The organism is uncultured Roseibium sp. (genome assembly GCF_947499295.1).
Taxonomy (GTDB): domain Bacteria; phylum Pseudomonadota; class Alphaproteobacteria; order Rhizobiales; family Stappiaceae; genus Roseibium.
Map to the genome: position 1 here is coordinate 1 of NZ_CANMNP010000016.1, position 55,763 is coordinate 55,763.

Genomic DNA, 55,763 nt, shown 5'->3' on the forward strand with positions numbered 1-55,763 from the left:
GGTCATTCTTATTCACTTCACGCTAAAGCGGGCTCGTCTGAAGACGAGGGGTTTCCTCCAAGGCGTGGATACTAAATTATCTGCAAAGAAAAACCGTGCACGACACCTCATCCGACCCTTTTTGAAGGAACACACCAATGGCATTCGACATGATTAGCGGTTTTGTTCGCGATGTTCGCGCCGCACACCGCACGGCAAACGAAATTGAACGTTTGAACCGCATGAATACGGCTCAGCTCGCCGACCTCGGACTTGAGCGCAGCGATATCGCGAGTCACGCATTCGGTAAGTATTTCAACAAGCGATAACAATCTTTGGCGGACGGAGCCGCTAAACGGTTTGGTTGCCGAAATCTAAAATTGAAAAAGCCGTGCGCCTGTTCATCAGCGCACGGCTTTTCATTTGATGGATTTGCTCGCAAAAGCAGCCTGAAGAAACTGCTGCCTCCCACGAGCGTCCAGCGAATTGACCTGTGCGGTCAATTCTAGCGCTGTTTGTGGCGTCGTATCAGTTTGCTGCGACCCGTTGAGGTTGAGTTCTATGACGCGTCTCCAGAACCGCTCAGCCAGTGGTTTCGGTGCTGGTTCAAATAGGGAATGGGCCATTTTCAGCTCCTTATTTTTCTTCGATGGCTTTCTATTTCCTATAAAATAGACGCACGGAGTGCATATTTCCAGAGGCAATTGATGCGTGCCTGACAATCCAGCCATGCGTTTTTAGCAAGTCTGACCTGCAGCCAGCGCTATTGCTGCAGTGCAAAAAACTCATAAGTATTTCGTTGCGATTGGTTTTTAAATTTGGTTCCTCCGGTGTGAGATGAGTGTTTTGCAAGCTATCCTTTTGAGTGCACCTTCAGCTGCGCCGCTTTCGACGGTTTTTCGCGGCACGGGTGGACCGTGCCAGCGTGCCGCAAGAGCAAGGGGCATACGCAGTGAGCACGTCTATCGTGCTGATAGCGAGTTTCGCGCCATTGGTTTGATTGATTACCCAAGCAAGTAGAGAATACGGCCTACCAGCGCCGAAGGTTTCAAAACCAATCCGAATTCCTGCACAATAGATTGACATACCGTACGCTGCGCCCGTACATCGCTCAGATGACAAGGCCTGTGCGATATGGTCTGGCGAAAAAAGGGTAGCAGTGAATGACGGAAACGCGCATCGATCGCCGTTTTAAAGCTTGTACAGAGGCCGGAAGACCGGCACTCGTCACCTTTATTACTGCTGGAGATCCGGATCTTGAAACGTCGCAAGCCGTTCTCAACGCACTCCCTGCCGCCGGTGCCGATGTGATCGAGTTGGGCATGCCCTTCTCCGACCCGATGGCAGAGGGAATTCCAATCCAGCTGGGCAATCAGCGCGCACTTGCTGCCGGACATACCATGGACAAGACACTGGACATGGTGCGGACTTTCCGAAAGCAGGATCAGGATACGCCGATCATTCTGATGGGGTACTTCAACCCCATCTATGTGCGTGACCCCAAAAAATTCGTGCACGTTGCCAAGGAAGCCGGCGTAGACGGCTTCATCATTGTCGACATACCTGCAGAAGCGGACGATGAATTTTGCATCCCGGCCCTCGAAGCCGGTCTCAACTTCATTCGCCTTGCCACGCCAACAACAGATGACAAGCGCCTTCCGGCTGTTCTGGCCAATACCTCCGGTTTCGTCTATTACGTCTCGGTGACTGGGATTACCGGTGCCAACATTGCAGATACCGGCCGGGTGACCACGGCAGTCAACCGCATCAAAGGTCATACGGAGTTGCCGGTTGCCGTTGGTTTTGGCGTCAAGACAGCCGATCAGGCCGCCGTCATCGGCAAGGACGCAGACGGTGTCGTCGTCGGCTCGGTTCTGGTCAATGCCATTCGCGACAGCCTGGATGAAGCCGGTAAAGCCACTGACAAAACCGTTCAGGCGGTATCGGACGTGGTCAGCGATCTGGCCGCCGGTTGCGCCAGAGCCCGTCAGGCCTGACGGCCGACGTGAATTGAAGGAATTGCGGCGGACCCCATATCTCCGCCATGGGTAACTCGAGTATTGGGACGCGCCTGACGTGAACTGGATCAATTCTATTGTACGCCCCAAGATCCGGGATCTTTGGAAAAAACGTGAAGTTCCGGAGAACCTTTGGATCAAATGTCCGGAAACCGGGGAGATGGTCTTTCACCGGGATTTGGAAGCCAATCTGTGGGTGATTCCGAATTCCGGTCATCACATGCGCATGCCTGCGCGCAAACGGCTTGATTCGTTTTTCGACGGCGGAAACCATACGCCCGTCGAGTCGCCGGAGGTTCAGGCGGACCCTTTGAAATTCCGTGACAGCAAACGCTATACGGATCGCATGAAGGACGCCCGCTCCAAGACGGGCGAGAACGAGGCGGTGCATGTAGCGCAGGGCAATGTCAACGGCATGGCCATGACAGCTGCCGTGCAGGACTTTACCTTTGTTGGCGGATCGCTCGGCATGGCTGTCGGTGAGGCCATCCTTGCAGGCATGATGAAAGCCGTTGAGGACAAGACACCGTTTGTGATGTTTGTCGCTTCCGGTGGGGCGCGGATGCAGGAAGGCATTCTGTCACTGATGCAGATGCCGCGCACGACAGTCGGCGTGCAGATGCTGCGTGAAGCGGGCTTGCCTTACATCGTCGTACTGACAAACCCGACAACGGGTGGTGTTTCAGCATCTTACGCAATGCTTGGCGATATTCATATCGCAGAGCCGGGTGCCCAGATCGGCTTTGCCGGCCGTCGCGTGATCGAGCAGACAGTGCGCGAAAAGCTTCCGGAAGATTTTCAAACCGCCGAATATCTCCTTGATCATGGCATGATCGATATGGTCGTGCCGAGACAGGAGATGAAAGACACCATTGCTCGTGTCTGCGGCATCCTCATGAAACGCGAAGTTGAGCTGCCCCGCCTGGAAGCACCCAAAGAGCCCATGCAGGAAACCGAAGACAAAGCTGAAAAGACAGCTGAAGACCCTGCCAAGGAAGCCGAAGCGTCCACATAGGCGCGTATTTTTTCCGTAAAATGTCGCGAATGCGGCAATTCACGACATTTCCGGGCTGTTCGCTTGTCTCGCGGGCAGCCATATCCTAAAGGCGTAACAGACGCTGTAACGGATGACAGGACCCTGCGGAGGGCGCCTTGGATCAAATCACAAAAATTCTGGACCGCCTTCTGGCGCTGCACCCCAAAGAAATCGATCTTTCGCTTGGGCGGATGCACAGGCTGCTGGCAGCCCTCGATCACCCGGAGCATCGCTTGCCTCCGGCAATTCATATTGCCGGTACCAACGGCAAAGGATCCGTGACGGCGACGATGCGGGCTATCCTGGAAGCTTCCGGGAAACGGTGCCACGTCTACACTTCACCGCATCTGGTCTCGTTCAATGAGCGCATCCGACTGGGACGCGATGGAGAGTTCGTCTCAGACCCATTGCTTTTCGACGCGCTTCACCGCTGCGAAGAAGCCAATGCAGGCGCTGAAATTACCTTTTTCGAAATCACCACCGCAGCAGCGCTGCTGCTGTTTGCTGAACAACCGGCAGACATTTTATTGCTGGAAGTCGGGCTGGGCGGTCGTCTCGACGCAACCAATGTGATTGACGAGCCCCTGGTCTCGATCATCACGCCAGTTTCCATGGACCATGAGAAATTCCTTGGCAACGATCTGGCGGTCATCGCCCGGGAGAAGGCCGGCATCATCAAGCACGGCGTGCCTGTCATCTGCGCAGCGCAAGAAAACACAGCCCTGCCTGAAATTACACGACAAGCCGCACGCAACCGCGCACCCATCCAGGTTTTTGGTCAGGACTTTGTCGCACAAGACGACCAGGGGCGCATGGCATTTCAGGATGAGGAAGGCTTGATCGACTTGCCGCTTCCCATGCTCAGTGGACGACACCAGTTTGAAAATGCGGCCCTTGCCATCGCGGCGCTGAAAGTGGCTCATCTTCTGCCTGAAGAAGCAACGGTTGCCGATGGGCTCAAAAGCGTGAACTGGCCCGGACGCCTACAACCGCTGACCCACGGCGCTTTACTCGAAATGTGCCCGGACGGCGCCGAAGTCTGGATCGACGGCGGTCACAATCCAGGTGCCGGTATCTCCGTCGCCCAATTCATGGGCGAGCAGGAAGAACGCTCTCCGCGCCCGCTCTATCTGATAGCCGGTATGCTGACGACCAAAGATCCGGTCGGGTACTTCAGGCCGTTTCACGGGCTGGTGCGTCACGTGGGCACTGTGCCGATTTCAACAACGTCGACCGGAAGAACTCCAGAGGATCTTGCAGACCTTGCCCGTTGCGCCGGACTTGAGGCGACACCGTTCCAATCGCTGGACGCGGCCCTTGCGGATGTGGCAGCTTGTGCACAACAGGATGGCGAAGCGCCCAGGATCTTGATTTGCGGTTCGCTTTATCTGGCCGGTGAAGCTCTGGCGCGCAACGGAATGGCGCCGGACTGAGAGCTTTTCGGCCAAGGCAATCAGGAGATCAGCCGGATGAAACGCCCGATCAGCATTCCCACCCGTTTTGCCGGTGTGTTGCTTGGAGCCGCACTGTTGGCGGGACCGGCCCTGTCATTGAGCGAGCAATATGAAACGCCACCAGAGCAGGACCCGGCCGTCGTTCTGGACGGCAAGCAACTTGGACCTGGCTATGCGGTTCTCGCGCCGGTACGAAGTGATGGCTTCCTGCGCATCTATCAGCTGCAGACAGACCTTGGTGTTGAACGGATTGAAGGCGACGGCCTTTTGAAACTTCGACTCTCCGAGCTCAAGGTTCTGGTCGCCCTGGAAGGTCTGAAAAATGATGCCAGCTTCGTCGGTGGATTGAAACAAGCCGCGATGAAGCCGGTTGAGTTCGTCGAAAACACGGTGACCGACCCGGTAGGGACCGCCAAAAACACAGTTTCCGGCGTGGGCCGGATGTTCGGCCGACTGACCAAAGGTGTGGAATCAGCCGTTACCGGCAAGGGCGGATCTCCCGCCGAATTGGCAAAAGCCATAACCGGGCAGGCACGCGAACGCCGCGAACTTGCTGTTGAGCTTGGCGTCGATCCCTATACTTTCTACCGGCCACTTTCTGAAAAGCTGGACGAGACCGCGAGCGTTACAACGGCGGGCAACTGGACAGTCAGTGCGATTACGGCATTGCTGCCGGGCGGTCTGGTCGTGTCGGCCGCACGCCAGGCCGACAATCTGCGCACGCTCATCATAGACAGCTCCCCTTCCGAACTGGAAGACCGGACCGCAGCAGCACTGCGCAATGCCGGTATCAGCGAACAGACGATTTCCAGAATTGCTGCCAACCCATTTTATACGATCTCCGAAAAGGCCGCGATTGCTTACCAGCTTCAGGCCATGCCGGGTGTTCAGGACCTGGATCTGGTCGCGGCGAAAGCTGCGGATGCCGAAAGCCGTGACATTGCCTATTTCCAGCTGCGCCGCATCGTCCTTTTGGAAACCTACAATCGTGAAATCTCAGGTCTGGGTCAGATCAGGGAAGTTTCAAACATCCCGGTTGCCATCCGCCGCGACGGCCTGGCAGCAGTCGTTCTGCCGCTCGACGAAGTCGCCTGGACGCAGACCGTGGCACAGACGTTTTCGACCATTCACACAGGGCTCGGCCAATTGCCTTTCCCTCCATCTGGCGTCGATTTCCTGATAACGGGTGAACTGACGCCAATGGCGGCTGAAAGGATCACTTCGTTCGGCTGGGCGATCACTGGTGACTATCCGATGCCGAAGGGGCCCGTGCACTAAACGAGGGAACATTGGCTCCTAGATCGAAGCCCTAACGTTGCTGATCGGGCAAACGTCCTTAAATACACTCCAGAACCGGTCCGGAGAGCCCACTTTCCCAACCCAGGATCGCCCGTTTACGGGTGAGGCCCCAGTGGTAGCCGCCCAGTTTGCCACCCTTGGCAAGCACCCGGTGACAGGGCACGACAAAGGAAACCGGATTGCGGCCAACCGCCGTGCCAACGGCCCGTGAGGCTTTCGGTTTGCCGATTGAAGCGGCAATATCGGAATAGGTCGTCGCCTGACCCATCGGAATTCTGAGCAATGTCTGCCAGACCCGAATTTCAAAATCGGTTCCGATCATGACGACGTTCAAGGGTTGGTCTTGTTGCCACTTGTCGGGGTCGAATACGCGATCCGCATACATTGCGGTCGCATTCTGATCTGCAACGAATTGCGCAGCGGGCCATCGATCACACATGTCCGCCAGGGCTTCTTCTTCACCGCCCGGATCTGCAAATCCAAGACCGGCAAGCCCCTTGTCCGTCGCCATGACGAGAACCTGCCCGAACGGCGAAGGATGAAACCCGTAGGCTATTTTCAGCCCTGAGCCCCTGTTGCGGTAATCACCGGGCGTCATTGCCTCATGCGTGACAAAGAGGTCGTGCAGCCGGGACGAGCCGGAGAGGCCAACTTCGTAGGACGTATCCAGGACGCTGGCGCTGTCGCGCAGGAGAGCTTTTGCGTGATCCAGGGTTATCGCCTGCAAGAACTGTTTTGGCGTCAATCCTGCCCATCTGGAAAACACTCTTTGCAACTGGATGGGTTGAAGCCCTGCCTCTCCTGCCAACTGCTCAAGTGTTGGCTGCTCACGCCAGTCTTCGGTAATACGCTTCAAGGTTTTGCGGACGATTTCATAATGTTCAGCGGCTTCCGCACCAACGCAGATAGGTGTCGGATCGGAAGTCAGGCTCGTAAGGTCGAGTGCTTTGGTCATGTCAGGTCCATCAGCTCTTTTCAGTCTGCATTGATCCTAACGAGCCCACGGGACCAACGCGACCCGATTTGCGATCCGGTTCAGGCGATGATTTGGATGGCAGCGACCATCACCCCAGAACGTCCCTGAATTCACTTGCAGATGCAGCCGGACCCTTTCTGGTCGATAGCAGTAGATTGGTTTCCGTGCCCGTGATGCCCTCGATCAGGCGAATGCGGTTCAATGCATCATCAAAAGCTGCCAGGTCCCGCGTCGCGATTTCCAGAACCAGATCCCACTTGCCGTTAGTGGAGTGAATAGCTCGAACTTCCGTCATGGCGCCCAGGGCTCTGGAAACCGGTTCGGTGTTGTGCCCGTCGACCACGACCAGGGTCAAAGCCCTGATCGGCAGATCTCGCCAGTCGTCGCGCAAAACCGCCGTGAAGCCGAGTATCTCGCCGGAGTCGATTAGTTTCTCCATGCGTGCACGCACGGTTGCCCGGGATACTTTCAAATCACTTGCCAAATCGGACACCGAACGGCGTCCATCATGCCGTAAATGCGAAACTAGGCGAAGATCAAGATCATCCATTGCATCATTTTGGTTAGTCATACTTATCATAATGATAATTCTTACCGCACATTTGATCAAGTTGCCGGATTTACTCCGCCGCGGCGTACGCGCACACTTTCAAGGCATTGCGGATTCAGGCGGAGAATGACGTGGACGTTGTCGGAAAACAGATTGCCCTTGTTGGCGCGCCGGTGGACGAGGGCGCCGGACAAAGAGGCTGTCTGATGGGACCGGACGCCTATCGGACTGCCGGACTGGCGGAAACACTGGAAGATCTCGGACACTCGGTCACCGATCACGGCAATCTGAAACCGGTCGACGTTGGCAATCTGGCACCGCCCAATCCCTTGCTGAAAAATTTCCCGGCCTATGCCGGCTGGACCCGCACGCTTCACCAAAAGGCCGCTCAGCTCGGAGAAGACCCCGTCGTGCCGGTTTATCTTGGCGGCGACCATGCCATGGCGGCGGGAACGGTTTCCGGACAGGCTCGAGCTGCAGAACGGCTCGGACGCCCGCTTTTCGTGCTCTGGCTCGACGCCCATTCTGATTTTCACACCTTTGAGACCACCGCCAGCGGCAATCTACACGGTACACCGCTTGCATTTGTCTGCGGATTGCCTGGATTTGATGCTCTTCTCGGCGACCCGTTGCAGCACCCGGTCGACCCGAAGAATGTTGAGATCCTGGGTGTCCGTTCCATCGATGACGCCGAGCGCAGGCAACTTCTTGATCATGGCGTTGGCGTTCGGGATATGCGCCAGATTGATGAGGACGGCATTGCCGGGCTGCTGAGACCCTTTTTGAACCGCGTCCGGGCGGCGAACGGATTGCTTCATGTCAGCCTTGACGTGGACTTCCTGGATCCGGATATCGCACCGGCGGTTGGAACCACCGTGCCTGGCGGCACCACGTTCCGCGAGGCGCATCTTGTCATGGAAATGCTTCATGACAGCGGACTTGTCAGCTCGCTCGACCTTGTCGAACTCAACCCATTTCTGGATGAACGCGGAAAAACCGCGCGTCTGATGGTCGAACTGACCGGCAGTCTTTTCGGACGCCGTGTCTTCGACCGTCCGACCAGAAGCTTCTAGAGGACACAATGACCAACAACACCAATAATCTGTCTCCGTCGGATCTCGCCTTTGTTCCGTTTGTCAGCGTCGACAACATGATGCGCAACGTGCGGTCCATTGGCGTCGAAACCTTCATGCGTGAGCTGGCTGAATACATCGAAGATGATTTCCTGCGCTGGGAAAGCTTCGACAAGAAGCCGCGCATTCCCGCGCACGCGCCTGAGGGTGTGGTTGAGTTGATGCCGACAAGCGACGGCAAGACCTTTGGCTTCAAATATGTCAACGGCCACCCCGGCAACATGCGTGAGGGACTGCAGACCGTGACCGGTTTCGGTGTGCTGTCCGATCTGGCAACGGGCTATCCCGTGCTCTTTACCGAAATGACCATTCTGACCGCACTGCGCACAGCTGCCAATTCGGCCTTGGCGGCCAAATATCTCGCGCCTGAAGGATCGACTACCATGGCCGTGATCGGAAATGGTGCACAGTCCGATTTTCAATGCCTTGCATTCAAGGAAATGCTCGGAATCACAGAGATCCGTGCTTATGACATTGACCATAGCGCCAGCATTCGGCTTGCGCGCAACCTCGCCAATTCCGGGCTCAACGTCACCATCTGCAAGACGCCCGAAGACGCAATCGAAGGTGCGGAAATCATTACAACGGTTACTGCCGACAAGCGCTATGCGACGATCCTGACGGACAACATGGTCGGCTCAGGCGTGCACATCAACGCGATCGGCGGCGATTGTCCGGGAAAAACCGAGCTCCACAAGGACATCCTGTTGCGCTCGGACATTTTCGTCGAGTTTCCTGAACAAACCCGGATTGAAGGCGAATTGCAGCAACTTGACGCCGATCATCCGGTGACCGAGCTCTGGCAGGTCTTTGCCGGCAAGGCGGAAGGTCGAACAGGCAAGGATCAGATCACTTTGTTCGACAGCGTCGGGTTTGCGATAGAGGACTTCGCAGCACTGCGCTATGTGCGCGACATGCTGCCTCAGACAGGCCATTTTGAAAAACTGGACCTGCTTGCAGATCCGGATGATCCGCGCGATCTCTATGGGATGGTGTTGCGCTCCAGCGCCAATGGCGACAATCAGGCCGCCTGAGCAGATCAGCCGAGCGCGCTTTCAATTTCCCGTACTACGGCGTCGGCGGCTGCGCCCGGGTTCTCGGCCTTGCTGATCGGACGGCCGACAACCAGGTAGTCGCTGCCCGCCTGAATGGCCTCTGCCGGGGTCATAACCCGGCGCTGATCCCCTGCCGCACTGCCGGCAGGCCGGATGCCGGGTGTGACAATGACAAGCTGGCCACCTAGGATCGTCCGCATCTTGTCCGCTTCAGTCGCGGCACAGACGATGCCTCCCATGCCTGCTGCGCGCGCATCGCGTGCCCGGGTCTCCACGACCTCGGCAAGCGGACCGCGATATCCCGCTGCAACGAGATCTTCTTCATCCATCGACGTCAGAACGGTGACCCCGAGAAGACAAAGATTGGGGTTACCTTCGGCCTGCAATCCCTTCACGGCCGCACGCATGGTCTTCGGATATCCATGCAACGTCATGAAGGTCACGCCCATCTTGGCAACGTTTCGGACAGCCTTTTCAATCGTGTTGTCGATGTCGTGCAGTTTGACGTCGAGGAAAATCTTTTTGCCGTCAGCGGCCAGATCGCGGGCAAACTCGAGGCCACCGGCGAACTGAAGCTCCATGCCGATCTTATAGACACCGACTTTGCCTTCCGTTTTCTTCACCAGCTCTTCAGCTTCACTGACGGTCGGAACATCAACCGGCAACATCAGACGATCGAGTGCGGAAGTCGGGGCAAAGGGGCTGGTTGGCATCGGCGGTATCCTCATCTGACTGGTGGGCATCTTGTGCTTAGCACCACCGGCTTTCTTGTGCCACCGTCAGTCCTTGCCGTCTTTCTCAAATTCGGAAAACGCCTGCTTGTAGTCCGCGTGCCAGCGGCTCAAGGGTGGCCGATTTTCAACGATATCGCCAATAGCCCACTGCGCACGCCGTCTGTCGCGAACACTGTCGACATCATTGTCAGGACAAAGGACATAGAAATCTCCTGCCGACATTCTCTCGATGAAATAGTCGACCGTTTGCTCGCTCGTCCAGGCCGCGTCTGGCTTTTGGGGAATGAAAGCGGCGATCATTCCGGTATAGGTGAAACCGGGAACGAACAAGTGCACGGAAATCGGCGCCCCCTTTTCACGCAGTTCATGCGCCAGCTGTTCGCTGAGCACCTTGACCGCTGCCTTGGTGACATTATAGCCCGGATTGCCAGGCGGCGTCGTGATGCCTTGCTTGGAACCTGTATTGATGATGACCGCAGGCCTTCCAGCGTCGATCATACGTTGTGTGAAGGCCTGAACACCGCGCAGAACACCAAAAAAATTGATATCCATCATCTGCGTCCAGTTTTCCATCCGGTCCCAAGCTCCGGTCGGGCGACCGATGCCGGCATTGTTCATGAGGACCGCTACCGAACCGAGCTCGAATGCCTTATCCGCAAGCGCTTCCACCTGTTTCGTGTCCGACACATCGGTTGCAACCGCTTCAACAATTGCGCCGGAGCCCGCCGCTTCGCGCACTTTTCCGGCCGCAGCGTCGAGTTTGTCGCCAGGTAAATCCGCCAAAACCACGCCAAGTCCGGCCTCGACAAAGCGGATCGCAGCAGCCAGACCGACCCCGCTTGCCGCACCGGTCACCGCGGCAAGACCACCTTCGGATATCGCTTCCTTGTACATGTCAAATTCCTTTGTGAGTGGCCAATTGCAAACGGCAATCCTGTGGCTGGTTGGTCTTCGCGTCCTTTATCTCAGCCCATGGGACGACGTCCGATGTCGACGTCGCTATTTCATTAGCCGCATCAGGCTGCTACAACACCGCCCGTTCCTCACCTTAGCAAGGACAGCAATCGATGCGTACAGCGAAAATATCGCGCGACACCAAAGAGACCCGCATCTCGGTCGAAATCAATCTGGACGGCACTGGCGCATACGACGTCAAGACGGGCGTCGGGTTCTTCGATCATATGCTGGAGCAGCTCTCGCGCCATTCGCTGATCGACATTCATGTCCGCGCAGAAGGCGACACCCACATCGATTTTCACCATACAGTGGAAGACACAGGCATTGCGCTTGGGCAGGCGATTTCATCTGCCCTTGGTGACATGGCCGGCATCACGCGCTATGCGGACACCCATCTGGCAATGGACGAGGCGCTCACCCGTTGTGCGCTCGATGTTTCCGGACGGCCCTTCCTGGTGTGGGATGTTGCCTTTGACCGGGACAAGGTCGGCGACTTCGATACAGAATTATTTGAAGAGTTTTTCCGCGCATTCACCATGAATGCGGGCATCACCCTTCATATCGCCAATCTTTATGGTTCCAATTGTCACCATATTGCCGAAACTTGCTTCAAAGCGGTTGCGCGAAGCTTGCGCAAGGCTATGGAAATCGACCCGCGACAGGCGGACAGGATACCGACAACCAAGGGCCAGCTTGGCGGCTAGGCAGGGACAAGCCCATGAGCACTTACGTTGTGATGGCGCCGCCGGAATTTGACAATCTGGCGGGTGACCCGCTCCAGAGCGACCGGCTTGCCTTCGTCCTGGACGGTTTTTCAGCGCTGGCTTTTCTGTTTTCGATCATCTGGATGTTGGTGCATCGCATGTGGCTGGTGCTGCTCGGCTATCTCGGGATTGCACTCGTGGTGGAACTTCTGGCGCTCGCCGTCAGTCCCGAAGCGACGGCCATCGCAGCCTTTGTTGTTTCGATTCTTTTCGGCTTCGAGGCGCAGGCACTCCGTCGTTGGTCGCTGGAACGCAAAGGCTGGCGTGTGGTCGGAATTGTCGACGGCGTCAATCGCGCAGAGGCCGAGTTGCGCTTCCTGCATAAGGCAGCAAATCAACTGGCCCCGGAAACAAAACAAAGAGACGCGCAGAGCACCTCGCCCACATCAGCCCCGATCGTCCCAAGGGTCGGCAGCGAACGTGTGGTCGGCCTAACGCTCGGTCCGGAGATCCGTCAATGACAATTGCAATTGTCGATTATGGCTCGGGCAATCTTCGCTCGGCCGAGAAGTCATTTGAGCGCGCGGCAAGATCACACGCTCACGTGCCTGATGTCTTTGTGACCTCAGATCCGGATCGCGTCCGAAAAGCCGACAGGATCGTGCTTCCGGGCGTCGGCGCCTTTGCGGACTGCAAGCGCGGCCTGTGGGCCGTCGACGGTATGCCTGAGGCGCTTGAAGAAGCGGTGCGTCAAAACGGAAAACCGTTTTTTGGCATTTGTGTCGGCATGCAGTTGATGGCTGCAAGAGGCCTCGAATTCGAAACCGTCAACGGCCTTGGCTGGGTCGAGGGAGACGTTTCAGCGATGGAACCTTCAGATCCGTCCCTCAAGATACCGCACATGGGATGGAACACCATCAATGTCGCTAACGGTGCGCACCCCGTCCTTGCCGGCATTGAGACGGGGCCGGACGGGCTGCATGCCTATTTCGTCCACTCTTACCACTTCGCCTGCACCCACAAGACCGATTGCCTGGCGAGCTTTGATTATGCCGGCAGCTTTACGGCAATGGTGGCGAAGGACAACATGATCGGCACCCAATTTCACCCGGAAAAAAGCCAGCGGCTGGGCCTCGCCCTAATCGCGAATTTTCTGGAATGGACACCATGACAACCGCTTGGAGGACCCCATGAGCAAGGGATACTGGATTGCCCGTGTCGATGTACACGACGCGCAGAACTATCCGAAGTATGTCGAAACGGCGAAGCCTGCGTTCGAGCGCTTTGGTGCGAACTTCCTTGCACGCGGTGGTACGACAAACGCGATCGAAGGTCCGGGCAGGGCGCGAAACGTCGTGATTGAGTTTCCGAGCTTTCAGCATGCGGTCGATTGCTACAACTCGCCCGAATATCAGGAAGCGGTGAAAATCCGTCAGCAATATGCCGATGGCGAAATCGTCATCGTGGAAGGAATTTAAGTAGCATGATCCTGTTTCCCGCCATCGACTTGAAAGATGGTCAATGTGTGCGATTGAAGCTTGGCGACATGGACCAGGCAACCGTTTTCAATGACAATCCGGGCGCCCAGGCGAAGTCATTTCAGGACCAGGGCTTTGAATGGCTGCATGTGGTCGATCTCAACGGTGCCTTTGCCGGTGAAAGTGTCAACGGAGCGGCGGTCGATGCCATCTTGTCGTCGACTTCAAATCCGGTGCAGCTTGGTGGCGGAATCAGGACGCTGGATCACATCGAATCCTGGCTCTCAAAGGGTATCACGCGGGTCATTTTGGGAACCGTTGCCGTGCGTGACCCAGATCTTGTCAAGGAAGCCTGCCGCAAGTTCCCGGGAAAGATTGCTGTCGGCATCGATGCCAAAGGCGGATATGTTGCCGTTGAAGGCTGGGCGGAAACGTCCGAGCTCACCGCTGTCGATCTTGCCAGACGGTTTGAAGACGCCGGTGTATCGGCGATCATCTATACGGATATCGATCGGGACGGGGTTCTGAAGGGCCTGAACATTCCATCCACTCTGGAATTGGCCCGGGCCGTTTCCATCCCCGTCATTGCCTCGGGAGGTCTTGCCTCCATTGATGACATTCATCGCCTGCTGAAACCTGATTGCGCCATCCTGGAAGGGGCAATTTCCGGCCGGGCGCTTTATGACGGCAGGCTTGATCCGGCGGAAACCATGTCGCTGATCCTTGCACAGCGGAGCAAAGCATCATGACCCTCAAAGCCCGCGTTATTCCGTGCCTCGACGTCAAGGACGGACGCGTCGTCAAAGGCGTCAATTTCGTCGACCTGATTGATGCCGGTGACCCGGTTGAGGCCGCCAAAGCCTATGATGCGGCAGGCGCCGACGAGCTCTGTTTCCTCGACATCACCGCGAGCCACGAGGGCCGCGACACGATTTTTGACGTTGTCCGTCGGACCGCAGAAGCCTGCTTCATGCCCGTGACCGTCGGCGGGGGCGTACGCACAGTGGAAGACATCCGCAAACTGCTTATTGCAGGCGCGGACAAAGTGTCGATCAACACCGCAGCAGTGAAGAACCCCGACTTCGTACGGGAGGCGGCCGAAAAATTCGGTGCGCAGTGCATCGTTGTGTCTATCGATGCCAAGCAGGTCAATGAACCGGGCGCTCCGGAAAAATTCGAGATCTTCACCCATGGAGGCCGCACGCCAACCGGGATCGATGCCGTCGAGTTCGCCAAGAAGGTGGTTGGACTGGGTGCGGGCGAACTGCTGGTCACGTCGATGGATCGCGATGGCACCAAGGCCGGTTACAATATTGCCCTGACCAGGGCGATTGCCGATGCAGTGCGCGTTCCCGTCATTGCATCGGGAGGTGTCGGAAATCTGGACCATATGGTCGAGGGCATACGGGACGGACACGCCACGGCCGTACTGGCAGCATCGATTTTCCATTTCGGCGAACACACCATTCACGACGCCAAGCAGCACATGAGCGATGCGGGCATCCCCATGCGCCTTGATGCCTGACCTCGCCTTTAGGACATAGCCCAATGACCGACTTCACTTTGGAAGATCTTGACGCCATTATCGCTAGCCGTGCCAAGAGCAGCGATGAAACGTCCTATACGCAGAAGCTGGTCAGAAAGGGTGTTGCCAAATGCGCCCAGAAACTGGGGGAAGAAGCGGTTGAGGCAGTCATTGCTGCCGTTAAGGAAGATCGGAAGGAATTGACGGCGGAAGCCGCCGATCTGCTTTATCATTTGTTGGTGGTTTTGAACGTATCTGAAGTTCCGCTGAAAGATGTCATGTCGGAACTTGCCGGCCGAACAGGCCAAACAGGACTTGAGGAGAAGGCATCGCGGCCTAGGGAATAGCCACCGGAGACGCCGGAAAGCCGCGCTGCAGGGACTGCGAAGACGATGGATCAGAAAGTCGCAACAGCCCTGGACATGGATTTGTCCCCTTACCGGGTGTTCACCGAGCACCAGTGGGCAAAGTTGCGCGCTGACACACCCATGACGCTTAGCGAACATGAGGTTGCTCAGCTGCAAGGCCTGAACGCGCCGGTGTCGATGGAGCAAGTGGAAACCATCTATCTGCCGCTTTCGCGGCTGCTTGCCTTTTATGCCGAGGCAACCGTCAGAATCCATCAGGCTACGCAGGAGTTTCTGGGTCACCGGGAGAACAAGACGCCATTTATCATCGGCGTGGCCGGATCGGTATCGGTTGGCAAATCCACAACCTCCCGCGTGCTTCGAGAGTTGCTTGCAAGATGGCCGGCAAGCCCCAAGGTGGACCTGATCACCACAGATGGCTTTCTGTTTCCAAATGCCATTTTGGAATCCGAAGGTCTGATGGGCAAAAAAGGCTTTCCTGAAAGCTTCGACCGGCCGCGGCTTTTGAAGTTCCTCTCAGACATCAAGGCCGCCAAGCGCAACGTCCGTGCACCGGTGTATTCTCACTTCTATTACGATGTCATGCCGGGTCACGCCGTCACGGTGGATCGTCCCGACATCTTGATTGTCGAGGGTCTGAACGTATTGCAGACACGCGAACTGCCTAAGGACGGCAGAGCTGTGCCGTTCGTGTCCGATTTCTTCGACTTTTCCGTTTATATCGACGCGGATGAGGATCTCTTGCGCAAATGGTATGTTGATCGTTTCATGCGGCTTCGGGAGACTGCATTCCGCGATCCAAGTTCCTATTTCCACAAGTACTCGCGCATAACAGACGAGGAAGCGCTGGCGACCGGTGACCGGATCTGGACCGAGATCAACTTGGTCAACTTGCGCGAAAACATTCTCCCAACACGTCCGAGGGCCGATCTGATTCTGAGCAAGAATGCCAGTCATCACATATCGAAAGTGGCCCTTCGCAAGGTCTAGGTTTTTCAGATTTCAAAAAAACACCCGCGACCGTTTCAGCCGCGGGTGTTTTTGTTTCAGCAAGACGCGTTTTGTCAGGCAGCTTCATTCCGCTGCGTGGTCAGCTCGCGCACAGTGTCGAGGAACGACGTCACCTTGGCGCGGAGATCGCTTGCATTGGTCTCAAGGTCACCAGCTGCAACGTCAACGGTCTGAGCGGCTTCTTTGGTGTTGCCGGCTGCATCGGAAACGCCCTGGATAGTGCTGCTGACCTCAACCGAGCTTTGGGAGGCCTGCTGCGCGTTTTCCGCGATTTCCTGTGTCGCCGCACCCTGCTCATCGACAGCTGCTGCGATGGACGATGCAATCTCGTTCATGTTGTTGATGATTTCAGTCACCGATCCGATCGCACCGGCAGCCTGTTCGGTTTCACCCTGGATCGCCGAGATCTGGCTGGAGATTTCTTCGGTTGCCTTGGACGTCTGTGTCGCCAGTTCTTTCACTTCCGCGGCAACAACCGCGAAGCCTTTGCCTGCCTCACCAGCGCGCGCAGCCTCAATCGTCGCATTCAGCGCCAGCAGGTTGGTCTGCTCTGCAATTGCCTGAATGAGGGTGACAACCTCGCCGATCCGGCCCGCAGCCTCTGAAAGACCATGCATGCGCTCGTTGGTCGCTTCAGCTTCCTCAGCCGCCTTGGCGGCAATTTCGCTTGAAGACTGGACCTGGCGGCGGATTTCGTTGACCGATGCTGACAGTTCTTCTGCGGCAGCCGCAACCGTTTCCACATTGCTGGAAGCCTGCGTGGAAGAGCTGGACACAACAGTCGATTTTTCTGTTGTCTGCTCGGCGCCAACCATCATGTCGGCAGAAGCCGATTTGAGGCGGTTCACGGAGGTTTCGATCGTCTGCATCAGACCGGTGATCTGATTGTCGAAATCCTGGCTGAGGTCGCGGACCTGTTCGCCGGTTCTTGCGGCGATCTCGCGAGCTTCATGCTGATGGATTTCAAGTTCTTTGCGCTCGGTCTCATTGGCAACAAAGACCTGCATGGCCGTTGCCATCTTGCCGATTTCGTCGCCGCGATCCGCGCCTTCGACAACAATGTTCGTATCGCCTTCTGCGAGGGTCCCCATGTTGGCCGTCAAGGCGCGCAACGGGCTGACGGTTTGACGAACGGCCACCATGGCGATTGCGATAGCGATTGCAGCACCGATCAATGCCAATGTGATGATTTTGGTTGCTGCGCTCCAATAAGCCGCATCCAGATCATCAATGTACACGCCCGTTCCAACCATCCAGTTCCAGGCGTTAAAACCTTCACCCCAGCCGTATTTTTCGATCGGGATTTCACTGTTCGCGCGCGGCCAATAGTAAAGCAGTGGAGCGCCACCAGCTTTGGCGTGGCCGATAAGTTCCTCAACAATCTTGACCCCGGTTTTGTCCTTGAAGTCAATCATATTGGTGCCATTCAACGACGTTTTCGGATGCACAAGGTTGGTGCCGTCATAATCGTAAACGTAAACGTAATTGTTGCCCTCAAAACGGATTGCTCCGATGGCAGCTTTCGCGGCGACCTGGGCTTCCTCGCGTGTCATGTCACCGGCTTTTTCGAGCTCATGAAAATGAGCTGCGATTGAGACGGCGCTGTCCGAAAGGTCTTCGATTTTCTTGAGACGTTCGGTGAACATCGCTGAATAGAGGCTATTCAGGCTAACTGCACAGATTGCGACTGTAAAAACGAGGATCGTCGCGATGGGGAGACTTATTTTCCAGGTGATGGGCCAGCGAGAGAAGGACATGATCAATTGATTCCTTTTGTAGGATTACAAACAGAATCAATTCAAAACTTGACCAATTGCTTAACTGCAGTGCAACAAAAGCATCAAAATTTGCTTTATCGACAATCGCTACGAAGTACTACTGAGATTTTCTTCTCGCATTAGTGGCTCTTGCCCTCGTTACACTTATAAGTATTTATCGCCTTGCGCAGAATACGTCCCTCAGTCCGGGTCTGGACCATGTCGCATTCTGAACCTGCCCCTTCAGGATATGCCCCTGCGATTCGAAATAGAACGTGTTCTGGCTGCCCTGTCGCTGCAACGTGACCGCTCCATAGCCCATCTCGGCAACCGTGGCGGACCGGCCATCGGGAGAGAACACAACGTTCAGGTCGATGCCGGCCGAGCACAGATAGTCGGCAACATTTGTGCGGGCCTGTTGCTGGAAGACGGGTTGATTGGCACCACCAACGTCTCCAGGAGGGACTGGTCCTGCAGGCTGGCCATTGTTGAACTGGTCGTTCTGCAGACCCCCAGGCTGGCCAAGGCCACCCGGTTGGCCGAAGCCGCCCTGATTGCCGAAGCCGCCAGGCGTTACCGTGCTCGGCGGACCTGACACAACAACTTCACGATAAGGCGTTCTGGAGACATAAATTCCGCGACATTCACCACTTGCGCCTCGCACTGTCCAGGCGTGCGAGACATAGGTTTGCTGTTCCAGGATTTGTCCGGGTTCGAGGCGGGCATAGGGACGCTCTCCACCGCGATAGTCGACCCAGTGCACCTCAATGGGCTGACGGCTGGCATTCCGGAAGACGATTTGACCCGGCCGGACAGCCTCAACCGAGCGCAATCTGCCGAGTTCGCTGCAGGAAAGGTCGGACCCGGGCTCTTCTCCGGAAGGGCCAAATCCTTCGTCCGAGACAATCTGCTGTGGCAGAGCACAGGTGGCTACGAAGAGCCGCACCGGATTGGCGCTGCCTTTCAGAGAAACCCCATGAGTGGGCAGGCCCTCGACCGCAATCGTCAATTCAGACTGCTTGATCATGGCTTCCCAAAGCGGATCGGTCATCTCGATATTGACTTCAGGAAGGGAGACACCGGCCTCATTTGCCGCAGACGAACCGAAAGCATTGTAGGTGCCCTGGAAGTCGCCGGCAGTAATTCGTACCGCTTGAGGCATGCCTTCGAGAAGACCTGCAGGAGCCTGCTGAAATGTGATCTTGGCAAATCCGGATTGAGAAGTGCAATCGGCTCTGAAATCCCTGTCATCGGTCTGCGGTATCGCATGCTGAAGGAAGGACGCCGATCCTGGCTGACTTCCAGGTTCGGCCAGCCATTGACGGTTTTCTGAAACAGTCACGAGAACGGGTTGCGAATTGCCGGACCCATCTGAAAGGCTGTCACGGACAATGGTTTCCAGATCGCCTGGAACGGACGCCGTTTCCGTCCCGGTCGGATCAGGTGTCGAAATCGGCGTATCCACCTGTTCCAGCGGCTGCAGACCTTCCTGGTTCTCGGGCGGATTGATCTCGGTGATCGAGGATGATGGCGTCTGGTTGTTGTCGGCTTGAGGAGCGACTGCCGTCGTCTGTGTCTGTGTTTGCGTCTGACCGCTGTCGGTTCCAGACGTGTTGCCGCCGACTGGACCTGCTGCTGTCCCGGCGTTGGTGCCGACGACCCGCGCTGCCGCTCCAGGCTTGCCGTCGCTGGTTACGTCAACCACCACAGTGTTGCCGCTACAGATATTGGCGTCGCGATGAAGAACACGGCTGTTTTCAAGCGTTACTTCAAGTTTGACATCGCAAGAGGGGCGGTTGGCATCGCCGCCTTGCGTATCGATGACAACACCTTGTTCGTCCCGGCTGATAATCGGCCGATACTTCTTGTTGACGGTGATAGAGCGAATGCCGGGTTCAGCCGGTTCCACATTGATGCGCAGAGTTTCGGGTACCGATTGCGCAAAAGCGCCGCCACCAGCGCCAAGGAACGCCAGACTGCAGGCCGCCAGCAGGCCGGATTTCAACACAGGGGAATAACGTACGTAAGCAGCTGCAAGCCGCATGAGCGATCTCCATTGGAGCGCAGGAATACCACCAAGTGGAGTTACTTAGGCAAAGTGGCAGCGAAAGGGCAACCCTGCAAACGGCGAAACTCCCGGTTTCTCACCGGGGAGCGCGCTTGGCGAGGATGCGTTGCAGCGTTCGACGATGCATGTTGAGCCGCCGCGCCGTCTCTGAAACATTCCGGTCGCACAGCTCATAGACACGCTGGATATGTTCCCAGCGAACCCGGTCTGCCGACATCGGATTTTCCGGCGGTTCGGCCTTCTCTTCCGGTTTGCGCGCGAGCGCTGCGACAATATCGTCCGGATCAGCCGGCTTTGCCAGGTAGTCGATCGCACCCAATTTGACCGCCGTAACAGCTGTCGCAATGTTGCCGTAGCCGGTCAGTACGATTGCCCGTGAATCGGGCCGTTTCTGGCGAATCTGCTGGATCACGTCGAGACCATTGCCATCTTCAAGGCGCATGTCGACGATGGCAAAGGCGGGTGCGTTGCGGGTGATCTTGGCCGCTGCATCCTGAACACTGTCTGCGGTTTCAGGAACAAAGCCCCGCTTTTCCATTGCGCGGGCAAGGCGTTGCTGGAAAGGCTTGTCGTCATCAACGATGAGGAGGGTCTTGTCCTCCGAGGTATTCATGGCAGTAATCGAGTCCGTCATTTCGCGTTACCGTTTTTATTCTTTATGACATGTTGCAGAGGTTGGATTTGGCAATATCGTCAACCGTCTGTTTCCGTCAGTTATTGTCGTTATGGGGTGAAAATGACGTTTCGTCCACTCTGTCTTCTGATTCAAAGACCACGCGCGGCCAACTGACACGTATGTGCGCGCCTCTCGCCGGTGGTGGCAAATTTTCCAGATGCAATTTTGCACCCGTGCGTTCCAGCAGTGTTTTGGCAATGAAAAAGCCAAGTCCGAGTCCACCACCAGTCCCTGCTTGATGGGCCTTGTTGCCTCTGACCGTAACATACGGATCACCGATCTTGCCCAGGATGTCCAACGAAAAGCCGGGGCCGTCGTCCTTGATGGAAATAAACAATGTGGTGTCGTCCCAGTTCGCTGAGACATCGACCCGGTCTTTGGCAAAATCAACCGCATTTTCCAGAAGGTTGCCAAGGCCGTACCGAATGGCGGCGTTGCGCGTTCCAATCGGTTCGCTGCCATCGCCCTGGTGAGTTGAATGGATGGCAACTCCCATCCCGCGGTGTGGATCGATAACGTCTTCCAGAAGCTGCGAGACCGGAATCCGCTGATAGGTCCTGTCTTCGTCGCTGGAAAGGCTTGTCAGCTGTTGAAGAATTCCGCGGCACCTTTCGGCTTGCGAGCGGATCAGCGCCACATCTTCGCCGCGGGTATCCCCACTTTCGAATTCGTCCGTCAGCTCCTTGGCCGCCAGATAGATGGTTGCTAGCGGTGTCCCGAGTTCATGAGCTGCCGCCGTTGCCAGACCATCAAGCGCATTCAGGTGCTGCTCGCGCGCAAGCACCAGTTCGGTTGCTGCAAGCGCGTCTGCCAATTGCCGGGCCTCCTCGGCCACCCGGAAGGCATAAATCGCCATGAAGCCAAGTGTTGAAACAAGCGCGATCCAGAGACCAATGGAATAGACAACCGGCAAGTCGAACTCAGCCCCGACCGGCCAGGGCAACGGCAGATGAAAGACCGCAAGTATCGTTGCGCTGGCAGTGGCCAGTATTCCGAGCAAAAACGTATAACGTGCGGACAGTCCCGTGGCCGACACCATCACCGGCGCCATCAGCAAAAACGCAAATGGATTGCCAAGGCCACCGGTCAAGAAAAGCAGCCCGCTCATTTGCAGTATGTCATAGGCGAGCTGCATCGTCGCCGCCCGTTCCGACAGACGTGTTACGGCAGGTGAGCGGATCCTCAAGAAAATGTTGAGCCAGGCAGATAGAGCCACCATGGCAAAAGCCGGTCCGATGGGAAGCGGATAGGCAAGACCCACATGCACCACCAGCAGCGCAGCTGTCTGGCCACCTACCGCCAGCCAGCGCAGACGTACCAGGGTATCAAGCTTCAATCGCCTGTGAGGCAGGGTAATATTTGAGGTCAGTGAGTCAGGCATGTCGGTTTCATTGGCGCAAAAGGTTCCTTCTTTTGAAGCGGTTTGACGCCTCTGGCAAGGCTGCGCCCTTGTGCCGAAGGGATCTAGATGGTAGCCCACCGCTAACAAGGTTGCCCGGGTCACGCGGACCGGCAGCCAGGCGGAGCGTTTTTGGGCTCTTCATTTCAGCACCGCGAGACGGAATTGACACGATGACCGATATCAATGAAGGCGGCGCGCAGCCGCAGGCGGAAGGCGCCGCAGCACCGGGCATGCACATCCTTGGCCAGTACATCAAGGACCTGTCTTTCGAAAATCCGAATGCTCCGCGCTCGCTGACGCAAGGCGATCAGCCGAAACTCGACATCAATGTCAACGTTGGTGCCCAGCAAATGGGTGATGACCAGTTCGAAGTGATCCTGACACTGACAGCGAAAGCCGAGCGTCCGGACATGGTCATGTTCAACGTGGAACTTGTCTATTCTGGCTTGTTCAAGGTTACCGGTGTCCCGCAGGAACACATGCATCCTTTCATCATGATCGAATGCCCGCGCATGATTTTCCCATTTGCGCGCAACATCCTCTCCGAAGCAACCCGCAACGGCGGCTTCCCTCCGCTTATGCTCGACCCGATCGACTTTGCACAGCTCTATCGTCAGAACATGGCGCAGCAGGCCACAGCAAAGCAGGGCGAAGGTGAAGGCGAGCAGAAGCCGAACTGACCGTCGACTTTTCACAAAGAGTCTGAAAACCCGCGCAGCTTGGCTGGCGCGGGTTTTTTGTTGCTGGTCGCCGGAGAAACCTAATTTCCAATACTCATCGGCGTTGAACACCTTTCTCGTCTCAATCAAAAAATCAGCCGCGATTTGGACTTGACGATTACGTAAACGGCATGTTTCAAGGAGCCATGCGGCGCAAGCCGAACGAACATGGGAGACAAAAATGTCCTTGGAGCAACTTACCGAAGGTGTCCGCGAAAAAGTATCCAGCGGCGGCATTGAAGAAAGCGTCAAGTTCGATCTGGGTGATACCGGTCAGATTTTTCTTCAAGGTTCCGGCGTTTCCAACGAAGACGCCGAGGCCGACTGCACCATCAAGATGACCGCTGAGGATCTTGCTGACCTGCTGAGCGGCGAGCTTGACCCGACGGCTGCATTCATGGGCGGAAAAATGCAGGTTGAAGGCGATATGAGTGTCGCCATGAAGCTTGGCAGTATCGTGTAAAGGCGCCTGCCTGATTGATACCCAGGTTCAATTGCCGGTCCAGGTGGACCGGCAAATCATCTGTGCCTACCAGAGCTCAAGCTCACCTTTTTCCTTCAGGGCCTCGAACCACTCATCAGGACGCATGGCGATTTTCGCATGCTTCACCATGGCCTCGTTCATATCCGCAAGTCCGGCTGTGTCGGGCCATTTGTCCGGTTGCCACAGACCGGAGCGGAAGACGCACTTCGGACAATGCATGAATGCGCTTTTGACGTGAACCAGCAAGGCGAGTGCCGGTCCGCGCCCATTGACCGCAAGTGTGTCCAGCAGATCAGCATCTTTGGTAATCTTGGCAATGCCCCGCACCCTGAGCGTTTCACCACGCCCGGGAACAAAGAACAATAGTCCAATCCGCGGGTCCTCTAACAGATTGTGAAACGAATCCATGCGCCGGTTTCCAGGACGGTCCGGAATGGCCAGCAAACTTTCATTGATCACTTTGACGAAACCGGCCGGGTCGCCTTTAGGCGACAGATCGAGATGACCGGAAGGACTGGCCGTTGCGAGAAAACAGAACGGCGACCGCGATATGAACTCCCTGCAGATACTGTCCAAAGCCGGAATTTCCTAGTCCACTGCCTGAGGCATGGCTGGCTCCGAAACAGCTTCCAACTCATCCTCACTGGTAATGAAATTTCCAAATCCGGAAAAAGGATCGTCGCGTCTGGTCATGGTTTCCTCCGCAAGCCTTCTAAAGACTATCGATCCACCCACTCTCATCGTCAACGTCGCGCAGTCCAAAAGCAAACGGCCGGAACGCGATTCCGGCCGCCTGCAATCATTTGCTTTCGTATCACCTATTGCGTGATGATTTCCGGCCCCATCAATGTATAGGGCAACCAAGTTGAAAGTGCCGGGACATAGGTCACCAGAACCAGGAACAGAAGCAGGACCAGCACAAAGGGTGCTGCAGCCTTGACGACTTGAACCAGGCTCATCCCGGTGATACCGGATGTCACAAAGAGATTCAGTCCAATCGGCGGCGTAATCATGCCGATCTCCATGTTGACCACCATCAGAATACCGAGGTGGATCGGATCCACACCCAGCTCCAGACCGATGGGAAACACGACTGGCGCCACGATCAGCAACAAACCGGATGGCTCCATGAACTGCCCGCCGATCAGCAGGAGGATGTTGACTGCAATCAGGAAAGTGAACCAGTTGAAGCCGGCTTCAACCATCCAATCCGTGATTACCTGCGGGATCTGCTCTGCCGTCAAAGTGTGCGCGAAAAGTAGCGCGTTGACGATGATGAACATCAGCATGATGGTCGTCTTGGCCGAGTCTGTCAGGACTTTCTTGGTGTCCTTGTGGACCATGGCCGGCAGGAATTTCCAGGTGATGATCCCCAGATTTCGGCCCCAGACACGGCCTCCGGCGCCATAGGCTGCAGGAAGCGCGGCAGGTGCGATACCACCTCGAAGGACCGGATAAGCGAGCAAAGCTATGATCAGCACGATGGCGCTGTCCAAACCGAAGAATGCTCTTTCCGAGACGAGGGCGGCAATGCCGGACCAGACGAACATGGCAACGACCGAATAGGTAATGGCCTTGAAACCGGTCAGAGCCAACGGCCCGTCATTGTCTTGAATCCAGCCGATACCCGACAACGGGCCCATGTCACGGTACACAAACAGTGCGATCAGGCCGGCATAGACAGCTGCGACAGCAGCGGCCTCCGTCGGCGTGAAGATGCCAAGATAAATTCCGCCGAGGATGATGACCATCAGGAACAGGCCTACGGCCGCCTCAGACAGCGCGCCCCAGATTTCCTTGAACCCAGGCCAGGGCTGCGCCGGCAGGTTCTTGATACGCGCCATGACGTAGATCGCGATCATCAGCATCAGACCGGCAATGATGCCAGGAATGACGCCGGCCAAGAACATGCGGCCAACGGATACGTTTGTGGCCGCGGCATAAACAACCATCACGATGGAAGGCGGTATCAGAATGCCAAGCGTACCTGCGTTGGCAATCACACCGGCGGCAAATTCCTTGGTGTAGCCGGCCTGACGCATGCCCGCGATGGCAATGGTGCCGATGGCGACAACCGTTGCCGGCGACGACCCGGACAGGGCTGCGAATAGCATACAGGCAAAGACACCGGCAATTGCGAGACCGCCCCGAATGGAGCCGACTGTCGCGATTGAAAAGCGGATGATTCTGCGGGCGACACCGCCAGTCGACATGAAGCTGGATGCCAGAATGAAGAACGGAATGGCCAGAAGTGTGAAGTTTTGCGAGGCGTTGAAGAGCTGTACCGCCACGGAGCTCATGGAATCATGGCTGAACAAGGCGATGTAAAGAACGGCGGACAGGCCGAGCGAAACGGCAATCGGCACACCCAGAAACAGGAAGCCGAAGACGAATATGAAGAGAAATGCAGTTTCCATCGGGCCTTAATCCTTCAAGACGTCTTTGTTTTCTGCCACCAGTTCTTCTGCTTCATGCGCAGCGATGATGGCGTCTTTTTTACCCATGAGAATGAGCACAAAGGCCTGCGCGGCACGGAAGGCCAGCAACAGGAGGCCAACAGGCAGAATGATGTACGGGATCCAGCGTGGAACGCGTTCCTTGACGTCGAACCACTCCTGGATGAAGACCGGCCATTTCAGGTCCTCCATACCGATTGGAAGCTTGTAGAACTTGGCAACGTACGCGTAGGCGCCACCTGAGGAACCCTTGTTTTCCAGGCCAAGTATTGCGCCGAACCAGGTCGCATCAAAGAGGAGTATCGCGTACAGAACGGTGAGGGCGGCACCAAGCAGGGCAGCCAGCCGGAACATGGGTTTCGGCAGAAGATTGATCACCGCGTCAACGCCCAGATGCGCACCGATCTTGATGCCATAGCTCATGCCGAACAGGATCAGCCAGGCAAAAAGGACACGGGTGAATTCCAGCGCACCGCCCCAGCCGGAGTTGAACCCGTAACGGGCCACCACCTGAGTGAAGGTTACAATGGTCATCAACGCCAATATCAAGGCGATGATGTTTTCCTCCAAGGAATCGACGAACCGTCCGACACGGGACATGAAAGCCTCCCCATTGCCGGCGCGCTTTCGCCCCGGCTTCGCACCTCATAGGGCGCAGCAAGATGAATTGAATGATTTTGTATTGGAGGATGGGTCCGCAGTGCGGACCCATCCATTCAGACCCGATGGTCTTAGCTTGCCTTGTTGGAAGACACGGCAGCGTCGATGACGTCCTGGCCGATGTCGTCGCGGAACTTGTCCCAGACAGGCTTCATGGTGTTGACCCATTCGTCGCGCTGCTCAGGTGTCAGCTGGCGAACAACACCACCGTTTTCGATGATCTTCTGCTTGTTTGCCTCGTTGATCTCTGCAGCACGTGCGTTGTACTCGTCGGAGACCTCGTTGAAGATTGTGAGGAACTGGTCACGTGTGTCTGCTTCCAGGCTGTCGAGCCACTCCTGAGACGTGACGGCCAGATAGGTCAGAAGCTGGTGGTTGGTTTCCGTGGTGCCGTCCTGAACTTCAAAGAACTTCTTGGTATAGATGTTGGACCAGGTGTTTTCCTGTCCATCCACAACGCCGGTCTGCAGGGCTCCATAAACTTCCTTGAAGGCGAGCTTCTGAGCGTTGGCACCCATGGCTTCGATCATGGCTACGGCCACGTCAGATGTCTGAACGCGGAACTTGAGACCTTTGGCGTCGCTCGGGACCAGCAGTGGCTTGTTTGCGGAAAACTGCTTCAGGCCGTTGAAGACATAACCGAGGCCTACAAATCCATAGTCGGACATTGCTCCGAGCAGTTCCTGACCCTTGTCGCCTTTGGTGAAGGAGGTGACGGCATCCATGTTGCTGAACAGGAACGGCAGATCGAACACGCGGTATTTCAGGGTGTAGGATTCAAACTTGGACAAAGACGGTGCCGCAAGCTGCACGTCACCCAGAAGCAAGGCATCCATCACCTTGTTGTCGTCAAACAGCTGAGAGGACGGAAATACCTGCATGCAGGCCTTGCCGTCCATTTCCGTGTTGATCCTGTCAGCGAGCGCAGTCGCCATCTCACCTTTCGGGTGACCCTGTGCAGAAACGACGTGGCTGAATTTGATGACAACTTCGCCGTCGCCGCACTCGTCGGCTGCGTGAGCCGCAGATGTCATGGCAAAAGAAGCTGCTGCAGCAGCGGCGATCACAAACTTTTTCATCTGATGTCCTCCCAGACATTTCAATATGGCAGCCGGTTGATCGGCCGGACAGCACCGGGGCTGGTCGCGAGTCTCATGGCAAAGCCCGTGCCAAATCGCATCAAAGGTCGAAAAAACACTGATTTCTGCAATTTCCAAATGCGTAAAGAACACCTGTCTTGGAGTAATACTCTCAAATGTGGGTCGGTTGCGACACAGACACTTTCGCGAATGTGTCGATTTCGACACATTTATCTCACCAAATCGCCTTATTGCCAAAGCCCGCCGCTGTTCGGATCGTGATGAAGAGGAGTTGCCAGGGCTTTCAGCTTCTCCGGATTGCGGATAACAAAGATGCCGTCGATCCGTCCATCCCCGTTGTAGCTTAGTGTCAGTGCAGTCACGACACGCATATTCTCCAGCACCACAATGCCGCTTAGTCCGTTGATGCTGCAAGGCAAAACAGGAGCGCCTCCCCACAAACGCCGAAGGATAAGCGCCACATATTTGGCCACGTCTCCGCGCCCCTCAAGGACACGGCCCAACGCGGTTGTCTTGCCGCCACCATCTGACTGAAACCGAACCGTTTCTGAAAGCAGGCCGCTGAGCTGTTCCGTTGACCCGCTTTCGAGCGCTTCCAGGAAAGCCGACAACATGCGTTTTTGATGGTCCGGGGGCGGAACAAAGCGCGAGGCCGGTTCTTTGATATGTTTGGCAGCGCGAGACACCAGTTGTCGGCAGGATGACACGCTGAGGTTCAATGTTTCGGCGACGTCCTCATAAGGGGCGCCAAAGACTTCCCGCAATAGATACGCAGCGCGCTCTTTCGGACTGAGCCGTTCCAAAAGCAACAGGAAGGCAGTCGTCAATGACTGCGCCCGGTTCAGATCTGCCTCCGGGTCGGTGTCTCCGGCAAGCTGGAGTGGCTCCGGTATCCACGGACCAACATAATCGAGCCGCTTCCGGTGGGCCGCCTTCAAACTGTCGAGACAGCGATTGGTGCAGATTGTCGTCAGGTAGGCATCCGCGTTGGCCACCGATGCCTTGTCCAATTGCTGCCAACTCAAGAACGTGTCCTGGACGGCGTCTTCGGCATCGGCCATGGAGCCGAGCATGCGATAAGCCAGCCCAAGCAGGCGCGGGCGGGCAGTTTCAAACACGTCCATGTCCGATGCCTGTCTCATGTCAGTGGTTTGAGACCTGAACACGGTTCCAGAGGTTTATCATGGCAATGGCCGCCGTGATTGCGCTGATCTGGGCATCTTCGAAGTGATTGCGCAAATCGGCGCGCAAGCGGCCATAGTCGGTGTCCGGGCTTAAATCGGTCAGGGCTTCCGTCCAGGCAAAGGCCGCTTTTTCAGCCGGCGTGAAGTCGTCGACGTGACGCCAGACAACAAGCCTTTGCAACCGCTCCTGGCTTTCTCCATCTGCCAATGCTTCTTCAGTATGCATCTTGACGCAGAATGCGCACTGATTCATCTGGGAGGCCCGCAAGTCAACCAGATGGCGCAGTTTGGGAGCCAAGTCGGCATTTCCGATTTCACCGCTGGCGGCTATGAAGCTCTTTGCGACTGCGGGGATGTTCTGGTGGTGATTGACGGGAGTAACGTTGGTCATAAGTGTCTTCCATGCAATTTTGTTGGGACTACACACTGATGACGATCAAGCGACTGCGTTTGTGACACCGCAAACGGAAATTTCTCAAAATGCTGCAGGTTCGTAAAATTCGGGAGCCTTGGAAGTTCCCTGATTGTTGAACTAGGCCGACAGCACTTCGTCTTTTCCTAGCTCGTATTTTCGCATCTTTTCATAGAGCGCCTTGCGGGACAGGCCCAGGTTTTCGTAGGTCGGCTTGATGGCCCCATCATTGCGTTTGAGCTCCGCAGCGATCAGGGTCCGCTCATAGCTGGCCACCTGTTCAAAAAGGGAAGCGCCACTTCCAGACTGCGGTTCAGGCATCTGCTCCAGCCCCAGAACGAACCTATCTGCAACATTGCGTAATTCACGCACATTTCCAGGCCAGTCCCGTGCCATCAGCCCTGCCAGATAATCATCGCCGATATCCGGAATTTCCCGTCGATACCTTGCTCTGGCTTCGACAGTCAGGTGACGAAAGAGCAGCGGAATATCTTCCGGCCGGTCGCGCAAGGGCGGGATCGCGACGTTGACGACATTCAACCGGTAAAATAGATCAAGACGGAAACGCCCTTCCTTGCCCGCCGCCTCCAGATCCTCTTTGGTTGCCGCGATGAAACGCACGTCGAGTTCAATCGGCTTGTTGGAGCCAAGCCGCTCGATCGTCCTGTTTTCGATGACACGCAAGAGTTTCACCTGAAGCTCCAGAGGCATCGATTCAATTTCATCCAGGAAAACCGTGCCGCCGTGGGCATGTTCCAGCTTTCCGATGCGTTGCCCGCTGGCGCCTGTGAAAGCGCCCTTTTCGTGACCGAAGAGCTCCGATTCTATGATTTCCGCGGGCAATGCGCCGCAATTGAGCGCGACAAACGGCTTGTCCTTGCGCGGCCCTTCATCATGCAGGGCTCTTGAAACAACTTCTTTTCCCGAACCTGTTTCACCAAGGATCAACACATCCGCATCCGTAGTCGCAAGCGCCGTAACGTTTCGGCGCAACAACTCCATAGCCGGTGTCCGGCCAACCAGACGGCTTTCCAGACCAGTCCGGTCTGCAAGCTCTTCTCTGAGTTTACGGTTTTCCAGAACCAGGCGACGCCTGTCGAGCGCGCGTTCGACGACCGAAGCCAGGTGAGAAACGGAAAAGGGCTTTTCCAGAAAGTCATAGGCTCCCGCCCGCATCGCCTCGACCGCAAGCGGAACATCGCCATGTCCCGTTATCAGCACGACAGGCAGCGCGGGATCAATTTCGAAGGCCTGTTTCATAACCTGGAAACCGTCCGTCCCAGGCATTCGAATATCCGTGATCAGCACACCGTAAAAATCCCGGCTGATCCGCTCAAGTGCGTCTTCCGCAACACCCGTCGCGAACACATCCTGACCGGACAGTTCCAAGCCCTGACCAAGAGATCTGCGCAGATCCTCTTCATCATCAACCAGCAAAACGGTGGCGTGATCCATAAGATGGCATCTTCCTATTCAGCCGCGAGGACAGTTTCGTCCGCCACCGGCAATCGCATTGTGAACACCGCGCCGCCATCGTCGAGATTTGACGCTTTCAGCGAGCCCGAGAAGTCATGAACGATCTTGTAGGCGATCGACAAGCCCAAACCGAGCCCGGCCCCGACTTCCTTCGTAGTGAAGAAAGGATCGAATATCTGCGGCAACACCTCGCCATCTATTCCCGGTCCATTGTCAGACACAGTCAACACAGCTTCAGTACCCTGACGGTGCAACGAGAGTTTTACGTTGGGTACCGGACTTGTTCCAACAGCGTCCACAGCATTGGAGAGCAGATTGATCACCACTTGTTCAAGCCGAATGCGCCCCCCCTTCACGATGATGTCCTGTTCGGGCAGGGCGAGATCAAGCCGTACTTCTTTCTGCTTGATCTGCGGTTGAAGAAGCAACGTGGCCTCATCGATCACCTGGCGCAACGAAACAGGCTTGATGTCTGTCCCCGATTTGCGGGTGAAGCCTTTCAGTGTTTTCGCAATTTCGGCCATCCGCGCCACCATGCCGCCAATCCTGGAAAGGTTGGTTTTGGCCTCATCAGCCCGGTTCCGATCAATCAGCATGCCGGCAATTTCGGCATCAGAACGAATGGCGGCGAGCGGTTGATTGTATTCGTGGCTCAAGGCCGCCGACATGCGTCCGAGCGTCGCCAGTTTGGCTGCCTGGACCAGTTCCGCCTGAGTCTGGCGCAGATTGGCTTCTGCCTGCTCACGTTCCCGAACTTCCTGTTCCAGCAGTACGTTCGTCTTGCGCAAATCGGCCGTACGGCTCTGGACCCGGCGTTCCAGACGAAGGGCCGAGGCCCTGTTCCTGCGCGTCTGACGCATGAAGGCTTCGCGTCTTGCGATCAATACCCAGATACCACCGGCCGCGATTACGCATACAAGCAGGGCGACCAGCATCGCCCAACCGGCTCTTTGCCTGGCATCCTTGATGTTTACCAGCGTTCTGACTTCCCAGCCCAGAACGGGCAGGTCTTCGGCAAGCTGCATGTGCAAACCCGCATTTCGAGCCGCCGGCAGAAGCAACTCGAGCCGTCCTGGCAATGTCAGGTCTGCAATGTCAGATCCAGGGTCGATATCGTCGAACTGTTTCCCTCGCCAAAAGGACACATTTGTAACAACGACTTTGCCTGAGCTGTTAATGGCGACAATCGGATCCTTGCTGAGGGCCCAGGCCTGTTCGACATCGTCCAGACTGACCCTGACCGCCAATACGCCAACCAGCACATTGTTCCTGCGCAATGGAGATGCGAAGACATAATTGGACGGTGATATGGGAGTTCCCGGGATCAATTGACGACCGAGTTGCCCCTGCCGCGCCTGTTCAAAAGCCATCTGAATGGTTTCGCTGCCACCGATAGCGCCAGCCGGAACACCGCTCCTGCTGGAAACGGATACCTTGCCTTGCGGATCCATGATCCACACTTCCTCGGCTCCCGACATGCCAGCGGCTATGGCGGCAATACCCGGATCTGCGTTGTCGTGCTTTTCCAGTAGCAACTGCGCGACATCTGGACCACGCGCAAGCAAGGGGGACAAGAGGCGGAACTTGTCGAGAAGCCGTTCCAGAACGGCGGACTGCACAGCCAGATTGGCTTCTGCTCGGGTTTCCTGTTCTGCAAGGGTGATACGCAGGCTCGCGAGCCCGGTTAACCAAATCAGGACAAGCGTGGCGACGACCATGATGGCCCCGATCGCAAATTTCAGCTTTTTTGAAGCCGGACGCTTGGTACTGCTTATCATTCGACCAGTATAGCCAAGGATCCCGAAGCCGAAAGTCTGCCAAAGGAAGCACTCGTCACGTTACATCGTCTAGAGCGTTAATTCGGCCTGGCTTACAAGAGCAGGCGCTCTTTGCCTCCGGTCGATGGCCACACTCTTGATGAGAACACTCACTCTTTTGCCTGCTGAAAGCCCGAGATCAGCAACTGATGCTCTGGTAATGCGCGCGCGCAAAGTTTGTCCGCTCACAGAACACAGAATTTCCGCATAGGGACCGGTTTCTTCCGAAATGCTGCTGATGGTCGCCTCGAAGCAATTGCGGATCGACAACCCTTTGGGTGGAGATAGCGCCAGTGCGACATCCCGGGCCCTTATGCGCAAGCGTACGGCATCGCCGATGTCACCGACCTTTCCGGGGATCTGAAGAACCGCGGATCCGATATCAACAAGGCAAAGGCCCCACTCGTGGTCAATGCCTGCGATTGTTCCTTCAATAAGCGCGCCGGCCTCGTGGCGACCGGTCGCCCGACCAAGGTCTGTTCGCGTCAGCATTTCGGCAACCGGTCCGTAGGCTGGCGTTTGTCCATCGGACAAGATCACCAGCGTGTTGGACAATCGCGCGACTTCCTCAATCGAGTGGCTGACATAAAGGATCGGCAATCCTGCTTCCACGCACAAGCGATCAAGATAAGGCAGAATATCGTTGCGCCGGGCCTGATCGAGATTGGCCAGAGGCTCGTCCATGATCAGCAGCCGTGGATCGGATAGAAGAGCACGCCCAATCGCCACCCTTTGTCTTTCGCCGCCGGACAACGTAGCCGGCTTGCGTTCAAGAAGGTTTTGAAGGCCCAGAAGTTCAACAACTTCGCCGAAATCCCTGCTGGGAACCCGTCTTCCAGCCCAACGCGCATAGGTGAGGTTCGACTTGACACTGAGATGCGGAAACAGGCGAGCATCCTGAAATACATGGCCGATCCGCCTCTTTTGAACCGGCAAATCGACACCGTTTGACGAATCGAAGACCACCGTGCCGTTGACGGAAATACGCCCTTTTTCCGGCTTGATGAGGCCTGCAATCATGTTGGTGAGTGTCGTCTTTCCCGCGCCCGACTGGCCGAACAACGACGTCACTCCGCCGACACTTTCAAAGCTGGCATTCAGGTCCATCTCACCGAGTTTGCCGGAGATATCGACGCTAAGCATCAGCACCCCCTATCCTGTTGCGCAAACGGCGCGCCAACAATTCGGAAGCAATCAGCGCAGCAAATGCCACAAAGGCAGCAATCAACGTCAGCCGGAAGGCGGCGATGTCGCCACTGGGTGTCTGTGTTGCCGTATAAAGCGCCAAGGCCAATGTTCGGGTTTCGCCAGGAATGTTGGAGACGAAAGTGATAGTGGCTCCAAATTCCCCCATCGCCTTGGCGAACCCCAAAATCGCACCTCCGAGAATTCCGGGCAGGGCAAGCGGTAGCGAAATGGTCAAGAAAGCAGTGAACCGGCGTGCTCCAAGAGATTTTGCCGCATCTTCCAGCTTTGGATCAACGGCCTCGAAGGAGAGGCGGATTGGGCGCACCATCAATGGAAACGCCATGACGCCTGCAGCAAGTGCCGCGCCGGTCCAGTTAAACGCAAAGCTGACGCCAAAAGTGTTGTCGAGAAATGACCCGATCGGTCCCTTTTTGCCGAATGCCAGAAGGAGCACATAACCCGTGACTACAGGTGGTAGAACAAGGGGCAGATGCACAAGAGCGTTGACGATACCGTGGCCGGGGAACCGAAAACGCGCCAGCAGATAGGCAACAAGAATGGCTATCGGAAGCGCAAATGCGAGGGCAACGCTTGCCACCTTGAGGGTCAGGATCAGAGCCTGCCATTCGGCCGGTTGAAGATCGAAAAAATCCACGTGCGCCCAGTCTGTTGGATCCCATGGCTGCGCCCGATCCGCAACCTAGCCTTCCTTATCGGTTAGAAACCCCGACGAGTGCAAGATCTCTTGAGCGACAGGCCCTTTAAGGAATTGAAGAAAACGGTCTGCGTCCACATGTGACCCATTTGCTGTTTGCGCAGCCAGATACCGGATCCTCGGATGACCGTCGTCAGGGAACTCGTAAACAACCAGCGCATCGGACGCGACTACTGCATCTGTCCGGTAAACAAGGCCAAAGGGAACGTCACCGCGCGCCACCGCGGCAAGCACGACACGCACATTATCCATTGGCGCCAGTTGTGATGAGACAGTATCCCAGAGCCCGAGCGCTTGAAGAGCTGCCTTTCCATATCGGCCTGCCGGGACAGTTTCCGGATCGGCAATTGCCAGACGCTCATCCTCCAGCCGCTCCGGCAGATCGGAAGCGCCAGGTTGCAATCGCGCGCTGCCCGCCGGTGCCAACAGCACAAGCCGATTGGATGCGATTTCACGGACGGAACCCGTCAGGACGGCCTGCCGTTCAAGGACGTAGTCCATCCATTCAGCATCTGCAGATACGAACACATCGGCAGGTGCTCCCGCTTCTATCTGGCGTGCAAGTGTTCCGGTTCCTGCAAAGGAGAAGAGAACATCCGTTCCGCTTTCTTCAGCGAAGGTGGTACCGATTTCTTCCATCGCTTCGCGCATGCTGGCTGCCGCAAAAACGGTGAGTGGCTGATCGGCCCGAGCAGGAACAACCAGCAAGATTGTCAGTACGAGTGCTTTTAGGATGTGCAGCAAGCAGTCACCACTTTTTCGATTTCACAATTCACCAGCATTTATGCACCATCCCAAAACGCATCAATAGGCTGGAGCGTTTCTAATTCAGGCGATGCGTGGTTGTTCACGCGATTGCTTTTGCTTGCTTCAGCCTGAAAAGATGAGAGCATCAACCAATACGCTCTCAACCGAGTGTGGTGAAAGAACAGGTCATTCGGTACCTTCTGCCGAATGCGAAGGGAATGACATATGACAATCGAACTGGTTTCGCAGGTTCCTGATGTCGATACTTATTTAGAGTTGCGCGCGAACGGCGGACTGAGCGGGTATGACCGGAAGGCCGCCGAAATCGGACTGAGGAACAGTCTTTTCTCCGTTCTATTGCTGGACGAGGGAACACCAATTGGCATGGGCCGCCTGATCGGCGACGGCGGCTGTTTCGTTCAAGTGACCGATATTGTCGTGCTGCCCGGGTACCAGGGCCGCGGGCTTGGAAAGCGTATCATGGCAGCCCTGACCGAATTCATTGAAAGCGAACTTCCGCCAACAACCTATGTCAGCCTGATCGCCGACGTACCTGCCAACAAGCTTTATCAGCAATTCGGCTTTCACGAGACCGCGCCAGCCTCAGTTGGCATGTCCAGACGGTCAAGCTGACCCTCGTTTACGCAATTCTTACGCCTCTGCCAATAAAATGAAGCTTCATCGGCTCCGGGGTTTTTGCAAGTGTCCAATCAGGTTCAACGCAATCTGGAAAACGCATTCTTATTCGTTTTCAGGACAATTTGCGCACTGTACCGTCCGCTCAAATCCTGGATTGGGGCCGGGTTGCTCGGTCTTTTCATCCTGATGACAGCCGCAGTGGTGCATGTCTTTCCTCTCTCCAACTGGGATATGTTCGCCTATACCGCGGTCGTTCTCGAACCCTCGGCGGAAGACAAAGACGACCTGCATAGGCAAACATACGGGTTCGTGAAGGATAACCTTGCGGAGGGTGAATACCTCACGCTGACACAGGACAGGCCTTATCGGATCCGTCAGGCTGAAGATCCGGACGCTTTCGGGACGATGCTCAGCTTCTATCGCCTGAAGATCCTTTATGTTGAAACGGCAAAATTGCTAAGCGGTTTCATGGATCCTGTGAAGGCGCTGCGCCTTGTTTCGCTCCTTTCTGCCGTTGCGGTTGGAGCTGTCCTGATGATTTGGCTCGCCCGGACCGGTACGCTGATGTATGGGCCGGTTGTTGTTGCCTTGTTGATTGTTTCCGATTTCGGCGGCGCGGCCCAGCTGATCTCGCCAGATCTCTATGCCACGGTCTTTTTGCTCGCCGCCGCGTTCCTCTATCTGGAACGGCTAGATATTGCCTCTGGCGCGTGCCTTGTCGCAGCCTTTTTGATCCGACCCGATCATCTGGCATTCATTGGCGTGTTTTTCGTCTTTGCAGCCATCTATGGTCATGGACGATGGACCATGACGAGCTGTTTCGTTGTCTGCTTCAGTATTTACTACTGGCTGACGCGGGCATCCGATCACCCTGGCTGGTGGGTCCATATGTGGTTCACCCACGTGGAATATGTTCCAACGCTTGAAGGGTTCGACCCACCATTTTCTCCCGTCACATATGTGCAGATGCTGGTGCGTTCGACAGTCAGGTCGTTGATGAGCCAAACTTGGCTTGCGCTGCTTTTTGCCGAGGTGCTGTTTTTCGCCAAGTGCATCACGCCGTCTGGACTTCGTGATCGGGAATGCGTTCTGCTTTATGCTGTATTTGCATCGATCTGCGCCAAGTACCTCGTGTTTCCACATTTTGAGACACGTTTTTTTCTGCCGTATCTCATGATCATCGGGATGGTTCTGTTGGTTGGCTGGCATCGCCAGAAAGAGGTGCACGCCAATGTCGGTCTCAGCATCTGACGGACTGCTCGCAAATCGGGTCGTTTCTGGAAAAGCCTGCTCCTAATGTTGTTTCAAACAACCGAGGAGCCCACCATGTTTCAGATACATCCGCTTCCAGCAAACGAGTTCTCACACCTTTTTGGCCTCTCAGATGCCCAATTGGCCGAAAAGAATGTCCAGGTGCTCATTTCCGATGGCGCCTTTCCATGCCGCGTATCGCTCACCGATGTTGCAGCAGGAGAACGGGTTTTCCTGCTCAATTTCGAACACCAGCCCGGCGATACTCCCTATAGGTCGCGTCACGCAATCTTCGTCAAAGAGGGTGCCCGTGAAGCCGAGCCGGAAACCGATGTCATTCCCCAATCCATCGTTTCCCGATTTCTGTCTGTTCGTGCCTTCAACAGGCAGCATGAGATAGTCGATGCAGACGTTGTGAAGGGAGCGGAAGTCGAAACCCTGATAGCTTCCTTTTTTGAAAACCCCGATGTCGACTATCTTCACCTGCACTATGCAGGACGCGGTTGCTTCGCAGCCAAAGTGACCCGCGCACAAGCGTAGGCACCAGCGATCGAGTTTCGAATTTCTATCGTCCTGACGAGCTCTTGGTGAGGTTTTTCAGGACGATTTTTTGTGTTTTTGTCCAGCGCACTGCTTGTGGAGATATTCGAAAACAGCCTCCAGGCAGCAGTAATCAAGGACCCTAGCAACGGTTTGGCACATTCAAATCCTTGGCCGACACTCCAATTGGCGCCCATTTTCAGGCTAAACTGGATCTTACACGGAGCGCGCCTCACCCGCATAAAGAAACAGAACGTCATTTGAAACCACAGGTTACTAGTGTAATCTGCTGCTATCATAGGGAGTATTGCGTCATGCCAACTGCAGCCAGCCGCCGCGCCGCCTTTAAGGCGCTGCATGAAAAAGGGCGAGCCTTCCTCATGCCAAACCCTTTTGATATCGGCTCTGCCCGGATCCTCGACGGCCTGCGTTTTGATGCGATGGCCACCTCGAGTGCCGGCTATGCCTGGACACAGGGTGTGCGCGATGCCGAAGGACTGATCAGCAGGGACGCTGCGCTGGCACATGCTGCGGACATAATCGGAGCCTGTGGTGTTCCGGTGAACGGCGATCTTGAAAACGGCTTCGGCGATGCCCCCGAAGCGGTCGTGGAGACTGTGAAAGGAGCCATGGAGGTCGGCCTCGCAGGCTGCTCGATAGAGGACTACACGACTGATCCACAAAACCCCTATTATTCTCTCGAACTCGCGGTGGAGCGCATCAAGGCGGCAGTTGATGCGAAAAATGCGATCGCTCCAGACTTTGTTCTGACCGCGCGCAGCGAAGGTCCGGTCAAGACGGACTACGAACTGGAAGAAACGATCAAGAGGTTAAACGCCTTCGTCGAAGCCGGGGCTGATTGTGTTTATGCACCCCAGCTGAAGGACAAGGACCAGATCGTGCATGTTCTGTCCAAGGTTGATGCGCCGCTCAACATTCTCGCCGGGCGGAAGAACTTTCATTTGACGCGCAAGGAACTTGGCGATCTCGGTGTTACCCGCGTTTCAATCGGCGCAGGTCTTGCACGCATTGCCTATGGTGCCTTCATCGCCGCCGCCGAAGACATGAAAGACGGAGGTTCATTCGGCAGTTTTGATCGCGCGGACGGCGTCGCCGACAGTACGGTTGACTTTGAATCCTTCATGAAAGCCCGTCCTTGACGGTATCTCTGAAACACTCGTCTGCAGGCGCACCAACGCGTGCGGCTTCAGGCGACGGCCCGGAGATCAGCAACTTGGCGCGTAAAGCGTTTGAGCACTATGTGCCCGTCATGAACGCCATTCCCGTGCCGATGTCTGCTGACTACAGTGCGATGATCCGGGAGCACGAGGTTTGGGTTCTCCGGGACGATGACGCCATTGTTGCGAGCCTGGTGCTTATCTGGCATCCCGACCATCTTCTGCTTGAAAGCGTGGCCGTTGATCCTGACTGCCAGGGCAGCGGCTACGGCAGAAAGATGCTGGACTGGGCGCTGAAACGTGCCAAGGAAGCCTCCGTGCCGGAAATCCGCCTCTATACGAATATCCTCATGGTGGAGAACAGGGATTGGTACCTGCGTGCCGGTTTCGTTGAAACACACGAGGAACAGCGCGGCGACAAGCACATCGTGCACATGATCTACCGGCTTTGATGCGGCCGTTCAGAGTTTTGTGCCGTAGGTGAGTACAAGCGGCAGGGTGACCAGCGTCAAGAGCGTGGAAACAAAAATGAAGCCGGCAACACCGGAAGCTTCCTCACTCTGATATTGTGAGACGGCCAGATAGGTTGCGACTGATGGCGGCATGAAACAAAGCAGGACAATGACATTCTCGACCTTGGAATCGAGCGTCAGTACACGCGTCAACACGAAGGCCGCGATAGCTGCTATTCCGACATGCAGTACCGACAAAAGAACCGCTCGGGACAAATTGCCCAACTTGAGTGTTGCCAGGCTGAAACCGAGCGTTAAGAGCATGATAGGGATGGCAAGTCCTGCCAGAATATCGAGGCTTTGATCCAGGGGCTGAGGAAACCTGGTCCCACTGGCCATCATCGCCAAAGCAATGATCACCGCATAGATGACCGGTTGACGCGCCAACGCCGCAAAGTTGGGCCGCCCCATGGGCAGTGCAACGCCAATCGTGAAAATTGCAGTCAAAACCACGACGATGAACCCGATTGCAACCGCGGCACCTTCCGCTCCAAATGCAAGTGTCGAGACCGGCAAACCAATATTGCCCACATTGGTGAGCATCATCGGCGCCAAATATGCCTTGATCGGGATTTTCAGGAGCTTCAAAAGCACAAACCCGGCGCAGCCAAATATCAGGATCATCCCGACAGCGGCGATCACAACCGTTAAAAAGGTTCCGACCTCCACGTGCTCCTTTGCAAGATGTGACAGGACAAGAGCGGGATAGCCGACATTTGACACCAAGCTGCCGAACAGCTTTGTGTCAAACGGTGCTTTGACGATGGCGAGTGTATAGCCAAGCAACACACACAGCATGACCGGAAGCATGATGTTGGTAATGTGGCTGAGGATTTCCGTCATGCCGCGCTCCCGGAATGGTTCGATTGTCTGAGAACCTATCTGAACTGCGCGATGACGCGAATACCAGCGCTTAAACCAATAAGACCCGGCGCTCTTGTGCGAAACCGCAAAGAGTGCCGGGCCTTAGTGGTTGCCGAGCAACAGCCGGTAGCTAGGTGTCGCCCCAGTTTCGAGTGCCCTTATCCTTCATGATCCGTCGAACCATTTTGCCGAATGTTTTGTCTTTCGATCTGCGCTCGGCCAGGCTGGACGAATTGAAGGCCTCTTCAGACTTTAGCTTCCGCCACCGTTGAAGCCTGGAAGCGTCGAGTTGTCCTTGCAAAATGGCCGTCTGGACAGCGCAACCGGGCTCCGTCTGATGAAGACAATCCCGAAAGCGGCAGGATGCAGCCAGTTCGTTCAGATCCGAGAAGAGTTCATCAATGCCGGCAGCAACATCTGCAAGCTGCAGCTCGCGCATGCCAGGCGTATCCAGAACAAGGCAACCGCCTGGAACCAGATGCAATTGCCGGCGGGTCGTCGTGTGGCGCCCCTTTGCATCATCTTCGCGGATGGCTCGTGTCTCGATCGCATCGGACCCGGACAAGGCGTTGGTCAACGTCGATTTGCCGACACCCGACGATCCCAGAAACGCGACCGTCCGGCCGGCCTTGCACCAGTCGGCCAGCTTTGCAATCGGCTCATCGCCGCGTGCATCCAGGGTCACGACAGGGACCAGAGCGGAGACGCGTTCGGCTTGCCGGACAAAGTCGGCAGGATCCGCAACAAGGTCGGATTTGGTCAATACAACGACGGGCTCAATTTCAGCTTCAAAGCAAAGTGCTATGTAGCGTTCGAGCCGCGCAATATTGAAGTCCTGATTGCAGGACGACACAATGAATGCCGTGTCGATGTTGGCGGCGATCAGCTGGATTTGGCGATCCGTTCCAGGCGCACGGCGCTTCAGCAGGCTCTTGCGCTCCAGAAGTCGACTTGAAGCCAAGTGAATATGATCAAGAAGCAGCCAGTCCCCAACTGTCACGTCAGGTCGCGGCGGGATCGTTTGATCCGTTCGGTCTCCGAGAACATGCAAACCGTTGCGGTGTACTTCGACGACCCGGACAGGTGGTGTCCTGGTCAGGTCATCAGCACTAAGTTGCTGAGCGAATTGAGATTGCCAGCCAAGTTTCTGAAGCGATGAAATGGGCTGATCGGACCCACCGGTTTTTGGGCCGGAGGGAAAGAAGTCCGAATAGTTTCGTGTCATTTGAGGTCTCGTGATTTAAACACACGTCATCGAGCGCCCAAAAGGGCACCGTTTCATGTATTTGAGGCTCTCTGAACTCCAGAGAGCCTGCTCACGCAAGCTCTGACATAAAGACTCCGTTGCACGCCGACGATGGCGCTCCCTGCAAGCTAAGGGCTGAGCCCTCGGGATTCAAGTCGGAAGCAGAAGTTACATTTCAGACACCGTTATTCAGGCCTCACACCGACATAAGCTGCCCGGGGACGGATTTGCTCATGGGACGCATATTGTTCCAGCGCGTGGGCAATCCAACCGGTAATGCGGGCGGCACAGAACATGATCTTGCCGGCTTCTCTCGGCAGGTCATAGGTCTTCTGGATTGCAGCGAGAGAGAAATCGACATTCGGCGCAAGGCCGTAAAGGTCCCGAGCCGACGCTATCAGGCCGGGCAAACGGTCCACAAACGGGTGTCCAGGTTCACTCTGACACAGCAAATCCAGCAGGCAGTCTGCACGCGGGTCCTTGTCGCCGTAGATGGAATGACCGAAACCGGGCAATTGCTCCCCACGGCTGAGCCGATCAGAGAGCGCGCTTTCAATATCGCTTTCCGGCCCTATCTCTGACAGCCATGCACTCGTGCGATCGGAGGCGGCGCCGTGACGAGGTCCCGTGAAAGCACCAAGACCCGATAGCAATGCCGCGTGCAGCGGTGCTCTCGTTGATGCTGCACACCGCGCGGCAAAAGCGCTTGTGTTCAATTCGTGATCAGCACTGAGCACCAATGCCGAGCGAATTGCGTTCTTTGCATTCGACGACGCTCCGAAACACTCGGCAATTTGCGTATGAATGGGTTGGGCACTTGGTTTGGTATCCAGCAATGCGGCAACACCGAAGCGAAGCAGGGCGGCACCCTTGATCTTCAGAAGCTTCGGAGCCTGGGTGAAGGCTGCCTTGTCCTGCAGGGGCCAGGAAGCCAGCGCCATCATCAATCGGTCCAAAGGTCCCAGTCCATCGGGAAGGTCCGGGAGGTCTGCCGGAGCCTCTTCCGCAAAAGGATCCTCTTCGGAGTTCCACAACAATGTGGCGACGGTCTCCAGTGTCGAGTTTCGTGCAAGATCACGCGCAAGATGCCCGCGATAGACCGGCCCATCCTCCGAGATAAGCGTCAGCTCTGTTTCAAGCACCGGGTCGCCTGTCAAGGGTCTGGATCCTGCGGTTTCCTCAACCGACTTGCGCCCCTTGAGCCTTCTGACGTCACCTGCGTCATAGCGGCGTTGTTTGCCCGGTCCGGCAACTGAGGAAATCAATCCGCGGCTGACATAAGCGTAGAGCGTGGCCGGTTGAACGCCCAGTTCAGTGGCCGCCTCACGGGCGGATAGATAGACAGGTTTAGACATATATTGATTGTATTTATCAATATTGATCAATGCAAGACACTCTTTCTACATGAGCGCGAACCAAAAAGGAGATGCCCATGACGGAAGCCCCAAATCCCGCCCGGATGACGCCGGACCCGATTGCGGGTCTTGAAGGGGTTGTCGCCGCGACAACGCATCTGAGTGATATTGATGGTGAAAAGGGCGTGCTTGTTCTTCGCGGACGCCGCATTGAGGACCTTGCCGGCAAGATGCCATTCGAGGCTGCTGTTCAACACCTCTGGCAAGACCTCAACGTATCAGGAGCTTTTTCACTTCAAACTGATTTTGCACGGGCGCGCCGCGCTGCATTTGCTGTCGTTCCAATACTGGAGAAAGCTTCTGCAACGTTGTCTGTCTACGAATACATGCAGCTCGGCCTGGCAGCCCTGCCGCTGACTGACGATATCCCCGAGCCGATTGCGATCAGCGGTGCGCTGCCTGTCTTTCTCGCTGCAGCGTACAGGATCTCCAAAGGTGCAAAACCGATCGCACCAGACCTTTCGGTCGGATCTGCCACCGATCTCCTGCACATGCTGACAGGCGAGGCGCCTTCAAGATACTTCATAGACGCGCTGGACCGCTACCTAGTGACTATTTTGGACCACGGATTGAACGCGTCGACCTTCACCGCCAGGGTGATCGGCTCAACTGATGCGGGTTTGAAACAGGCCGTGCTTGGCGCAATGGGAGCCCTAAGCGGCCCCCTTCATGGTGGAGCGCCAGGCCCGGTCCTTGACATGATCGACGCCATCGGCACGCCGGACGCCGCTGCCGGGTGGATTGACGCAGCCCTTGCACGCAAGGAGCGCCTCATGGGGTTTGGTCACAGAATCTACCGAACCCGGGATCCGCGCGCCGATGTTCTGAAAGACGGATTGCGAATTCTTGGAGAAGAAAACCCGAAAGTAGGACTGGCGGAAGACATCGAAGAAGCCGCCCTTGCGGCGCTCAAAAAAGCCAAGCCGGACCGGCCACTGGATACCAATGTCGAATTCTATACAGCTGTCTTGCTTGACGCTGTCGGCATCGATCGATCTTTGTTCACCCCTCTCTTTGCCGTTGGAAGAACACCCGGATGGTGTGCCCACGTGCTTGAGCAACAGAGATACGGCAAACTGATCCGGCCGGCCTCGCAATATGTCGGACCAGCCCCTGAATAAGCTGTTTCGGCGAACTCACATTGCCTGAAATGAAAAAGGCCTGACGAATATCGCCAGGCCACTGATACAAAATGCCAGCAAAAGAGCGGTTCCCTTTTCGCTATGCTTGCCTAGTTGGCGAGTTCCGCTTCCCGCACGGCGAGTTCGATCTCGTCGACCAGGCCGGCTTCAAGACCGAGCCGCGCTGCCAGCATTTGCAAATAGGCCTTTTCGGCCGGGTGGTCGGGGTCAATCGCAATGCGGGAGGCTGCATAGATTTCCGCTGCAGATTCCGGACAGGAAGCACTTGCTACCACCTTGTCGAGGTCGAGCGGCGAGCGAAGTTCATCCATGAGGAAGGCTTTCGCTTCGCTGTCCAGACCGGCTTCATCGATTTTCGCAAAAATTCTGTCTTGCTCTTCCCGGTCGATATGTCCGTCGGCTTTCGCCGCCGAGATCATGGCCGTCAAAAGGGCGACTGCGAACTGGTTTTCGCCTCCTGGCTGCTGCGCCGGATCAAAGGCGGTGCCGCGCGGCGCCTCCAGTGGAATGGGTTCGTCCTGGGGATATTGAGGACGTGGCGCATTCTGCTGATTGGCCTTATGGCCCTGATAGGCCTTGTAGGCGAGGCCTGCAACCAGGGCGAGCCCCCCATAAGTCACAGCTTTCTTGCCCATTTTCCGGCCAGTTTTTGAACCCAGCATCAGACCGGCTAAACCGCCAAGTGCAAGTCCGCCACCTTGGGACGACAGAAAATCCTTGCCCTGGGACAGGAGGTCACCTGAACCGCCACGTTGAGCAGCAGCACCGCCGCGGCCGCCATATTGGTTCCCCGGTTGACCGCCACCCTGGCTTCCCAGAAACTGATCCAGCAAGGATTTTGCGTCAAACATCAATTGGCTCCTTTGAACGGCCCCTGCCGGGGCAAAAACACATTTGCCCTATCAAATGGGACTTTCTTCCGGAGGCGCAAGATTAGGCTACAGTCTGCGACACATTTATACCGGCCAATTCACATCCGATTGGGACATGAAAGACGTTCGTTGCTTCCAAATAATTCAATCCGACGGACTGCGGTCATGGTGATTTCTGCCCTGATAGCAGTAAGCGGTGGCACAACGACCGCGCTGTCTGCAGACGGTGCTTACGATGCCTATTTGTCCGTCACCGATGCAACGCTCAAAGCCTCCTATGCCAAGATGATGGCGCAGGAAGACATCAGCTCGACTGACAAGCTTTTTGCGCATCGCATCGAAGGGTGCGCGCAAGGTCCAGAAAACAGAACCATTCACGCTGTGCAGGACCGCGGCTCACCGCGCGGCGCTGAGTTCCCGACCTTCGTCTTTGTATCCGAGCCTAACGGCGACCGTTTGCAGCTCATACAAAAGGCTTCTGCTGGCCGACATCTCTATGTCCTTGAAGCGAGTGCCTGTCAGCCCGATGCCTGTCTTTTGTCCGCAGAAAAGGGGTATTCGGATATTTGCCTTGCCGACGGAGCAGGACGACCGGGCGAAGACCTCCCTGGCCTGCGCCAGGATTTCTGGTCGGATCTCTTCAAACTCCTGGGGCTGTGAAGCCCCTAAGACCGTCCAAGCGGCAACAGATTGTCGTCTTTCAGTGTTTCCATGGCGATCGATGATCTGACGTGATGGACAGCTTCCTGGGGCAAAAGCTCGTCATTGATGACATGGCTAAGTGCTTTCAGATCCGGAACGACGATCTTGAGCATATAATCCTGGTCACCTGTCAGTGTATGAGCTTCCTGCACTTCCGGCATTGCCTTGACCATATTGCGGAACCGGCGGGCATTCTCCCTGCTGTGAGCGCCCAGCGTGACTCCGACAAATGCAGTGACCATCAAGCCCAGCGCCTCGGCGTCGAGCGCGGCCTTGTATCGACGGATGATACCCGCTTCTTCCAGCTTGGCTCTCCTGCGGGAAACCTGACTTGCAGACAGATTGATCACGTCACCCAACTCGGAATTGGTGAGCGCAGCATTTTCCTGCAATGCAGCCAACAACTTCACATCATATCCATCCAACGCAACTGTCATGCGTCTTTCCTTAAATTTCTGCATGAACCATGCACCATCTTACGCGAAATCACGTGCTTTGCACACACGATGCGCATCTTTGCCTCCATCCTGCTCTTAATGACTAAAGCTCCAGAGGAGGCTCTTTTATGGGACCGTTTCCGCATGATGCACCACCTGCTCAAATAAATGACCAGAATCCTGCCGGCACCGATGGTTTCGAGTTTGTTGAATTTGCCCATCCAGAGCCGGAAAAGCTCGACGCCTTGTTCCGCAAGATGGGGTATGTCCCTGTTGCAAAACACAAGAGCAAGAACATCACGCTCTACCGTCAGGGCGATGTGACCTATGTCTTGAACGCGGAGCCAGGCAGTCACGGCATGTCATTTGTCGAAACGCACGGTCCTTGCGCTCCGTCCATGGCCTGGCGTGTTGTCGATGCGCAAAAGGCTTTTGAGCATGCCGTTGCAAAAGGCGCGACACCCTATGAAGGCGACGGCAAGGTCCTGGCAGCACCAGCAATCGTCGGCATCGGCGGATCGCTCCTCTATTTTGTCGACAGATATGGTGGAGCAGGCTCAGCCTATACCGCTGAATTCGATTGGCTCGGCGAAGAAAATCCGAGAGCGGGCGGTGTCGGATTTTATTATCTCGACCATCTCACTCACAATGTCTATCGCGGCAACATGGACAAATGGTGGGATTTCTATCGTGATCTCTTCAACTTCAAGCAGATCCATTTCTTCGACATCGATGGCCGCATCACGGGTCTCGTCAGCCGCGCGATCACGAGCCCTTGCGGCAAGATCCGAATTCCTTTGAACGAATCCAAGGACGATACCAGTCAGATCGAGGAATACCTGAAAAAATATAATGGCGAAGGCATCCAGCACATCGCTGTAGGAACCGACGACATTTACGACAGCACGGACAAGCTTGCCGCAAACGAGCTGAAATTCATGCCCGGCCCTCCCGACACCTATTACGAACGATCTTCCGAGCGCGTTCAGGGTCATGAAGAGCCGATCGACCGTATGAAGAAACATGGCATTCTGATCGATGGCGAAGGGGTGATCGATGGCGGGACCACCAAGATCCTGCTGCAGATTTTTTCAAAGACCGTAATCGGTCCGATATTCTTCGAATTTATCCAGAGAAAGGGCGACGAGGGTTTCGGCGAAGGTAATTTTCGCGCGCTCTTTGAGTCCATCGAAGAAGATCAGATCCGCCGAGGCGTGATTAAGACCGAAGCCGCCGAGTAATCCCACTTGCCGGTCGCTTTGGAAAGTCGCTTTCTCCTGACGAGAGAGCGGCCTTTTTCGATGCAGGCCTTCTTTAGAAAGCTCCACCAAGTCCTTCCTGAAACAGCAACTTTCGGTATATCTCGGGGGCGAGTTTACGGTTATCAGTTTTTTTGCCGATTTTTTTGCAAAAAAATTTTACATCATAACCTGCTGAAAAATATACGCTTTTTCAGACAACTTCAGCCTTGGGAGACAATCTCAAGACATTTTTCGAAAAAGTTCGGGAACAAGCCCGGTTCAGACGGGTTTTACTGTCAGAGGCTGCCGAGTAGGCCCTCTGTTGCATTGTCTAAGCACAAACTTCTAATACCTCTGCGCATTGCGTAGAGGTTTTTTTTGCTCGTGCAGTTTTCCTATGATTTGACCTTTGCTTCGAGCACGTCCCAGACCTTGGCCGCGACATCAGGACCGCCAAGATTGCGGATTGCCCTGATGCCCGTGGGCGCCGTGACGTTGATCTCTGTCAGCAAGCCGTCAATAACATCGATACCGACCAGAATGAGACCTTTCTCGCGCAGGGACGGGCCGAGACGCGCGCAGATTTCGCGCTCGCGATCCGTCAAGTCACTGTCGGTCGGTGCACCGCCACGAACCATGTTGGATCTGAGATCACCCTCCGCCGGAACGCGATTGACAGCTCCTGCGAATTCACCATTGACCAGCAGGATACGCTTGTCGCCGTGTTTTACATTCGGCAGGAATTGCTGGATCACCCAGGGCTCCCTAAATGTCGCATCGAAAAAATCATAGAGGGAGCCGTAGTTGAGGTCGTCGTTGGTGATGCGGAATACTGCTGCGCCCCCATGGCCAAACAGCGGCTTCATGACGATGTCACCATACTCCTGGCGGAACAGGTCTATTTCCGCCCGGTCCTTGGTGATCAGCGTCGGTGGCATAAGGTCCGCAAATTCGGTGACAAACAGTTTTTCAGGTGCGTTGCGCACTTCCCTGGGATCATTGACGACCAGCGTAGAAGGATGGATTTTTTCAAGAATGTGCGTTGCCGCAATATAAGACAGATCAAATGGCGGGTCCTGACGCATCAGCACAACGTCCATGTCGCGCATGTCGACGCGCCGCCGTTCTCCAAGTGTGAAGTGATTTCCCTTCTGATCGCGAACCTCGACATGTTCCAGCGCGCAGAAAACCTCATCACCCCGCAATGCCAGCCGTTCAGGCGTATAGTGGTAAAGCTCATGACCCCTGGACTGAGCCTCAAGCATCAGTGCAAAAGCACTGTCCCCTGCAATATTGATGGTCGAGATATGGTCCATCTGGACCGCAACTTTCAGAGCCATGAGATAACTTCCGGCGGGCGCGCTTCAGCGCGAAGGGATTTTAGATCGGGTGGTCCAGATATGCGTTCGGTTTAAGGCTTTGTCCAGAGGGGGTCTCGTTTGCGACGACGCTCCACCGAGATGAAGGTTATCGGAACCGGATGGACAGCGTTCGGTCAGCGTCGCCAGGGCGTCGGTCAATCCCGAGCTTCAAACGCGTTTTCAATCCGCTCCGGCAAGGCCCACGGACGAACAACGACAACATCGAAGCGGAGTGTAAAAAATCCTGCCTTGGGATGTTTCGAGACAAAAATCCTTGCTGCCTTGGCAATACGCCTCTGGCTGGCCGGGGTCACGGCTTCCAGCGCCGCATCGCGGGTCTTGCGCGCTTTGACCTCAATGAAGGCAACCGTCTTGCGTTTCTTGGCAATCAGATCGATCTCGCCTGCCTTTGTCTTGTAACGACGTTTCAGGATTCGCCATCCCGTCAGGCGCAAATACCAGGCAGCCCAGGTCTCGGCTGCCAATCCGCGCTTGTGCGCCCTTTGCCGCTTTGCCGTTTCGCTCTTTTGGCGCTTTTGGCTGGGGGAAGCCATCAGTTGCCGGTATCCTTTAGTTCAAGTGCGCGCTTGTAAACATCGCTGCGCTCAAGACCGGTCGCCTTGGCAATTTTCTTTGCAGCAGCGCTTACCGGCATTTCAACGAGTGCTTCGCTCAAGAGTGCGTCCAGATCGTCAGCGTCTTCTTCTGGTGCCGCTTCCGGTGGGCCGACAAGGATAACAATCTCTCCCTTGAAGACCGTATCCTCAAACCTTTCGGCAAGCTCACCAAGTGTTCCGCGCTCAAATGTTTCGAAGCGTTTGGTCAATTCGCGCGCGACCACAGCGTCACGTCCCTGTCCCAAAGAGGCTGCCATCGATTGCAATGTGGCACCGGTCCGGTGTGGAGACTCAAAAAAGATCAACGTCGCCGGGATCTTCGCCAGTTCTTCCAGTCTCCTGGATTTTGGCCCGCCCTTTTGCGGTAAAAACCCGGCAAAAAGCACCGTGTCGCTTGGCAGGCCAGAGGCTACCAGCCCACTGAGCGGCGCGGAAGCTCCAGGGATAGGAATGACCTTGTGTCCGGCAGCGACAACGTCACGAACCAATCTGTATCCAGGGTCTGAAACAAGTGGCGTTCCGGCGTCGGAAACAAGCGCCACCGCCTTCCCGCTTTCCAATGTTCCCATGATCTTGGGACGCTGTTTGTCAGCGTTGTGCTCGTGATAGGGCATCAACGGTGTTTTCAAACCGAATTTCTGAGTAAGCGTGGACGTAACACGCGTGTCTTCACAAGCGATGACGCTGCTCGCGGCCAGGGTTTCCAGTGCTCGGACGGTAATGTCACCCAAATTCCCGATCGGCGTTGAAACGATATAAAGCGCCGGTTCCAGATTGGGGGCGGAAAAGAAGTGTTCGGAGAGGCTGTAGCGGTTTTTGTCCCCGGACGGAGCAGGTAAATCTGTCGCCATGGCAGGTCCTTTCCTTCCGACAGCACGGGGAAGGGTCCTGCCGCTGGAATGATTCATATCCTTGCGCTATCGCCTGATCGCACCCGATGCAAGGCAAATCCACCGTTGATCAGATGGATATGCTGTTGAAACGCCATCAAAACTGGACAGGTTCGAAACGAATACGTAAGTCTTTCCCAAAGGGTGGATTGACAGATATGGCAAGCGGAATGCGGGGCGACGACGCGCAACAGCGCAGACGGTTATTCTTGAAAACGGCACTGGCCGGTACCGGCACGATGCTGCTTGGCGGGTGCGTGGGCTCGAACCTCGGATCTTATCCAGGCAATCAGATACAACCTGAAGCACAGCCACAGATCTCAGGCGAGGTGATCGGGTCCGGCTCAGTCCGCATTGGTCTTTTGTTGCCGCTGGCAAGTACCAGCACCGACGCATCTGTCGGCACAGTCTTTAAAAATGCTGCCGCTCTGGCCCTTCAGAATTTTCCAAGTGCCGATCTGCAGCTGCTGGTCAAAGACACGGGCGGAACGGCCACGGGAGGACGCGCTGCTGCCCAGGCTGCCATTTCCGAAGGTGCAGAACTCATCCTCGGCCCCGTGTTTTCTGCCGCGGTTTCAGGGGCCGCGCAGGCAGCTAGATCCAGTGGCGTTCCAGTGATCGCGTTTTCAACCGACACGTCCGTTGCTTCACGAGGCATCTATCTGCTGAGCTTCTTGCCTGAAGGCAACGTCAAGCGCATCATCGGATACGCCAACAGCCAGCGAAAAAGCTCTTATGCAGCCCTCATTCCGGAGAGCCCCTACGGTGCCGTGGTCGAAGCAGCATTCCGCCAGGAAGTCGGCCGAGGTTCGGGACGGATCGCCACAATCCAACGATACAAGCAAAACGGCTCGGATACCTCCGATCTGGTCGCCAAGACGTCGGCCTTGACATCGGTCCTCAACAATATCGATGCGTTGTTCGTGCCCGCTGGAGGGTCTGCACCAAGCACTGTCGTTCAGACACTCGTTGGGCAAGGCGCTGATTTCGGCAGGATCAAACTGCTGGGAACCGGACAATGGGACGTTGGCCAGATCAAAAGCAATCCAGCTCTCGCCGGCGCATGGTTCGCCGGCCCTGAAGATCAGAACTTCACCACTTTCGCGCAGCAATACCAGAAGACCTACGGCTCCGGACCGCCACGCAACGCCAGCCTTGCATATGATGGTGTGACGCTGTGCGCAGGTCTCGTGCGTGCGGCAGGCCAGCAGCGTTTTCAGCAGAATATTCTGACCAACCGCGACGGATTCATCGGTATTGACGGGCTGTTCCGCTTTCAGTCCAATGGCCTCAATCAGCGTGGACTTGCCGTCTTCCAGCTCACCGGTGCGGGTGTACAGGTGATATCGCCAGCGCCAAGGGACTTCAGGTCCGGCTTCTAGCGTGCTGCACACGTTCAGAACACGCCGCGCATTCGTCGGGGGTAGAAAGTCAAGATGCTGAGCGGCAAACAAATCGTATTGATTATCAGCGGTGGTATAGCCGCCTACAAGTCACTCGATCTAATCCGGCGCCTTAAAGAACGCGGGGCGCGTGTCGTTCCGGTCATGACAAGAGGCGCACAGGAATTCATCACACCTCTCTCCGTCGGAGCTCTGTCAGCCGAAAAGGTGTTCACCAGCCTTTTTGACCGGGAAGACGAACACGACGTTGGTCACATCCGGCTTGCCCGCGATCACGACATGATCCTGATTGCGCCAGCCACTGCCGATCTCATGGCAAAAATGGCGCATGGTATTGCCGACGACCTGGCAACTGCAGTTCTTTTGGCAACAGATGCACCCGTTCTGATCGCTCCGGCAATGAACCCCAAGATGTGGCAGAACGCTGCAACCCAGCGAAATTTCAAGACGCTGAAACAGCGTGGCTTGACCTTTTGCGGTCCTGCGTCGGGCGAGATGGCTGAAAGAGGAGAGGCCGGCGTCGGGCGAATGAGCGAACCGCTTGAGATCGTTGCGGCCGCAGAGGTTCTGCTGCGGGACATGGACGCCAAGGCCGGGAACCTGCCACTTGCCGGCAAGCATGTTTTGATCACTTCCGGGCCGACCCATGAACCGATCGACCCCGTACGCTATATCGCCAACCGTTCATCCGGCAAGCAAGGTCACGCTCTGGCGAAGGCCGCCTTTGCAGCAGGTGCACGCGTCACGCTTGTGTCCGGACCTGTGACATTGCCCGATCCGGACAACATTGAAACACACCATGTTGAGAGCGCTGCGGAGATGCTGGAGGCCGTCAAGGCCAGCCTTCCCGCCGACATTGCGATCATGGCGGCCGCCGTCGCTGATTGGCGCGTGACATCCGAAGGCAAGCAGAAGATCAAGAAAGATGGGAGCGGCAGGCCTCCCAGGCTGGATCTTGCCGAGAACCCCGACATCCTTAAAACCATCGGGCACCATTCTGACATGCGGCCCAGGCTGTTGATCGGCTTTGCCGCCGAAACGCAGGACCTTGTTGCCAATGCGCGAGCCAAACTGGAGCGCAAGAATGCCGACTGGATCGTTGCCAATGACGTCAGTCCCGAAACCGGCATCATGGGCGGTGATGCCAACACGATCCGGCTTGTCAGCAAGGACGGAGTGGAGGACTGGCCGCAAATGAGCAAGTCGGACGTTGCAGCCAGGATCATCGCACGCGCCGGCGCCGCCTTGATCTCCTGAGCTCGTTCTGAACTTGCGCTTCTGTTATGCGTCGAAGTTCATATAGCTCATGCTGATCGACCCATATTCATAACTCCGATGCAACAATTTGGGCCTAGCATTGGGCTCACCGGCCCCAAAGGCAAAGAAGAGCGGTAGAAGGTGTTCCTCGGTGGGATGGTTCCTGCGGAAGTCAGGCGCGGCTTCCAGATCTTCAAAATATTCGATGGAGCCTGTTTCCAGTCCCTGGTCCAGCCATCTGTCGAAGCCGGACACCCAATCGGGTGCCGGAGATCCCTGAGGCGCGATGTGGCGCAGATTGTGGGTCGTGCTGCCGGAACCGACTATCAGATACCCTTTTGTCTTTAACGGAGCGAGGCCTCTGCCAAGCTGAAAGAGCGAGGCTGGTGTGCTTCCGAAGGGCAAAGACAGCGCGATGACGGGAATATCCGCTTTGGGATAGGCAAGGGACAGCGGCACCCAAGCTACATGGTCGAGACCCCATTCGCTGTCGAGGACGACGTCGTGACCTTGATTTTCAAGCAGACGAGCAACTTCGTCTACCTGATCCTCATCTGCAAATGCGGGATAGTCGATGCCGTAAAGCGGTTTCGGGAAGCCTTGAAAATCACGGTAAGTTCGCAGGCGGCCCGGAGCAGAAAGCTTCAAGCCTTGCGTTTCCCAGTGAGCCGACAGGATGATAATGGCTTCCGGAGTGGGCATGTCATCCGCGAATGACTTCAAAAATCGGCTGGCCGCCGTATCTTCCAGAGCAAGGGTCGGTGCGCCATGTGCGAAAAACACTGACGGCGTCTTGATCTCCTGCATCTCACACGCTCCGCTCATCCGTTCAGTTTGTTCAAGATGAACATAGGCGTAGTAGGCATCTTCATTAATGCCCTGATCGGAGAAGGCCTGTTCCCGGATCGTGAACAATTAAAAACCGCCTCCGGATGACCGGAAGCGGCAATTTTGCAATGCAATGATTGTTATCTGTAGCCGACATTAATCAGCTGAACACGGCGGTTGATCGCCGCATCCGGCTTGGATGGCTCGCGAAGCTGCTCTTCGCCCATACCCACGGCGAACAGATACTGGCTGGGAACCTGGAAAGTGGTGACAAGCGCTTCCCGTACTGCCTTTGCACGCCTGATGGAGAGTTCAAGATTATACTCGCGATCGCCCTTGGCATCGGTGTGCCCGACGATAAAGAAGGTCTGGCCTTGCAGATATGGCGTGTGCAATGCGTCCGCGATCAAACCGACTGTCTCATAGGACTCAGGTTTAATGCGCGCAGAATCAAAGTCGAAAGTGATTTCGATGTTGAACTGCCGCAAGGAAGCCAACTTGTCCCAAAGAGGCACGCCTTGCGGCGAGTTGGCGCCTGGATACTTCTGGATGTTTTCAAATGCTGCCTTTTGCAACGCATCTGCGCTGACATCCACTTTTTGCTGAGCACCCTGAAGTGAATTGATGATCTCGTTCCGGTTCAGTTGTGTCTGCGCCGATGAACCCACGACCGCTGTCGTCATAACGGCAGCCGAAAGACCTGCCAAAAGAAGCTTTTTCATTTTAGTCTCCCAATCCGGTCTTAGCGGTAGCCAGCAAGATCAATTGCCGTGTTGCATTTTTCGCCGACAGAACGCTGTGCCTTCAAAAGGCAGCGCAAGACATGACCTGCGCCTTCCTTGACACCCTTGCACAGACGGCGGGCGTCATTGGTGCAGATCTTGGGAGCTGCGGCCTGTGCAGCAAGACGTTCCTGAATGAGGGATGCGACCACTGCGCGGTCGGCATTGCATTTTTGTGAGACTTTTGCCTCGTTTTGAGCAAGGCATTGACCGATGCCGTTATCCGCGAGCGTGGCACTCTTGCAGTATTTATCGATGTCCGCTCCGCAGCTTGCAGATAGTATTTTAATAGCTTCCGCAAAGCCGACGGTTTGGGCGGCAGCAGGAGCGTTCGCCATCAATAGCGTGGCCGTCAATGCAAAAATCAAACGTTTCATGTTGTGAATCTCCCAACCAGGGGCAAAAGGGAAACGACCGCTCACCCCAGACAACATTCCGACACGCCAGAGTGTTTCAGGAGATTTCTGCGACCGCAAGTATATCTTTGATTTTTCTGGTTAATGAGCTTTTCACCATTGCCAATCTTGACAGCGCTTTGCGAATGTCGTCCCTCGGCACAAATCAACATCCGGAACCTAATGATGCCCGTTACGTTGGAACTCAAGCGCCTGGACCATGGGTTGGACCTGCCCCTCCCCTCCTATCAATCAGAACTTGCCGCCGGCCTCGACCTTTTGGCGGCGGTTGATGACCCTGTCACCCTGGCACCGGGTGAACGTATGCTCGTGCCGACAGGACTTTCCATGGCGCTGCCGGCAGGTTTCGAGGCGCAGGTCCGACCACGCTCGGGCCTTGCTGCAAAACATGGAGTTACGGTCCTCAATACGCCGGGTACCATCGACGCGGATTATCGCGGCGAAGTGAAGGTCATTCTGATCAACTTTGGCCAGGAGCCCTTTCAAATTTCCCGCGCCGACCGGATCGCGCAGATGGTTATCGCACCGGTGTTGCAGGCCGCGATTACGGAAGTTGATGTTCTGTCTGAAACAAATCGTGGAACCGGCGGCTTCGGTTCAACGGGCCGCAGCTAAGAACCGGGAATGACAAGCGCATGACCCCCAGTCTCGTAATTTTCGATTGCGATGGTGTTCTGGTCGACACCGAACGCATGACCAATCAGAACATGGCAGATCTGGTCTCCGCACTTGGATTTGAAATCAGCGGCGCGGAATGTCAGCGCCGCTTCATGGGTCGTACGCTGGAGAACGTGAAGGAGATGGTCGAAGATCTGATCGGGCACAAGCTGCCTGACGACTGGCCAGATCAGGTTCGTATGCGTGACCTTGAAAGCTTCAAGTCCGGTGTTCCAGCCATCGAAGGCATCGAAGGCGTTCTGGATGAGCTGGACAGACGCGGGGTCCCTTACTGCGTCGGGTCTTCGGGAAAGTATGAAAAGATGCACGCAACGCTTGGCAGTTCCGGCTTACTGCCTCGCGTCAAAGACCGTC

Annotated in this window: 60 protein-coding genes (1 of these 60 running past the window's edge); 29 read left to right on the forward strand and 31 right to left on the reverse strand. The window is 56.0% G+C overall.

Annotation, left to right across the window (positions count from 1 at the left end; translation table 11 throughout):
• The first annotated feature begins 137 nt into the window (after positions 1–137).
• On the forward strand, positions 138–308 hold the full coding sequence (locus Q0835_RS21620; protein WP_298812132.1) for a DUF1127 domain-containing protein: 171 nt from the start codon (positions 138–140) through the stop codon (positions 306–308).
• Between the two features lie 90 nt (positions 309–398).
• On the opposite strand, the gene Q0835_RS21625 is transcribed toward Q0835_RS21620, so the two are convergent.
• The gene (locus tag Q0835_RS21625; RefSeq protein WP_298964188.1) at positions 399–605 is read right to left on the reverse strand and encodes a hypothetical protein; all 207 of its coding nucleotides are present in this window, start codon (positions 603–605) and stop codon (positions 399–401) included.
• Between the two features lie 537 nt (positions 606–1,142).
• On the opposite strand from Q0835_RS21625, the gene trpA reads away from it, so the two are divergent.
• The 4 genes from trpA (at position 1,143) to Q0835_RS21645 (ending at position 5,765) form a co-directional block, all read left to right on the forward strand.
• Positions 1,143–1,976 (forward strand): tryptophan synthase subunit alpha, encoded by an 834-nt coding sequence (gene trpA / locus Q0835_RS21630; RefSeq protein ID WP_298964190.1) that lies wholly within the window; start codon positions 1,143–1,145, stop codon positions 1,974–1,976.
• A gap of 79 nt (positions 1,977–2,055) precedes the next feature.
• Entirely contained in the window at positions 2,056–3,012 is a 957-nt protein-coding gene (accD, locus tag Q0835_RS21635; RefSeq protein WP_298964193.1) for an acetyl-CoA carboxylase, carboxyltransferase subunit beta, read from the forward strand.
• A 137-nt stretch (positions 3,013–3,149) separates the two neighbouring features.
• The gene (locus Q0835_RS21640; RefSeq protein WP_298964195.1) at positions 3,150–4,466 is read left to right on the forward strand and encodes a folylpolyglutamate synthase/dihydrofolate synthase family protein; all 1,317 of its coding nucleotides are present in this window, start codon (positions 3,150–3,152) and stop codon (positions 4,464–4,466) included.
• A gap of 36 nt (positions 4,467–4,502) precedes the next feature.
• Positions 4,503–5,765, forward strand: coding sequence for a hypothetical protein (locus tag Q0835_RS21645; RefSeq protein ID WP_298964198.1), 1,263 nt, complete (start codon positions 4,503–4,505; stop codon positions 5,763–5,765).
• A gap of 58 nt (positions 5,766–5,823) precedes the next feature.
• On the opposite strand, the gene Q0835_RS21650 is transcribed toward Q0835_RS21645, so the two are convergent.
• Together Q0835_RS21650 and Q0835_RS21655 are read right to left on the reverse strand one after the other, a co-directional pair.
• Positions 5,824–6,741, reverse strand: coding sequence for a bifunctional helix-turn-helix domain-containing protein/methylated-DNA--[protein]-cysteine S-methyltransferase (locus tag Q0835_RS21650; protein ID WP_298964201.1), 918 nt, complete (start codon positions 6,739–6,741; stop codon positions 5,824–5,826).
• A gap of 109 nt (positions 6,742–6,850) precedes the next feature.
• The gene (locus Q0835_RS21655; protein ID WP_298812149.1) at positions 6,851–7,312 is read right to left on the reverse strand and encodes an Lrp/AsnC family transcriptional regulator; all 462 of its coding nucleotides are present in this window, start codon (positions 7,310–7,312) and stop codon (positions 6,851–6,853) included.
• Positions 7,313–7,443: 131 nt separating this feature from the next.
• Here Q0835_RS21655 and rocF point away from each other — a divergent pair, with 131 nt between their 5' ends.
• Positions 7,444–8,385: an arginase gene (rocF, locus tag Q0835_RS21660; protein ID WP_298964203.1), complete on the forward strand. Its 942-nt coding sequence runs from the start codon at positions 7,444–7,446 to the stop codon at positions 8,383–8,385.
• Positions 8,386–8,393: 8 nt separating this feature from the next.
• Entirely contained in the window at positions 8,394–9,479 is a 1,086-nt protein-coding gene (locus tag Q0835_RS21665) for an ornithine cyclodeaminase (protein WP_298964205.1), read from the forward strand.
• Positions 9,480–9,484: 5 nt separating this feature from the next.
• Here Q0835_RS21665 and pyrF read toward each other — a convergent pair whose 3' ends face one another.
• Positions 9,485–10,213, reverse strand: coding sequence for an orotidine-5'-phosphate decarboxylase (pyrF, locus tag Q0835_RS21670; RefSeq protein WP_298964207.1), 729 nt, complete (start codon positions 10,211–10,213; stop codon positions 9,485–9,487).
• Between the two features lie 66 nt (positions 10,214–10,279).
• Positions 10,280–11,128, reverse strand: coding sequence for an SDR family NAD(P)-dependent oxidoreductase (locus Q0835_RS21675; RefSeq protein ID WP_298964209.1), 849 nt, complete (start codon positions 11,126–11,128; stop codon positions 10,280–10,282).
• Between the two features lie 173 nt (positions 11,129–11,301).
• On the opposite strand from Q0835_RS21675, the gene hisB reads away from it, so the two are divergent.
• The 8 genes from hisB to coaA are packed head-to-tail and all read left to right on the forward strand — an operon-like array spanning position 11,302 to position 16,256.
• Positions 11,302–11,895, forward strand: a complete 594-nt coding sequence (gene hisB, locus Q0835_RS21680) for an imidazoleglycerol-phosphate dehydratase HisB (RefSeq protein ID WP_298812160.1) — start codon at positions 11,302–11,304, stop codon at positions 11,893–11,895.
• A 14-nt stretch (positions 11,896–11,909) separates the two neighbouring features.
• Positions 11,910–12,416: a DUF2628 domain-containing protein gene (locus Q0835_RS21685; RefSeq protein ID WP_298964212.1), complete on the forward strand. Its 507-nt coding sequence runs from the start codon at positions 11,910–11,912 to the stop codon at positions 12,414–12,416.
• Positions 12,413–13,066, forward strand: a complete 654-nt coding sequence (gene hisH / locus Q0835_RS21690) for an imidazole glycerol phosphate synthase subunit HisH (RefSeq protein ID WP_298964215.1) — start codon at positions 12,413–12,415, stop codon at positions 13,064–13,066. Before Q0835_RS21685 ends, hisH begins: the two co-directional genes overlap by 4 nt.
• A 19-nt stretch (positions 13,067–13,085) precedes the next feature.
• Positions 13,086–13,373, forward strand: a complete 288-nt coding sequence (locus Q0835_RS21695; protein ID WP_152499061.1) for a DUF1330 domain-containing protein — start codon at positions 13,086–13,088, stop codon at positions 13,371–13,373.
• Between the two features lie 5 nt (positions 13,374–13,378).
• On the forward strand, positions 13,379–14,122 hold the full coding sequence (hisA, locus tag Q0835_RS21700; protein WP_298964219.1) for a 1-(5-phosphoribosyl)-5-[(5-phosphoribosylamino)methylideneamino]imidazole-4-carboxamide isomerase: 744 nt from the start codon (positions 13,379–13,381) through the stop codon (positions 14,120–14,122).
• Positions 14,119–14,898: an imidazole glycerol phosphate synthase subunit HisF gene (gene hisF, locus Q0835_RS21705; RefSeq protein ID WP_298964221.1), complete on the forward strand. Its 780-nt coding sequence runs from the start codon at positions 14,119–14,121 to the stop codon at positions 14,896–14,898. Before hisA ends, hisF begins: the two co-directional genes overlap by 4 nt.
• A gap of 23 nt (positions 14,899–14,921) precedes the next feature.
• Positions 14,922–15,245 carry a phosphoribosyl-ATP diphosphatase gene (locus Q0835_RS21710; protein WP_298964223.1) on the forward strand — a complete coding sequence of 108 codons (324 nt, stop codon included), beginning with the start codon at positions 14,922–14,924 and terminating at the stop codon, positions 15,243–15,245.
• Between the two features lie 45 nt (positions 15,246–15,290).
• Complete coding sequence (gene coaA, locus Q0835_RS21715) at positions 15,291–16,256, forward strand: type I pantothenate kinase (RefSeq protein WP_298964224.1); 966 nt, start codon at positions 15,291–15,293, stop codon at positions 16,254–16,256.
• A gap of 74 nt (positions 16,257–16,330) precedes the next feature.
• On the opposite strand, the gene Q0835_RS21720 is transcribed toward coaA, so the two are convergent.
• From Q0835_RS21720 to Q0835_RS21735, 4 genes are all read right to left on the reverse strand, one after another.
• Positions 16,331–18,034: a cache domain-containing protein gene (locus tag Q0835_RS21720; RefSeq protein WP_298964227.1), complete on the reverse strand. Its 1,704-nt coding sequence runs from the start codon at positions 18,032–18,034 to the stop codon at positions 16,331–16,333.
• A gap of 175 nt (positions 18,035–18,209) precedes the next feature.
• Positions 18,210–20,078: a hypothetical protein gene (locus Q0835_RS21725; RefSeq protein WP_298964229.1), complete on the reverse strand. Its 1,869-nt coding sequence runs from the start codon at positions 20,076–20,078 to the stop codon at positions 18,210–18,212.
• Positions 20,079–20,178: 100 nt separating this feature from the next.
• A complete protein-coding gene (locus tag Q0835_RS21730; protein ID WP_152499068.1) occupies positions 20,179–20,736 on the reverse strand; it encodes an ActR/PrrA/RegA family redox response regulator transcription factor in 558 nt (185 codons plus the stop codon).
• A gap of 76 nt (positions 20,737–20,812) precedes the next feature.
• Positions 20,813–22,159 carry an ActS/PrrB/RegB family redox-sensitive histidine kinase gene (locus Q0835_RS21735; protein ID WP_298812196.1) on the reverse strand — a complete coding sequence of 449 codons (1,347 nt, stop codon included), beginning with the start codon at positions 22,157–22,159 and terminating at the stop codon, positions 20,813–20,815.
• Between the two features lie 191 nt (positions 22,160–22,350).
• Between Q0835_RS21735 and secB the strand changes: the two genes are divergently transcribed.
• The gene (gene secB, locus Q0835_RS21740; protein ID WP_298812198.1) at positions 22,351–22,860 is read left to right on the forward strand and encodes a protein-export chaperone SecB; all 510 of its coding nucleotides are present in this window, start codon (positions 22,351–22,353) and stop codon (positions 22,858–22,860) included.
• Between the two features lie 220 nt (positions 22,861–23,080).
• Positions 23,081–23,362, forward strand: coding sequence for an SCP2 sterol-binding domain-containing protein (locus tag Q0835_RS21745; RefSeq protein WP_298964233.1), 282 nt, complete (start codon positions 23,081–23,083; stop codon positions 23,360–23,362).
• A 66-nt stretch (positions 23,363–23,428) separates the two neighbouring features.
• On the opposite strand, the gene Q0835_RS21750 is transcribed toward Q0835_RS21745, so the two are convergent.
• The 11 genes from Q0835_RS21750 to modA all read right to left on the reverse strand — a co-directional run bounded on the left by Q0835_RS21750 (position 23,429) and on the right by modA (position 35,135).
• Entirely contained in the window at positions 23,429–23,959 is a 531-nt protein-coding gene (locus Q0835_RS21750) for an MSMEG_1061 family FMN-dependent PPOX-type flavoprotein (RefSeq protein ID WP_298964236.1), read from the reverse strand.
• Between the two features lie 242 nt (positions 23,960–24,201).
• On the reverse strand, positions 24,202–25,800 hold the full coding sequence (locus tag Q0835_RS21755; protein ID WP_298964239.1) for a TRAP transporter large permease: 1,599 nt from the start codon (positions 25,798–25,800) through the stop codon (positions 24,202–24,204).
• A 6-nt stretch (positions 25,801–25,806) separates the two neighbouring features.
• Positions 25,807–26,439, reverse strand: coding sequence for a TRAP transporter small permease (locus tag Q0835_RS21760; protein WP_298812206.1), 633 nt, complete (start codon positions 26,437–26,439; stop codon positions 25,807–25,809).
• A gap of 131 nt (positions 26,440–26,570) precedes the next feature.
• A complete protein-coding gene (locus tag Q0835_RS21765; RefSeq protein WP_298964242.1) occupies positions 26,571–27,578 on the reverse strand; it encodes a DctP family TRAP transporter solute-binding subunit in 1,008 nt (335 codons plus the stop codon).
• A 248-nt stretch (positions 27,579–27,826) separates the two neighbouring features.
• Positions 27,827–28,723 carry an RNA polymerase sigma factor SigJ gene (sigJ, locus tag Q0835_RS21770; RefSeq protein ID WP_298964244.1) on the reverse strand — a complete coding sequence of 299 codons (897 nt, stop codon included), beginning with the start codon at positions 28,721–28,723 and terminating at the stop codon, positions 27,827–27,829.
• Between the two features lie 19 nt (positions 28,724–28,742).
• On the reverse strand, positions 28,743–29,174 hold the full coding sequence (locus Q0835_RS21775) for a carboxymuconolactone decarboxylase family protein (protein ID WP_298812212.1): 432 nt from the start codon (positions 29,172–29,174) through the stop codon (positions 28,743–28,745).
• A 141-nt stretch (positions 29,175–29,315) separates the two neighbouring features.
• On the reverse strand, positions 29,316–30,650 hold the full coding sequence (locus tag Q0835_RS21780; RefSeq protein WP_298812214.1) for a sigma-54 dependent transcriptional regulator: 1,335 nt from the start codon (positions 30,648–30,650) through the stop codon (positions 29,316–29,318).
• A gap of 14 nt (positions 30,651–30,664) precedes the next feature.
• Entirely contained in the window at positions 30,665–32,449 is a 1,785-nt protein-coding gene (locus Q0835_RS21785; RefSeq protein ID WP_298812216.1) for an ATP-binding protein, read from the reverse strand.
• Between the two features lie 69 nt (positions 32,450–32,518).
• The gene (gene modC, locus Q0835_RS21790; RefSeq protein WP_298964247.1) at positions 32,519–33,637 is read right to left on the reverse strand and encodes a molybdenum ABC transporter ATP-binding protein; all 1,119 of its coding nucleotides are present in this window, start codon (positions 33,635–33,637) and stop codon (positions 32,519–32,521) included.
• Complete coding sequence (gene modB / locus Q0835_RS21795; RefSeq protein WP_298964250.1) at positions 33,624–34,331, reverse strand: molybdate ABC transporter permease subunit; 708 nt, start codon at positions 34,329–34,331, stop codon at positions 33,624–33,626. Before modB ends, modC begins: the two co-directional genes overlap by 14 nt.
• Positions 34,332–34,376: 45 nt before the next feature.
• Positions 34,377–35,135, reverse strand: coding sequence for a molybdate ABC transporter substrate-binding protein (gene modA / locus Q0835_RS21800; RefSeq protein ID WP_298964252.1), 759 nt, complete (start codon positions 35,133–35,135; stop codon positions 34,377–34,379).
• Between the two features lie 228 nt (positions 35,136–35,363).
• On the opposite strand from modA, the gene Q0835_RS21805 reads away from it, so the two are divergent.
• From Q0835_RS21805 to Q0835_RS21825, 5 genes are all read left to right on the forward strand, one after another.
• Entirely contained in the window at positions 35,364–35,771 is a 408-nt protein-coding gene (locus Q0835_RS21805) for a GNAT family N-acetyltransferase (protein ID WP_298812227.1), read from the forward strand.
• Positions 35,772–35,840: 69 nt separating this feature from the next.
• Positions 35,841–37,028, forward strand: coding sequence for a hypothetical protein (locus tag Q0835_RS21810; RefSeq protein ID WP_298964255.1), 1,188 nt, complete (start codon positions 35,841–35,843; stop codon positions 37,026–37,028).
• 75 nt (positions 37,029–37,103) lie between these two features.
• Positions 37,104–37,568 carry a DUF1203 domain-containing protein gene (locus tag Q0835_RS21815; RefSeq protein WP_298812233.1) on the forward strand — a complete coding sequence of 155 codons (465 nt, stop codon included), beginning with the start codon at positions 37,104–37,106 and terminating at the stop codon, positions 37,566–37,568.
• A 314-nt stretch (positions 37,569–37,882) separates the two neighbouring features.
• Positions 37,883–38,728, forward strand: coding sequence for an isocitrate lyase/phosphoenolpyruvate mutase family protein (locus tag Q0835_RS21820; RefSeq protein ID WP_298812236.1), 846 nt, complete (start codon positions 37,883–37,885; stop codon positions 38,726–38,728).
• On the forward strand, positions 38,725–39,198 hold the full coding sequence (locus Q0835_RS21825; RefSeq protein WP_298964258.1) for a GNAT family N-acetyltransferase: 474 nt from the start codon (positions 38,725–38,727) through the stop codon (positions 39,196–39,198). The genes Q0835_RS21820 and Q0835_RS21825 overlap by 4 nt, the downstream gene beginning before the upstream one ends.
• Positions 39,199–39,207: 9 nt before the next feature.
• Here Q0835_RS21825 and Q0835_RS21830 read toward each other — a convergent pair whose 3' ends face one another.
• The 3 genes from Q0835_RS21830 to Q0835_RS21840 all read right to left on the reverse strand — a co-directional run bounded on the left by Q0835_RS21830 (position 39,208) and on the right by Q0835_RS21840 (position 42,723).
• Complete coding sequence (locus Q0835_RS21830) at positions 39,208–40,101, reverse strand: AEC family transporter (protein ID WP_298964259.1); 894 nt, start codon at positions 40,099–40,101, stop codon at positions 39,208–39,210.
• A gap of 151 nt (positions 40,102–40,252) precedes the next feature.
• Positions 40,253–41,347 carry a ribosome small subunit-dependent GTPase A gene (gene rsgA, locus Q0835_RS21835; protein WP_298964262.1) on the reverse strand — a complete coding sequence of 365 codons (1,095 nt, stop codon included), beginning with the start codon at positions 41,345–41,347 and terminating at the stop codon, positions 40,253–40,255.
• A 206-nt stretch (positions 41,348–41,553) separates the two neighbouring features.
• A complete protein-coding gene (locus tag Q0835_RS21840) occupies positions 41,554–42,723 on the reverse strand; it encodes a citrate/2-methylcitrate synthase (protein ID WP_298812249.1) in 1,170 nt (389 codons plus the stop codon).
• 77 nt (positions 42,724–42,800) lie between these two features.
• On the opposite strand from Q0835_RS21840, the gene Q0835_RS21845 reads away from it, so the two are divergent.
• Positions 42,801–43,904 (forward strand): citrate synthase/methylcitrate synthase, encoded by a 1,104-nt coding sequence (locus Q0835_RS21845; protein ID WP_298964265.1) that lies wholly within the window; start codon positions 42,801–42,803, stop codon positions 43,902–43,904.
• Between the two features lie 110 nt (positions 43,905–44,014).
• On the opposite strand, the gene Q0835_RS21850 is transcribed toward Q0835_RS21845, so the two are convergent.
• Positions 44,015–44,776 (reverse strand): tellurite resistance TerB family protein, encoded by a 762-nt coding sequence (locus tag Q0835_RS21850; RefSeq protein ID WP_298812254.1) that lies wholly within the window; start codon positions 44,774–44,776, stop codon positions 44,015–44,017.
• A gap of 186 nt (positions 44,777–44,962) precedes the next feature.
• Between Q0835_RS21850 and Q0835_RS21855 the strand changes: the two genes are divergently transcribed.
• Positions 44,963–45,457 carry a hypothetical protein gene (locus Q0835_RS21855; protein WP_298964268.1) on the forward strand — a complete coding sequence of 165 codons (495 nt, stop codon included), beginning with the start codon at positions 44,963–44,965 and terminating at the stop codon, positions 45,455–45,457.
• A gap of 5 nt (positions 45,458–45,462) precedes the next feature.
• Here the strand turns inward: Q0835_RS21855 and Q0835_RS21860 are convergent, their stop codons facing one another.
• Positions 45,463–45,936 (reverse strand): Lrp/AsnC family transcriptional regulator, encoded by a 474-nt coding sequence (locus tag Q0835_RS21860; RefSeq protein ID WP_298964271.1) that lies wholly within the window; start codon positions 45,934–45,936, stop codon positions 45,463–45,465.
• Positions 45,937–46,064: 128 nt separating this feature from the next.
• Between Q0835_RS21860 and hppD the strand changes: the two genes are divergently transcribed.
• Positions 46,065–47,177, forward strand: a complete 1,113-nt coding sequence (gene hppD, locus Q0835_RS21865; RefSeq protein WP_298964274.1) for a 4-hydroxyphenylpyruvate dioxygenase — start codon at positions 46,065–46,067, stop codon at positions 47,175–47,177.
• 395 nt (positions 47,178–47,572) lie between these two features.
• Here hppD and gshB read toward each other — a convergent pair whose 3' ends face one another.
• The 3 genes from gshB to rsmI form a co-directional block, all read right to left on the reverse strand.
• Positions 47,573–48,517, reverse strand: a complete 945-nt coding sequence (gshB, locus tag Q0835_RS21870; RefSeq protein ID WP_298812266.1) for a glutathione synthase — start codon at positions 48,515–48,517, stop codon at positions 47,573–47,575.
• A gap of 176 nt (positions 48,518–48,693) precedes the next feature.
• The gene (locus Q0835_RS21875; RefSeq protein WP_298964277.1) at positions 48,694–49,092 is read right to left on the reverse strand and encodes a YraN family protein; all 399 of its coding nucleotides are present in this window, start codon (positions 49,090–49,092) and stop codon (positions 48,694–48,696) included.
• The gene (rsmI, locus tag Q0835_RS21880) at positions 49,092–50,006 is read right to left on the reverse strand and encodes a 16S rRNA (cytidine(1402)-2'-O)-methyltransferase (RefSeq protein WP_298964280.1); all 915 of its coding nucleotides are present in this window, start codon (positions 50,004–50,006) and stop codon (positions 49,092–49,094) included. The genes Q0835_RS21875 and rsmI overlap by 1 nt, the downstream gene beginning before the upstream one ends.
• A gap of 86 nt (positions 50,007–50,092) precedes the next feature.
• Here rsmI and Q0835_RS21885 point away from each other — a divergent pair, with 86 nt between their 5' ends.
• Both Q0835_RS21885 and coaBC read left to right on the forward strand, forming a co-directional pair.
• Entirely contained in the window at positions 50,093–51,427 is a 1,335-nt protein-coding gene (locus Q0835_RS21885; RefSeq protein WP_298964282.1) for a penicillin-binding protein activator, read from the forward strand.
• A 54-nt stretch (positions 51,428–51,481) separates the two neighbouring features.
• Positions 51,482–52,705, forward strand: a complete 1,224-nt coding sequence (gene coaBC, locus Q0835_RS21890; protein WP_298964284.1) for a bifunctional phosphopantothenoylcysteine decarboxylase/phosphopantothenate--cysteine ligase CoaBC — start codon at positions 51,482–51,484, stop codon at positions 52,703–52,705.
• 24 nt (positions 52,706–52,729) lie between these two features.
• Here coaBC and Q0835_RS21895 read toward each other — a convergent pair whose 3' ends face one another.
• The 3 genes from Q0835_RS21895 to Q0835_RS21905 are packed head-to-tail and all read right to left on the reverse strand — an operon-like array spanning position 52,730 to position 54,692.
• Positions 52,730–53,620 (reverse strand): class III extradiol ring-cleavage dioxygenase, encoded by an 891-nt coding sequence (locus tag Q0835_RS21895; RefSeq protein ID WP_298964286.1) that lies wholly within the window; start codon positions 53,618–53,620, stop codon positions 52,730–52,732.
• 53 nt (positions 53,621–53,673) lie between these two features.
• On the reverse strand, positions 53,674–54,255 hold the full coding sequence (locus Q0835_RS21900; protein WP_298812280.1) for an OmpA family protein: 582 nt from the start codon (positions 54,253–54,255) through the stop codon (positions 53,674–53,676).
• A 20-nt stretch (positions 54,256–54,275) separates the two neighbouring features.
• The gene (locus tag Q0835_RS21905; RefSeq protein ID WP_298812282.1) at positions 54,276–54,692 is read right to left on the reverse strand and encodes a hypothetical protein; all 417 of its coding nucleotides are present in this window, start codon (positions 54,690–54,692) and stop codon (positions 54,276–54,278) included.
• A gap of 204 nt (positions 54,693–54,896) precedes the next feature.
• Here Q0835_RS21905 and dut point away from each other — a divergent pair, with 204 nt between their 5' ends.
• Complete coding sequence (gene dut, locus Q0835_RS21910; RefSeq protein WP_298812283.1) at positions 54,897–55,346, forward strand: dUTP diphosphatase; 450 nt, start codon at positions 54,897–54,899, stop codon at positions 55,344–55,346.
• Between the two features lie 20 nt (positions 55,347–55,366).
• A protein-coding gene (locus Q0835_RS21915; protein WP_298964288.1) for an HAD family hydrolase crosses the window boundary here: on the forward strand, positions 55,367–55,763 show its 5' portion. Its footprint extends 263 nt past the window's final position; 397 of the gene's 660 nt are visible here — the first part of the coding sequence; it begins with the start codon at positions 55,367–55,369; its stop codon lies off the right edge, out of view.

Bases quoted from the DNA above. Each gene is read 5' to 3' on its own strand.
- Q0835_RS21620 (WP_298812132.1), top strand. From the start codon at position 138: ATGGCATTCGACATGATTAGCGGTTTTGTTCGCGATGTTCGCGCCGCA.
- Q0835_RS21625 (WP_298964188.1), bottom strand. From the start codon at position 605: ATGGCCCATTCCCTATTTGAACCAGCACCGAAACCACTGGCTGAGCGG.
- trpA (WP_298964190.1), top strand. From the start codon at position 1,143: ATGACGGAAACGCGCATCGATCGCCGTTTTAAAGCTTGTACAGAGGCC.
- Q0835_RS21645 (WP_298964198.1), top strand. From the start codon at position 4,503: ATGAAACGCCCGATCAGCATTCCCACCCGTTTTGCCGGTGTGTTGCTT.
- Q0835_RS21650 (WP_298964201.1), bottom strand. From the start codon at position 6,741: ATGACCAAAGCACTCGACCTTACGAGCCTGACTTCCGATCCGACACCT.
- Q0835_RS21655 (WP_298812149.1), bottom strand. From the start codon at position 7,312: ATGGATGATCTTGATCTTCGCCTAGTTTCGCATTTACGGCATGATGGA.
- Q0835_RS21665 (WP_298964205.1), top strand. From the start codon at position 8,394: ATGACCAACAACACCAATAATCTGTCTCCGTCGGATCTCGCCTTTGTT.
- pyrF (WP_298964207.1), bottom strand. From the start codon at position 10,213: ATGCCAACCAGCCCCTTTGCCCCGACTTCCGCACTCGATCGTCTGATG.
- Q0835_RS21675 (WP_298964209.1), bottom strand. From the start codon at position 11,128: ATGTACAAGGAAGCGATATCCGAAGGTGGTCTTGCCGCGGTGACCGGT.
- hisB (WP_298812160.1), top strand. From the start codon at position 11,302: ATGCGTACAGCGAAAATATCGCGCGACACCAAAGAGACCCGCATCTCG.
- Q0835_RS21685 (WP_298964212.1), top strand. From the start codon at position 11,910: ATGAGCACTTACGTTGTGATGGCGCCGCCGGAATTTGACAATCTGGCG.
- hisH (WP_298964215.1), top strand. From the start codon at position 12,413: ATGACAATTGCAATTGTCGATTATGGCTCGGGCAATCTTCGCTCGGCC.
- Q0835_RS21695 (WP_152499061.1), top strand. From the start codon at position 13,086: ATGAGCAAGGGATACTGGATTGCCCGTGTCGATGTACACGACGCGCAG.
- hisA (WP_298964219.1), top strand. From the start codon at position 13,379: ATGATCCTGTTTCCCGCCATCGACTTGAAAGATGGTCAATGTGTGCGA.
- hisF (WP_298964221.1), top strand. From the start codon at position 14,119: ATGACCCTCAAAGCCCGCGTTATTCCGTGCCTCGACGTCAAGGACGGA.
- Q0835_RS21710 (WP_298964223.1), top strand. From the start codon at position 14,922: ATGACCGACTTCACTTTGGAAGATCTTGACGCCATTATCGCTAGCCGT.
- coaA (WP_298964224.1), top strand. From the start codon at position 15,291: ATGGATCAGAAAGTCGCAACAGCCCTGGACATGGATTTGTCCCCTTAC.
- Q0835_RS21720 (WP_298964227.1), bottom strand. From the start codon at position 18,034: ATGTCCTTCTCTCGCTGGCCCATCACCTGGAAAATAAGTCTCCCCATC.
- Q0835_RS21725 (WP_298964229.1), bottom strand. From the start codon at position 20,078: ATGCGGCTTGCAGCTGCTTACGTACGTTATTCCCCTGTGTTGAAATCC.
- Q0835_RS21730 (WP_152499068.1), bottom strand. From the start codon at position 20,736: ATGACGGACTCGATTACTGCCATGAATACCTCGGAGGACAAGACCCTC.
- Q0835_RS21735 (WP_298812196.1), bottom strand. From the start codon at position 22,159: ATGCCTGACTCACTGACCTCAAATATTACCCTGCCTCACAGGCGATTG.
- secB (WP_298812198.1), top strand. From the start codon at position 22,351: ATGACCGATATCAATGAAGGCGGCGCGCAGCCGCAGGCGGAAGGCGCC.
- Q0835_RS21745 (WP_298964233.1), top strand. From the start codon at position 23,081: ATGTCCTTGGAGCAACTTACCGAAGGTGTCCGCGAAAAAGTATCCAGC.
- Q0835_RS21755 (WP_298964239.1), bottom strand. From the start codon at position 25,800: ATGGAAACTGCATTTCTCTTCATATTCGTCTTCGGCTTCCTGTTTCTG.
- Q0835_RS21760 (WP_298812206.1), bottom strand. From the start codon at position 26,439: ATGTCCCGTGTCGGACGGTTCGTCGATTCCTTGGAGGAAAACATCATC.
- Q0835_RS21765 (WP_298964242.1), bottom strand. From the start codon at position 27,578: ATGAAAAAGTTTGTGATCGCCGCTGCTGCAGCAGCTTCTTTTGCCATG.
- sigJ (WP_298964244.1), bottom strand. From the start codon at position 28,723: ATGGACGTGTTTGAAACTGCCCGCCCGCGCCTGCTTGGGCTGGCTTAT.
- Q0835_RS21775 (WP_298812212.1), bottom strand. From the start codon at position 29,174: ATGACCAACGTTACTCCCGTCAATCACCACCAGAACATCCCCGCAGTC.
- Q0835_RS21780 (WP_298812214.1), bottom strand. From the start codon at position 30,650: ATGGATCACGCCACCGTTTTGCTGGTTGATGATGAAGAGGATCTGCGC.
- Q0835_RS21785 (WP_298812216.1), bottom strand. From the start codon at position 32,449: ATGATAAGCAGTACCAAGCGTCCGGCTTCAAAAAAGCTGAAATTTGCG.
- Q0835_RS21805 (WP_298812227.1), top strand. From the start codon at position 35,364: ATGACAATCGAACTGGTTTCGCAGGTTCCTGATGTCGATACTTATTTA.
- Q0835_RS21815 (WP_298812233.1), top strand. From the start codon at position 37,104: ATGTTTCAGATACATCCGCTTCCAGCAAACGAGTTCTCACACCTTTTT.
- Q0835_RS21820 (WP_298812236.1), top strand. From the start codon at position 37,883: ATGCCAACTGCAGCCAGCCGCCGCGCCGCCTTTAAGGCGCTGCATGAA.
- Q0835_RS21830 (WP_298964259.1), bottom strand. From the start codon at position 40,101: ATGACGGAAATCCTCAGCCACATTACCAACATCATGCTTCCGGTCATG.
- rsgA (WP_298964262.1), bottom strand. From the start codon at position 41,347: ATGACACGAAACTATTCGGACTTCTTTCCCTCCGGCCCAAAAACCGGT.
- Q0835_RS21840 (WP_298812249.1), bottom strand. From the start codon at position 42,723: ATGTCTAAACCTGTCTATCTATCCGCCCGTGAGGCGGCCACTGAACTG.
- Q0835_RS21845 (WP_298964265.1), top strand. From the start codon at position 42,801: ATGACGGAAGCCCCAAATCCCGCCCGGATGACGCCGGACCCGATTGCG.
- Q0835_RS21850 (WP_298812254.1), bottom strand. From the start codon at position 44,776: ATGTTTGACGCAAAATCCTTGCTGGATCAGTTTCTGGGAAGCCAGGGT.
- Q0835_RS21855 (WP_298964268.1), top strand. From the start codon at position 44,963: ATGGTGATTTCTGCCCTGATAGCAGTAAGCGGTGGCACAACGACCGCG.
- Q0835_RS21860 (WP_298964271.1), bottom strand. From the start codon at position 45,936: ATGACAGTTGCGTTGGATGGATATGATGTGAAGTTGTTGGCTGCATTG.
- hppD (WP_298964274.1), top strand. From the start codon at position 46,065: ATGGGACCGTTTCCGCATGATGCACCACCTGCTCAAATAAATGACCAG.
- gshB (WP_298812266.1), bottom strand. From the start codon at position 48,517: ATGGCTCTGAAAGTTGCGGTCCAGATGGACCATATCTCGACCATCAAT.
- Q0835_RS21875 (WP_298964277.1), bottom strand. From the start codon at position 49,092: ATGGCTTCCCCCAGCCAAAAGCGCCAAAAGAGCGAAACGGCAAAGCGG.
- rsmI (WP_298964280.1), bottom strand. From the start codon at position 50,006: ATGGCGACAGATTTACCTGCTCCGTCCGGGGACAAAAACCGCTACAGC.
- Q0835_RS21885 (WP_298964282.1), top strand. From the start codon at position 50,093: ATGCAAGGCAAATCCACCGTTGATCAGATGGATATGCTGTTGAAACGC.
- coaBC (WP_298964284.1), top strand. From the start codon at position 51,482: ATGCTGAGCGGCAAACAAATCGTATTGATTATCAGCGGTGGTATAGCC.
- Q0835_RS21900 (WP_298812280.1), bottom strand. From the start codon at position 54,255: ATGAAAAAGCTTCTTTTGGCAGGTCTTTCGGCTGCCGTTATGACGACA.
- Q0835_RS21905 (WP_298812282.1), bottom strand. From the start codon at position 54,692: ATGAAACGTTTGATTTTTGCATTGACGGCCACGCTATTGATGGCGAAC.
- dut (WP_298812283.1), top strand. From the start codon at position 54,897: ATGCCCGTTACGTTGGAACTCAAGCGCCTGGACCATGGGTTGGACCTG.